This is a genomic window from Thalassotalea psychrophila (assembly GCF_031583595.1).
GTDB classification, from domain to species: domain Bacteria; phylum Pseudomonadota; class Gammaproteobacteria; order Enterobacterales; family Alteromonadaceae; genus Thalassotalea_A; species Thalassotalea_A psychrophila.
In genome coordinates, this window is record NZ_CP134145.1 from 1,326,442 (window position 1) to 1,384,112 (window position 57,671).

The 57,671-nt window shown below is 37.5% G+C and carries 46 protein-coding genes and 4 tRNA genes (2 of these 50 only partly in view); 37 read left to right on the plus strand and 13 right to left on the minus strand.

Annotation, left to right across the window (positions count from 1 at the left end; all coding sequences use genetic code 11):
• From RGQ13_RS05640 to RGQ13_RS05665, 6 genes are all read left to right on the plus strand, one after another.
• A protein-coding gene (locus RGQ13_RS05640; RefSeq protein ID WP_348392589.1) for an inorganic phosphate transporter crosses the window boundary here: on the plus strand, window positions 1-1,233 show its 3' portion. Its footprint begins 33 nt before the window's first position; only the last 1,233 of its 1,266 coding nucleotides appear in the window; its start codon lies beyond the left edge, outside the window; its stop codon occupies window positions 1,231-1,233.
• A 338-nt stretch (window positions 1,234-1,571) separates the two neighbouring features.
• Window positions 1,572-1,817, plus strand: coding sequence for a DUF1161 domain-containing protein (locus tag RGQ13_RS05645; protein WP_348392590.1), 246 nt, complete (start codon window positions 1,572-1,574; stop codon window positions 1,815-1,817).
• A gap of 247 nt (window positions 1,818-2,064) precedes the next feature.
• The gene (locus tag RGQ13_RS05650) at window positions 2,065-2,982 is read left to right on the plus strand and encodes a LysR substrate-binding domain-containing protein (protein ID WP_348392591.1); all 918 of its coding nucleotides are present in this window, start codon (window positions 2,065-2,067) and stop codon (window positions 2,980-2,982) included.
• Between the two features lie 119 nt (window positions 2,983-3,101).
• Window positions 3,102-3,650 (plus strand): RNA polymerase sigma factor, encoded by a 549-nt coding sequence (locus tag RGQ13_RS05655; RefSeq protein ID WP_348392592.1) that lies wholly within the window; start codon window positions 3,102-3,104, stop codon window positions 3,648-3,650.
• Complete coding sequence (locus RGQ13_RS05660; protein WP_348392593.1) at window positions 3,643-4,347, plus strand: anti-sigma factor; 705 nt, start codon at window positions 3,643-3,645, stop codon at window positions 4,345-4,347. Before RGQ13_RS05655 ends, RGQ13_RS05660 begins: the two co-directional genes overlap by 8 nt.
• A gap of 2 nt (window positions 4,348-4,349) precedes the next feature.
• Window positions 4,350-5,279, plus strand: a complete 930-nt coding sequence (locus tag RGQ13_RS05665; protein WP_348392594.1) for a hypothetical protein — start codon at window positions 4,350-4,352, stop codon at window positions 5,277-5,279.
• 88 nt (window positions 5,280-5,367) lie between these two features.
• On the opposite strand, the gene RGQ13_RS05670 is transcribed toward RGQ13_RS05665, so the two are convergent.
• From RGQ13_RS05670 to nadK, 3 genes are all read right to left on the minus strand, one after another.
• Complete coding sequence (locus RGQ13_RS05670) at window positions 5,368-5,709, minus strand: outer membrane protein assembly factor BamE (RefSeq protein WP_348392595.1); 342 nt, start codon at window positions 5,707-5,709, stop codon at window positions 5,368-5,370.
• 115 nt (window positions 5,710-5,824) lie between these two features.
• Window positions 5,825-7,489, minus strand: coding sequence for a DNA repair protein RecN (gene recN / locus RGQ13_RS05675; protein ID WP_348392596.1), 1,665 nt, complete (start codon window positions 7,487-7,489; stop codon window positions 5,825-5,827).
• Between the two features lie 481 nt (window positions 7,490-7,970).
• The gene (nadK, locus tag RGQ13_RS05680; RefSeq protein ID WP_348392597.1) at window positions 7,971-8,852 is read right to left on the minus strand and encodes an NAD(+) kinase; all 882 of its coding nucleotides are present in this window, start codon (window positions 8,850-8,852) and stop codon (window positions 7,971-7,973) included.
• A gap of 180 nt (window positions 8,853-9,032) precedes the next feature.
• Here nadK and grpE point away from each other — a divergent pair, with 180 nt between their 5' ends.
• Window positions 9,033-9,668 (plus strand): nucleotide exchange factor GrpE, encoded by a 636-nt coding sequence (gene grpE, locus RGQ13_RS05685; protein WP_348392598.1) that lies wholly within the window; start codon window positions 9,033-9,035, stop codon window positions 9,666-9,668.
• 226 nt (window positions 9,669-9,894) lie between these two features.
• Here grpE and RGQ13_RS05690 read toward each other — a convergent pair whose 3' ends face one another.
• Window positions 9,895-10,785, minus strand: a complete 891-nt coding sequence (locus tag RGQ13_RS05690) for a response regulator transcription factor (RefSeq protein WP_348392599.1) — start codon at window positions 10,783-10,785, stop codon at window positions 9,895-9,897.
• 168 nt (window positions 10,786-10,953) lie between these two features.
• On the opposite strand from RGQ13_RS05690, the gene RGQ13_RS05695 reads away from it, so the two are divergent.
• From RGQ13_RS05695 to RGQ13_RS05715, 5 genes are all read left to right on the plus strand, one after another.
• Entirely contained in the window at window positions 10,954-15,945 is a 4,992-nt protein-coding gene (locus RGQ13_RS05695; protein ID WP_348392600.1) for a response regulator, read from the plus strand.
• Window positions 15,946-16,995, plus strand: coding sequence for an HD-GYP domain-containing protein (locus RGQ13_RS05700; protein WP_348392601.1), 1,050 nt, complete (start codon window positions 15,946-15,948; stop codon window positions 16,993-16,995).
• 177 nt (window positions 16,996-17,172) lie between these two features.
• The gene (dnaK, locus tag RGQ13_RS05705; RefSeq protein ID WP_348392602.1) at window positions 17,173-19,095 is read left to right on the plus strand and encodes a molecular chaperone DnaK; all 1,923 of its coding nucleotides are present in this window, start codon (window positions 17,173-17,175) and stop codon (window positions 19,093-19,095) included.
• A gap of 109 nt (window positions 19,096-19,204) precedes the next feature.
• Window positions 19,205-20,347 carry a molecular chaperone DnaJ gene (gene dnaJ / locus RGQ13_RS05710; protein WP_348392603.1) on the plus strand — a complete coding sequence of 381 codons (1,143 nt, stop codon included), beginning with the start codon at window positions 19,205-19,207 and terminating at the stop codon, window positions 20,345-20,347.
• 326 nt (window positions 20,348-20,673) lie between these two features.
• Window positions 20,674-21,402, plus strand: a complete 729-nt coding sequence (locus RGQ13_RS05715) for a tetratricopeptide repeat protein (RefSeq protein WP_348392604.1) — start codon at window positions 20,674-20,676, stop codon at window positions 21,400-21,402.
• 87 nt (window positions 21,403-21,489) lie between these two features.
• On the opposite strand, the gene RGQ13_RS05720 is transcribed toward RGQ13_RS05715, so the two are convergent.
• Window positions 21,490-21,954, minus strand: coding sequence for an Lrp/AsnC family transcriptional regulator (locus RGQ13_RS05720; protein WP_348392605.1), 465 nt, complete (start codon window positions 21,952-21,954; stop codon window positions 21,490-21,492).
• Window positions 21,955-22,257: 303 nt separating this feature from the next.
• On the opposite strand from RGQ13_RS05720, the gene RGQ13_RS05725 reads away from it, so the two are divergent.
• From RGQ13_RS05725 to RGQ13_RS05735, 3 genes are all read left to right on the plus strand, one after another.
• Window positions 22,258-22,842, plus strand: coding sequence for an elongation factor P hydroxylase (locus tag RGQ13_RS05725; RefSeq protein WP_348392606.1), 585 nt, complete (start codon window positions 22,258-22,260; stop codon window positions 22,840-22,842).
• Between the two features lie 10 nt (window positions 22,843-22,852).
• Window positions 22,853-23,989, plus strand: coding sequence for an ATP-NAD kinase family protein (locus RGQ13_RS05730; RefSeq protein WP_348393379.1), 1,137 nt, complete (start codon window positions 22,853-22,855; stop codon window positions 23,987-23,989).
• A 73-nt stretch (window positions 23,990-24,062) separates the two neighbouring features.
• Window positions 24,063-24,344: a YfcL family protein gene (locus tag RGQ13_RS05735; protein ID WP_348392607.1), complete on the plus strand. Its 282-nt coding sequence runs from the start codon at window positions 24,063-24,065 to the stop codon at window positions 24,342-24,344.
• Here RGQ13_RS05735 and mnmC read toward each other — a convergent pair.
• The gene (gene mnmC / locus RGQ13_RS05740; RefSeq protein WP_348392608.1) at window positions 24,341-26,374 is read right to left on the minus strand and encodes a bifunctional tRNA (5-methylaminomethyl-2-thiouridine)(34)-methyltransferase MnmD/FAD-dependent 5-carboxymethylaminomethyl-2-thiouridine(34) oxidoreductase MnmC; all 2,034 of its coding nucleotides are present in this window, start codon (window positions 26,372-26,374) and stop codon (window positions 24,341-24,343) included. The genes RGQ13_RS05735 and mnmC overlap by 4 nt on opposite strands.
• 200 nt (window positions 26,375-26,574) lie before the next feature.
• On the opposite strand from mnmC, the gene fabB reads away from it, so the two are divergent.
• The 10 genes from fabB (at window position 26,575) to purF (ending at window position 38,809) form a co-directional block, all read left to right on the plus strand.
• On the plus strand, window positions 26,575-27,786 hold the full coding sequence (gene fabB, locus RGQ13_RS05745; RefSeq protein WP_348392609.1) for a beta-ketoacyl-ACP synthase I: 1,212 nt from the start codon (window positions 26,575-26,577) through the stop codon (window positions 27,784-27,786).
• Between the two features lie 202 nt (window positions 27,787-27,988).
• Window positions 27,989-29,107 (plus strand): 4-phosphoerythronate dehydrogenase, encoded by a 1,119-nt coding sequence (locus RGQ13_RS05750; protein ID WP_348392610.1) that lies wholly within the window; start codon window positions 27,989-27,991, stop codon window positions 29,105-29,107.
• A 119-nt stretch (window positions 29,108-29,226) separates the two neighbouring features.
• The gene (locus tag RGQ13_RS05755) at window positions 29,227-30,243 is read left to right on the plus strand and encodes an aspartate-semialdehyde dehydrogenase (protein ID WP_348392611.1); all 1,017 of its coding nucleotides are present in this window, start codon (window positions 29,227-29,229) and stop codon (window positions 30,241-30,243) included.
• A gap of 189 nt (window positions 30,244-30,432) precedes the next feature.
• The gene (locus RGQ13_RS05760) at window positions 30,433-32,421 is read left to right on the plus strand and encodes a FimV/HubP family polar landmark protein (protein WP_348392612.1); all 1,989 of its coding nucleotides are present in this window, start codon (window positions 30,433-30,435) and stop codon (window positions 32,419-32,421) included.
• Between the two features lie 408 nt (window positions 32,422-32,829).
• Window positions 32,830-33,609 carry a tRNA pseudouridine(38-40) synthase TruA gene (gene truA, locus RGQ13_RS05765; RefSeq protein WP_348392613.1) on the plus strand — a complete coding sequence of 260 codons (780 nt, stop codon included), beginning with the start codon at window positions 32,830-32,832 and terminating at the stop codon, window positions 33,607-33,609.
• Window positions 33,610-33,853: 244 nt separating this feature from the next.
• Entirely contained in the window at window positions 33,854-34,717 is an 864-nt protein-coding gene (accD, locus tag RGQ13_RS05770) for an acetyl-CoA carboxylase, carboxyltransferase subunit beta (protein WP_348392614.1), read from the plus strand.
• A gap of 15 nt (window positions 34,718-34,732) precedes the next feature.
• Complete coding sequence (gene folC, locus RGQ13_RS05775) at window positions 34,733-35,995, plus strand: bifunctional tetrahydrofolate synthase/dihydrofolate synthase (RefSeq protein WP_348392615.1); 1,263 nt, start codon at window positions 34,733-34,735, stop codon at window positions 35,993-35,995.
• 20 nt (window positions 35,996-36,015) lie between these two features.
• A complete protein-coding gene (locus RGQ13_RS05780) occupies window positions 36,016-36,690 on the plus strand; it encodes an SPOR domain-containing protein (protein WP_348392616.1) in 675 nt (224 codons plus the stop codon).
• A 90-nt stretch (window positions 36,691-36,780) separates the two neighbouring features.
• Window positions 36,781-37,263, plus strand: a complete 483-nt coding sequence (locus tag RGQ13_RS05785) for a CvpA family protein (protein ID WP_348392617.1) — start codon at window positions 36,781-36,783, stop codon at window positions 37,261-37,263.
• A gap of 28 nt (window positions 37,264-37,291) precedes the next feature.
• Entirely contained in the window at window positions 37,292-38,809 is a 1,518-nt protein-coding gene (purF, locus tag RGQ13_RS05790) for an amidophosphoribosyltransferase (RefSeq protein ID WP_348392618.1), read from the plus strand.
• A gap of 360 nt (window positions 38,810-39,169) precedes the next feature.
• Here purF and RGQ13_RS05795 read toward each other — a convergent pair whose 3' ends face one another.
• The 4 genes from RGQ13_RS05795 to RGQ13_RS05810 form a co-directional block, all read right to left on the minus strand.
• Window positions 39,170-39,769, minus strand: coding sequence for a Yip1 family protein (locus RGQ13_RS05795; protein WP_348392619.1), 600 nt, complete (start codon window positions 39,767-39,769; stop codon window positions 39,170-39,172).
• Between the two features lie 431 nt (window positions 39,770-40,200).
• A complete protein-coding gene (locus RGQ13_RS05800; RefSeq protein WP_348393380.1) occupies window positions 40,201-40,476 on the minus strand; it encodes a hypothetical protein in 276 nt (91 codons plus the stop codon).
• A 131-nt stretch (window positions 40,477-40,607) separates the two neighbouring features.
• Entirely contained in the window at window positions 40,608-41,975 is a 1,368-nt protein-coding gene (locus RGQ13_RS05805) for an aldehyde dehydrogenase family protein (RefSeq protein ID WP_348392620.1), read from the minus strand.
• Window positions 41,976-42,022: 47 nt separating this feature from the next.
• Window positions 42,023-42,682: a TetR/AcrR family transcriptional regulator gene (locus RGQ13_RS05810; protein ID WP_348392621.1), complete on the minus strand. Its 660-nt coding sequence runs from the start codon at window positions 42,680-42,682 to the stop codon at window positions 42,023-42,025.
• A gap of 184 nt (window positions 42,683-42,866) precedes the next feature.
• Here RGQ13_RS05810 and miaE point away from each other — a divergent pair, with 184 nt between their 5' ends.
• Both miaE and RGQ13_RS05820 read left to right on the plus strand, forming a co-directional pair.
• On the plus strand, window positions 42,867-43,622 hold the full coding sequence (gene miaE / locus RGQ13_RS05815; RefSeq protein ID WP_348392622.1) for a tRNA isopentenyl-2-thiomethyl-A-37 hydroxylase MiaE: 756 nt from the start codon (window positions 42,867-42,869) through the stop codon (window positions 43,620-43,622).
• A 160-nt stretch (window positions 43,623-43,782) separates the two neighbouring features.
• On the plus strand, window positions 43,783-45,642 hold the full coding sequence (locus RGQ13_RS05820; protein ID WP_348392623.1) for a DUF885 domain-containing protein: 1,860 nt from the start codon (window positions 43,783-43,785) through the stop codon (window positions 45,640-45,642).
• 140 nt (window positions 45,643-45,782) lie between these two features.
• Here RGQ13_RS05820 and lpxH read toward each other — a convergent pair whose 3' ends face one another.
• Window positions 45,783-46,511, minus strand: a complete 729-nt coding sequence (gene lpxH, locus RGQ13_RS05825) for a UDP-2,3-diacylglucosamine diphosphatase (protein ID WP_348392624.1) — start codon at window positions 46,509-46,511, stop codon at window positions 45,783-45,785.
• Window positions 46,512-47,003, minus strand: coding sequence for a peptidylprolyl isomerase (locus RGQ13_RS05830; RefSeq protein ID WP_348392625.1), 492 nt, complete (start codon window positions 47,001-47,003; stop codon window positions 46,512-46,514). It abuts the gene before it with no gap.
• 240 nt (window positions 47,004-47,243) lie between these two features.
• Between RGQ13_RS05830 and cysS the strand changes: the two genes are divergently transcribed.
• Complete coding sequence (gene cysS / locus RGQ13_RS05835) at window positions 47,244-48,620, plus strand: cysteine--tRNA ligase (RefSeq protein WP_348392626.1); 1,377 nt, start codon at window positions 47,244-47,246, stop codon at window positions 48,618-48,620.
• A 100-nt stretch (window positions 48,621-48,720) separates the two neighbouring features.
• Here the strand turns inward: cysS and folD are convergent, their stop codons facing one another.
• On the minus strand, window positions 48,721-49,575 hold the full coding sequence (folD, locus tag RGQ13_RS05840) for a bifunctional methylenetetrahydrofolate dehydrogenase/methenyltetrahydrofolate cyclohydrolase FolD (RefSeq protein ID WP_348392627.1): 855 nt from the start codon (window positions 49,573-49,575) through the stop codon (window positions 48,721-48,723).
• Window positions 49,576-49,883: 308 nt separating this feature from the next.
• Here folD and RGQ13_RS05845 point away from each other — a divergent pair.
• The 9 genes from RGQ13_RS05845 to RGQ13_RS05885 form a co-directional block, all read left to right on the plus strand.
• Window positions 49,884-49,960 (plus strand) — tRNA-Pro (locus RGQ13_RS05845).
• A 60-nt stretch (window positions 49,961-50,020) separates the two neighbouring features.
• Window positions 50,021-50,097: transfer RNA gene (locus tag RGQ13_RS05850), tRNA-Arg, on the plus strand.
• 27 nt (window positions 50,098-50,124) lie between these two features.
• Window positions 50,125-50,200, plus strand: a tRNA-His gene (locus RGQ13_RS05855).
• A gap of 33 nt (window positions 50,201-50,233) precedes the next feature.
• Window positions 50,234-50,310: transfer RNA gene (locus RGQ13_RS05860), tRNA-Pro, on the plus strand.
• A 690-nt stretch (window positions 50,311-51,000) separates the two neighbouring features.
• Entirely contained in the window at window positions 51,001-52,311 is a 1,311-nt protein-coding gene (gene tig, locus RGQ13_RS05865; protein ID WP_348392628.1) for a trigger factor, read from the plus strand.
• Window positions 52,312-52,454: 143 nt separating this feature from the next.
• Window positions 52,455-53,042 (plus strand): ATP-dependent Clp endopeptidase proteolytic subunit ClpP, encoded by a 588-nt coding sequence (gene clpP, locus RGQ13_RS05870; RefSeq protein ID WP_348393381.1) that lies wholly within the window; start codon window positions 52,455-52,457, stop codon window positions 53,040-53,042.
• A gap of 154 nt (window positions 53,043-53,196) precedes the next feature.
• A complete protein-coding gene (gene clpX / locus RGQ13_RS05875) occupies window positions 53,197-54,474 on the plus strand; it encodes an ATP-dependent protease ATP-binding subunit ClpX (RefSeq protein WP_348392629.1) in 1,278 nt (425 codons plus the stop codon).
• A 505-nt stretch (window positions 54,475-54,979) separates the two neighbouring features.
• Window positions 54,980-57,328 (plus strand): endopeptidase La, encoded by a 2,349-nt coding sequence (lon, locus tag RGQ13_RS05880; protein ID WP_348392630.1) that lies wholly within the window; start codon window positions 54,980-54,982, stop codon window positions 57,326-57,328.
• Between the two features lie 288 nt (window positions 57,329-57,616).
• Window positions 57,617-57,671, plus strand: the start of a protein-coding gene (locus tag RGQ13_RS05885) for an HU family DNA-binding protein (protein WP_348392631.1). Its footprint extends 218 nt past the window's final position; 55 of the gene's 273 nt are visible here — the first part of the coding sequence; the start codon lies at window positions 57,617-57,619; its stop codon lies beyond the right edge, outside the window.

Genomic DNA, 57,671 nt, shown 5'->3' on the forward strand with positions numbered 1-57,671 from the left:
GTTATTTTTGCCGCCATTGTTGGTTTTGTTATGGCTTGGGGTATTGGGGCAAATGATGTTGCCAATGCCATGGGTACATCAGTAGGCTCGAAAGCATTAACAATTAAACAAGCAATAATTATTGCAATGATTTTTGAATTTGCCGGTGCATATTTAGCCGGTGGTGAAGTTACCTCTACTATTCGTAAAGGAATAATAGATTCAAGCTTCTATATAGATACACCTGAGCTCTTAGTGTTTGGTATGATCTCAGCACTCCTTGCCGCAGGTACATGGTTACTTATCGCATCATATATGGGCTGGCCAGTATCGACTACACATTCAATTATTGGTGCGATTGTTGGCTTCTCAGCAATTGGTGTCGGAATACATACTGTTGATTGGGCCTCTGTTGGTGGTATTGTTGGTAGTTGGATAATAACACCGCTGATTTCCGGGGTGTTCGCTTTTGTGATATTTAACAGTGCACAAAAACTTATTTTTAATGACGATAATCCTTTAGCCGCAGCTAAAAAATGGGTTCCGCTATATATGTTTTTAGCTGGTTTTGTATTGTCATTAGTGACAATCAAAAAAGGCTTAAAGCACATAGGTTTAGATATTGGCTCCGTTGAAGGGTACATGTATGCAATAGCTGTTGCTGTTGGTGTAGCAATTATTGGTAAGTTCTTTATTTCAAGATTGAAGTTTAAAGAGTCTAAAAACCGCAGAGCTAATTATATTAACGTTGAAAAAGTATTTGCAGTACTAATGGTCATTACGGCCTGTGGTATGGCTTTTGCTCACGGTTCAAATGATGTTGCTAATGCTATTGGCCCATTAGCTGCCGTAGTTTCAATTGTAGGTAGTAACGGTGAAATAGCCTCTACATCAGCCCTTGCATGGTGGATATTGCCTCTTGGTGGTATTGGTATTGTTGCTGGCCTTGCTTTATTTGGTCATAAGGTAATTGCCACCATTGGTAAAGGTATTACTCACTTAACGCCAAGCCGTGGTTTTGCTGCTGAACTTGCTGCAGCATGTACCGTAGTTGTAGCTTCTGGTACTGGTTTACCAATTTCAACAACACAAACACTGGTTGGTGCTGTGCTAGGTGTAGGTATGGCCCGCGGTATTGCGGCAATAAACTTAGGTGTTGTGCGTAACATCGTAGTTTCTTGGGTTGTTACCTTACCGGTAGGTGCTGGATTATCAATCATGTTTTACTGGATGATTAAAGGCGCGTTCATGTAAACGCTCAATCATTATCGAATAAGAAGGCGAAGCACATCGCTTGGCCTTTTTTTTTACATCAGGGAAGATGGAATGTCGACTTGCCATGGATGGCAATAAAGTCGACTCACATCAAGGATGTGCTTATCCTCCCGCAACTAGGATGATGGAATGTTGATTTGAGTACTTTGATTGGCGTGAACTTGTTCGCGCGTTAAAGCTTTAGCAATGGAGGAATGCAAAACCATGGAAGGGAAAGTGCTGTTAACATTAAAGTAACAAAGTACTAACAAACTATTGCAGTATTACTTTTTGAGGTTGTTATTATATCCGCAGTCAACTTACTTAAGGAATCATCCATGAAAAAACTTATTATATTAATTACCAGTGCATTATTATTCTCAGTATCTGCACAAGCAGAAATTAAAGATTGTGATGATTTAAAAGATGAAATACATACAAAAATATCGAATAACGGTGTAGAAAGTTTTGATTTGATTGTTGTTGAAAACGACGATGTTGAAGACCATGATGGCTATAAAGTTGTTGGTAGCTGTGAATCTGGCTCTCAAAAAGTGTTATATAAGAATTTATACAAAGCGTAAATTCTTATATAAACCTTAAAGAATCTAATTCAATTAAAGAGCTCATCGGATCCGATGGGCTTTTTTTTTGCTTAGCGCTGCATATACAATATCCCTATTGAAAACAGCTTATTTAATGTTTTACATCATGTGAAATTGAATGAAATCACTATAGACGGATCTAGGTTTGTAAATTTTTTATTGGCAAAAAATCTATTTTTAGATTAAATTTATTAACTTACTATTGTAAATTTGATTGAAAATATCGATGAATACTCATTTACCCAACTTAAAACATCTGCAATATCTACTCGCATTAAACGAGCATCAACACTTCCATCGAGCAGCGGATGCATGTTTTGTAAGTCAGTCAACTCTTAGTAGTGCTGTTATAAAACTTGAACAACTTTTAGATTGTCAGCTTATAGAGCGAGATCATAAAAGCTTTGTCTTTACTGCGCATGGCAAAGCAGTAGTAAAAATGGCTGAACAGTTAATTCATAGCGCCACTGATTTAGTCGAATTCTCAATGTCACAGGGCTTAACTAGCAAAGGCCATATATATTTAGGCTGTATACCAACTATCGCACCATTTTTATTAACTGATGTGATATCTGCCACTTCAGAATTATTGCCTGATATTGAATTATTTATTAAAGAAGCGCCAACAGATGAATTGCTCAAGCAATTAGCTAATGGTGACATTGATATTGCCATTCTAGCTTTGCCGATTGATAACAAACATAATCACAACTTTAAACAAACCCACTTGGGCAACGATGAGTTCTATTTAGCCGGTAACGAAGAGTTAGTAAAACAAGTAATAAGCGATGAAGATTATCAAAATATACCTGACGAAAGTGTATTTTTATTATCAGAGGAACATTGTTTAACTGACCACGCTTTATCAGCTTGTAAATTAGTGAACAAATCTAAAATAAATCCTTTTGCTGCCACTTCATTAGCGACCCTTTTACAAATGACGATTCATCATAATGGTTTGACCTTTTTACCTGAAATGGCAATAAATAAAGGCATTGCAGGCCATGCTTATTTGACCGTACAAAAGCTTAATAAGCATCCCTACAGAGAAATAGCCATGCTTGAACGTAATGGCAGTCTTCGCTCTGAAACCTTCAGTTTACTGGCAAATGTAATTACTGATTTGTTTGAGCAAAACCGTTAAAAATATAAAGTTGAAAAAAAATTTAAAATTTTCAAACTATTTTCTCAATCCTTCCTACATATATAGTAAATCGATATTAATAAAGAAAATAATAATGACAAACCTTCTAGGTATATATTTTGTTTGAACGCAGCGATGAAACATTAATAAGCCTTGCTTTAAAGGGGAAAAAATCTGCTTGGATGACGTTATTAAAGCGTTATGAAAAGCCGATTTATAATTACACTTTACGTATGGTTAGTAACCCTGATGATGCTTTGGACTTATTACAAGATATCTTCATGGCGGTTTTTAAGAATTTAGCCTCGTTTCGTGGTGACAGTAAATTTAACAGTTGGTTATTTAGAATTGCACATTATCGATGTATTGAGTATTACCGGCGCAAGAAACCTCATCAATCTCTAGATGATGAACCAGAGCAAGAAGCCGATATTAGCGATAGTTGTCCTGAAAATAATATAAAACAGTCTCAACAATCGGAAGCGTTAGCTACGGCGATGAAAATTTTACCAATAAACCAGCGTACCGTTATTGAGCTAAAGTTTTTCCAGCACTTTACCTTCGATGAAATAGCCGGTCAGCTTGGTATATCAAGTAATACAGTGAAATCTCGTTTATATAGTGCGTTAGATAAATTAAAAGGCGTTTTGGAGGTAGATTATGTCTAATTCAGAAAATCATAAAGACCATGAATTTAAGTTATGGTTAGATGGCAAGCTAAGCCCTGAGCAAAGTATGCAGTTTGAACAGGATATTGCCGATGATGAAGCTATGCAGCAACGCCTTGCTACTGCACGCTTTATTGAACAACAAGTACATTGTTATGAAGAACAAGCGACACCTACTTGGGATCGGGAAAGTACTTTTCTTGCTGATTCAAAGCCTTGGTGGCAATGGCAAGGGCTGCCAGCATTGTCTATGGCATTTTCGATATTTGCTATTTGTTTAGTGATTTTTAAAGTCGAACTAGTTATGCAAGACAGTGGACTTTTGGTTAACTTTGGTGGAAAAAGTGTTCAACAAAACCCAGTGAATGTTGACCAACTTATAAATCAACGTCTAAAAGAATTTGCCGCTGAACAGCAGGTCGTTATGGCAAATTATGCTGCAGATATGAAAGATGACCAACAAGATAATAATTTAAAACTTGCCACTTATTTAATGAGTGCCTCCAGACAAGAACGTAAAGAAGATATTTCAAGTTTTGTTAAGTTTGTAAATGAGCAACGAGACGAAGATGCAATTGATCAAAAGTTACGCTTTCAAAAGCTTGAGTATGCTTTACAGTCGCAATCAATTGAAAACACATTAAATTCACCAATGCTTAAAAAAGCAAATTATGAACAACCTATGCAGGAGAAATAAAAATGAAAAATATTAATAAGGCGGCTTTACCTCTCGCATTGGCATCAGTACTGTTTAGCAGTCATGCGAGTGCAATTGATTATGACAAATTGCATCAGCAACTAGATATTATGAGTGACATTATTAAGAGCTCTGTTAAAAAGCAAAGTGATAATAAAGGACCGCAGCTTGCAAGAATAGAAAGTCACTATTTAGCTGGTCAAGGTGTTGTTTTTAATTTGAACGTTGCCAGGGTTCTATATTATGGTCACAACAGCAATATAAATACTCCAGTGATGCCGCTTATGCCTGTTGTACCTCGCCCGCCACGTAATTCTGAAGGGCACGAAGGAGCAGAGCTCTTTGGTGAAAACTATGAAATAGTCATTGAAGAGGCTATGGAAGAAGCTGCGATAGCTATTGAAATGATAAATGAAAACATTCGTTTTGATGCTGAAGATCAACGGGAGTTAAGAGAGCAAGAGCGAGAGCTTGCCTATGAGTTAAGAGATTTAGCACGCGAAGAACGCGATTTAAACTATGAAAAACTGCATTTAGACGACGATGAAAAAGCTGAGTATCAAAAAGAATTAGTTGAAATAAAGAAACGTAAAGAAGTTATTGAGCAAGCCAAAGTAAAAGTTAAAAAACGTGCTAAGGAATACAAAGCTAAAGTACAAAAAGTACAGGATGAAAAAGCAAAACAACAACAACTATTTTATTCACAGCTTGAATCAAATATAACCGATGTACTGTGCAGTTATGGTGGAGGCTTGAAAGAGTTACCTGATTCAGAATATATCTCAATGATTATTAATGGAGCAGGAAATACCATTGATGGACGAACTAAAGATAAAGTATTGGTATTTAATAAGTTAGACGTTAAAAATTGTGTACTTGAACGCATTGATGCTGCAGCTTTACTCAGTAAAGCTAATGGCTACCAGTTTTAGGTAGAGGGAAATAAGCGAGCAATAATAAGAAAGCCCTGTATTTAACAATACAGGGCTTTAATGCTTTTAGAGCTTATTAGGTTTTGTATTACTGATCCATAGGTACGTGAAAGTTTTCACCTACTTCAAAGTCACCTTCTGCTTTGGTTAGTAAATCGCCATCAAAGCTTAAAACCAACTTTTTACGTTTATTAAAAGCTTCATCTTTACCAGATAAGAACTCATAAACGTAATACCAAGTATCATTATTGAAGCTGTCTTTTATTACTGGGTTACCAAGTACATATTTTACTTGCTCTTTGGTCATACCTACTTGTAATTTATTAATTTGTTTTTGTTCTAGGTAATTACCCTGAGGCACGTCTATTTTGTATACACAGCCCGAAACTAAGCATAATGCTAAGCTTAAAATTATTGCGCGAGATAACATCTATTATTTATTCCTATCTATCCTGAGCAAGGATAATAACCAAGCCAGTTAAGAGATTAAAGGTTTTTGTCATTTATTTGCAAAATTTATTATTATTGCTGTCTATATTGAGTAACTAACTAGCTAAAAGTTCCTTCGCATTTGCTAAACTTGTTTTTGTTATTTCATCTCCAGCTAATAACCGAGCTATTTCATTTTCTCTGGCATCAAGGCTGAGTTCAGTCACACTAGTTTGTGTATTTTTTCCATCAGTGAGTTTTGCCACAAATAGTTGCTGATGCCCTTTACTTGCAACTTGTGGTAAATGAGTGACACAAATAACTTGCGTAGACTCACCAAGCTTATTCAATTGTTGTCCTACCTTTGCTGCTGTTGGACCACTGATACCAACATCCACTTCATCAAAGATAAGAGTAGGTGTAACAACCTTTTCAGCAAGGATCACTTGTATTGCTAGACTTATTCTTGATAACTCACCACCTGACGCAACTTTTGCTAAAGGTTCAACTGGTTGGCCTGGGTTCATGCTTACTAAAAATTCGATATTATCTGTGCCATTTGTAGTTGGCTCTGTGATCTCTTTTTCTGCTATAGCTAATTTGAAAATTGCCTCTGGCATATTCAATTGGCGAATGGACTTCGTTATTGCTTTTTCGAGCTTAGTTGCAGCTTTTATCCTGCTTACTCTAAGTTTACAAGAAAGCTCTTTATATTCGAGTAGGCAACTCTCCATTTCATCATGTATGTGTTCAAGTCGTGAATCATCTGAAGCAATAGCATGCAACTCTTTACAAATGTCACGGTGAAAACTATCCAAATTTTCAGGTGCTACTTTATGTTTTCTCGCTAAATCAACAGCGGTAGAATAGCGTTCTTCGATTAATGCGAAAGTTTGTGGATCTAAGTCGATACTTTGTTGATATTCTATAAGGTCATGGCTTGCTTCTTCAAATTGGATCCTAGCTTCATTTACTAATGTTGCGATTGCTTTAACGCTGGGGTCGAGTTCTGCCAGTTGATTTAGGTTTTCGGTAGATTTTTGTAGTTGGCTAAGAAGATTGAACTGCTCATCGTTTGCTATTTCTTGTACGCATTGTTCCGATAACTGCATTAATTGTTGAGAATTACTATTTCGCTTAAAATCTGCTTCTAGTTGTGTAAATTCATTTACTTGCAGGGAAAATTCATCAAGCTCTTTTACTTGATATTGCAATAATTGTTGTTGTGCCAAGCGTTGCTGTTTACTTTGTTGAAGAATTTGTAACTCACTCTTGAGTGCTCGCCACTGGTTTTGGTAATGTTTTAGCTCTGATAACATCTCTTGATGGTTGGCATAATCATCTAATAATCGGCATTGCTCTTGGTTTTTCATTAACAGTTGATGGTCGTGTTGGCCATGAATATTTAATAAGTATTGACCAAGATCTTTTAATTGCGCTAAAGGGACAGGGCTACCATTTATGTATGCTTTCGAGCGGCCTTCTGCGCTTATTACTCGTCTTACAATACACTCACCATCTTGTTGTAGATCATGGGTAGCAAGCCACTTTAATGCTTTAGGTGTATCTGTTATTTCAAAAGTTGCAGTAAGCTCAGCTTTGGTGCTGCCTGGTCTAACAGTATTCGCTAACGCCCTACTACCTAAACATAAACCTAAAGCATCTATGGCAATCGATTTACCAGCACCTGTTTCGCCTGTGATGGTGGTCATGCCTTTTTGCCAGTCGATTTCTACAAAGCTGACAATGGCGAAGTTTCTTATGGCTAAATTTAATAACATAGTCGCACTCAATTAATTATTTATTTACCAAAAGGTAAAAAATAAACACTGTTGATTTATACAGTAAAGTTAACAGTGATTTTTTTTGAATGCAAGTTTTATTTCCATTCAGGGAAGAAGGTATGCCGAGCTACCATGGATGGTAAAGGATCGGCGACATTCAGGGAAGAAGGTATGCCGAGCTGCCATGGATGGTAAAAGGTCGGCGACATTCAGGGAAGAAGGTATGCCGAGCTACCATGGATGGTAAAGGATCGGCGACATTCAGGGAAGAAGGTATGCCGAGCTGCCATGGATGGTAAAAGGTCGGCGACATTCAGGGAAGAAGGTATGCCGAGCTACCATGGCTGGTAAAAGGTCGGCGACATTCAGGGAAGAAGGTATGTCGAGCTACCATGGCTGGTAAAAGCTCGGCGCGTTTTCAATTAGGGCTTTGTCGAATTAGTTTTTGACGATTGGTATTTAAAGCTTACTTATGGTTTTAATAAACTTTATTACCCCAACTCAGTTTTGTTCGTAATACATTAAAATAATCATGATCAAGAGGGTGTACTAAACGAAGTGTGTATTTACATTTTTTGATACGTATTTCATCTCCTGGCATAACCGCTAAGATCACGTGACCATCACAACTTACTTGTAATTCTTCATGGTTATTCGTGGCAACAACAAGCTTAATCTCACTGTCTCCATCAACCACAATAGGACGAGAACTTAATGTATGTGGAAACATTGGCACTAATGACAAGGCATTTAACGTTGGTGTCATAATAGGTCCGCCGGCCGACATTGAATAGGCAGTGGAACCTGTAGGCGTAGACACGATAATTCCGTCAGAGCGTTGTGAAAACATGAATGTATCATCTAAATAAACAGCAAACTCCATCATACTGGCAACTTTGCCTGGGTGAAGTACAGCCTCGTTCATCGCGCTATTAGAACTTTTTAATTTACCATGCCGATAAACTTCGGCCTGAATTAAAAATCGTTGTTCGGTTTTAGAACGGCCATCAAGAATTGCTTCAAGCGGTTCAATTAGGTTGTCCGGTGATAAATCGGTTAGAAACCCTAAGTTGCCGCGATTAACACCAAGTACAGCAATGTCATAACTTGATAATACCCGAGCTGCACCTAACATATAGCCATCTCCACCAACCACAATTGCCAAATCAGCTTGTTCTCCAATATCAACAATATCAAAGGTATGGATATCTGCTTTATTTAATTTGTTGGCAACAGATGTTTCTATCATTACGTTGTAATTATTACCTTCTAGGTAATGATGAAGCGCGGCGATAGTCGCTAATGCACCTTCATGTTCGGGTTTGCCGATAAGGCCTATCGTTTTATACATTTTACTCATTCAAATAGCGCTAATATATTGTTTATTATGGCAGTTTTACCGACATTTTTCCTATTGTAAAGAGGGCATTTAATAAATAGTTAAAAAATCTCCTTGAAACCTTTGATAAAGCCCCCATAATTACCACAATTATGAATTAATAAGTCTTGTTTAAGACTAAATGATACTGTGGAGTTATCGATGACTACTGAGTCAACCAATACTGATAAAGAAGTTTCAGCAACTGAAGCTGAAGTTAATGCAACTGAAGAGCAAGTAGTTGAGCAAAACGATGTAGAGCAAACTGAAGCTACAACCGAAGTTGTTGAAGAAGAAGTTGTTGTTGAATTGACTGCCGAGCAACAAAAAATTGCAGAGCTTGAACAAGCTTTAGCAGCAGCTCAATTTACAGTTGCTGACCAAAAAGATTCAGTAATTAGAGCTAAAGCAGAAGTTGACAACATGCGCCGCCGTAGTGCTCAAGAAGTTGATAAAGCGAAAAAATTTGCTTTAGAAAAATTTGCCGGTGAAATGTTAAGTGTTGTTGATAACTTAGAACGTGGTTTAGCAACAATTGATGCTGAAGCAGAAGAACAAAAAGCAATATTTGAAGGCGTTAACTTAACCCTACAAGGCTTGTCTGCAGGCTTAGAGAAATTTGGTGTAAAAGCTGTAGATCCAAAAGATCAACCTTTTAACCCTGAATTGCACCAAGCAATGTCAATGCAACAAGTTGAAGGTGTGGAACCAAACACTGTAATTGCTGTAATGCAAAAAGGTTATGAGTTAAATGGACGCTTAATTCGTCCAGCTATGGTTATGGTTTCTAAAGCATAACCAGCTAAATATATTTAAAATATTAAAAGAGCGAGAAAGTTATCTTTCTAGCTCTTTTTTTTTGTTTCAAGGATGAAGCAATGCAAATCGCCATGGACCGTGCCTTCACATCCTCGGCAACTGCTTCCTCGATAACGCTCCTGAGCTATTCTACTTACATACGTCCCTATATTAATGCATGGCTCTACCTCCTGCACCCCTGCAGTGGTCCTTGAAGGTGACGTGGTTAATTGTTTCTGATTAAGTTATCTATTTGCCATTGCATGGCATGGTGTTGCAAAATTAGCTGGCAATGAGTTTTAACCCTTGCTGACAAAATTTCAGGGATAACTGGCTTTGTTATGTAGTCTACGGCACCAAATTCAAATCCTTTAATTACGTCATTTACCTCAGACAAGGCAGTTGTAAAAATGACTCTAATGTTCTGGGTCAGAGGATTGCGCTTTAACTGTTTACAAAAGGTTAAGCCATCAATATCAGGCATCATGATATCAAGTAATATTATATCTGGGGGAGTGTTTGACAAACAAACCGTCATTGCTGAACTGGCGTTGTTTGCTGCTTTCACTTTATATTGCGGTTTTAAAATACCAACAATTATTTCAATATTCATAGCTACGTCATCAACCACTAGAATTTGAATTTCTTTGAGTGTAGTTTTTGCAGCAAAGCGTCTATTTTTCAATTTGTTAGGAATATCTTGAGGTTGATTTCTGATGGGAAAGTTAATTGCATGCAGTAAACGCTCAGTCAATATAGTCTGATTAAAAGGTGGGACAATATATTCGGTAACACCATGTTTAATAAGTTTATCAATGAGTACAGGGTCGATAATATCAGAAATAACAATAAAAGGGATTTTGTAAATGTCTTCATTATTTCTAACAAAACTCAACAACTCAAAAACACTTGCATCGTCTAGGTTCTGCCAAAAACAAATAATTAAATCGAACTTTTTAATTTGCAGGTAACTCTTACTTTGTTCAATAGATGCGGCAACGTTTTTACTGAAGTTGTAAGCGTCAAAGCGGGAATCGAAGTTAAGATCATTTTGTGAGCTGAAGTTAACTATAAGAACCGATTTTTTCTGCAATAACGCTAATGCATTTTGTGGCATGTTTGTTCTCTTCATTCAAACTTAAAAAAGTCGCAATTTCTCATTCTCTTTATATACTAGAATAAAAGCTGAAAAAATTAACTATTAATGAACTACTTAAATAAATTAATTACTCTCTTAGTCACAATTATCTCCTTATTGTGTTGCTTTACAATATCAGCAAACGAATTGTCTCCTGAATTGCAAGCCTGGGCAAAAGCAAATCCGAAAGTAGCAGTAGGTATAGATTCTGAGTTAGCTCCTTTAGATCACGTAGATGAAAATGGAATCGCAATAGGCATAGGGGCAGCTTATCGCGAACAGTTAAATAAAGTTTTACCGGTTCAGTTAATGGTTAAATCGGCAACAACATTTGCAAAAGAATATAGCGCAGTACAACAGCATAAGCTTGACGCGCTATCACTTTGTGCTCGCAGTGATAATCGCAAAGGACAAGTTTTATTTACAACTCCAATAGTCACACGAAAATCAATTTTAGTCGTATCAACACTTTCAGGCATCACATCAATTTCGGATATACAAGCAACTACAAAGATTGGTGTGGTTAAAGCATATTCAAATTTTGAGCATGCGAAGGCTTTAGTCGGAGATAAAAATGTCATTCAAGTAAGTGACTTAGTCACTGGTTTAGAGCAAATGAATCTTGGTCAATTAGATGGTTTTGTCACCACATCATTAAACCTTATTTACGCAGAAAGGGAACAAGACGAAAGCCGTTTTCGTTCAATTGCTTTAGATGGTTTTGCACCATTTGAATTAGGTTTTTGCGTCGATACTGAAAAACCAGAATTGGTAGAAATATTAAATTGGGGTATTGAGCAACTTGGAGAAGAAGCCTGGCAAGAACTTCAGTTAGATTGGAGCGAATCGTTTCGCAAGAGTCAACCCGAAATGGATATAACAAAAATAAACTATCCGCTTTATTTATCTATCCTTGTAGCGCTAATTTTTGTTTCTTTGGTTATTTTAAAAAGTCGTAAGTATGCCGATGAAATAGCAAATAAGTTTGGCACTGAGCGGTTTAAAGCGATTTACATCATGATTATTGTCTTGATTTTGACGATTGTGAGTGTAGCCACCACTGTTTTTTTAAAAGACTTTAAGAAGGAATCGCTTGAAAAAATTGAAGGGGTCTTAGAATTAAATCAAGAAATAATTAATGATGATTTATTAAATTGGTATAACTCTAGAGAACAACTTGTAAAAGGCATAAGCAGGTTAGGGAAGTTTAAAAGGTTAGTAATACAACTAAATACATCAATAACAAATAATGATTTAAAAAATGAGCAGCTAGCCAGAGATTCATTGCATGATTTTTTTGCAGCAAGGCCATCAACAACAATAAACTCTCGTGATTTTAATATTATCTCTGCAGGTGGTATAAACCTGTTTAATAATGTTGAAAAATTAACGGGTGATATAAGTGTACTAATAGCTGAGCGACCAGGGATATTTAATCTGGTACTTGGCGGAAAAACGATGTTTTTCCCTGCAATTAGAGAAACTGACGCTAGAAAGCAAACCAAGGCATTACTCTATATAGCTGCACCTATTTTGGATGACACTGGCAAAGTTATTGCTGTTTTCGCCTTAAATTTTGATCCTAATAAAAGTTTTACCAGCATATTTACCCGTGCTAAGTATGGTAAAACGTTCGATGCTTATGCAATTGACGGTAGCGGCTATTTAGTCTCAGGCAGTCGCTTTACTAAGCAGCTTATCAGTTTGGGTAAACTATCGAAAAACCAATCAAGTATTCTTAACGTTTCTCTACCAAATATAGAGCAAAATTCTATTGTACAAAGTACCTTACTCGGTTCTTCCGGACAAAATTTAACAGGGTATATTGATTATCGAGATCACTATGTCGTAGGCATATGGCAATGGAATGAGAAGTTTAGTTTGTCTACTGTGGTTGAAATAGATTTTGACGAGTCGCAACAAGAGTATCTGCAATTACGAGATTTGTTGATCAGCATACTCGTTGCAACTGCGTTAATTATTATCGCGCTTTCAGCGTTTATGTTTATTATTTCTCGCAGAGCAAATGAAATTAATAATCGATCAAAAGATGAGTTAGAAGCTATTGTAAATGAAAGAACTAAAGCATTAGCACGTTCAGAGAGTAAGAACCGCACTGTTTTAAGCTCTGTAGCCGATGGCATTTTTGGCATTGATAAAAACGGCCGATGTGTATTATTTAATGAATCAGCAAGTCAGTTACTCGGTTACAGCGAAAAAGAAGCCATTGGTCAACCGCATCTAACATTATTTCATCATACCAATGAAGATGGCAGCAAACATCAGACAAGTGAAAGTCCTATATTTAATGCCTTGCTAACTCAAAAAGTAGTGCATGTCCCTAACAATTTCTTTTGGCATAAAGATGGCCATAAGGTTTTTGTTGAATATAGTGTCGCGCCAATTACTTCTGCGGGAGATGAACTTGCAGCGGTGATCGCGTTTAAAGATATTAGTGAACGGTTGAAAGAAAGAGAGCGGTTAGACCGAATATTAGAATCTGCGCCGATAACAATGCTGGTGGTGAACAAAAATGATGTCATTGAACAAGCCAACGCAACCGCCGAAAGAATGTTGGGGTTTGAAGTTGAACAGTTAATCGGTAAGCCTTTAGCCACAATTGTGCCTGAACACCGCCGAGATGAGCATCACGCTTTTACTAACGAGTACTGGCAAGATCCAATTATCCATCGCAGTGGTATAGATGACGGTACATTGGATATGCTCACTAAGAGTGGACAAACCATTGAGGTTGAATCTGTTTATACCCCGGTATCTTTACGCGGAGAAGAACTACTTATTATTTCTATTCGTGATATAACCCAAGAAAACATGGCTAAAAAAGCCTTATTTGAAGCCAAAACGTTAGCTGATGATGCCAGTAAAGCCAAATCAGATTTTTTAGCGAACATGAGCCATGAAATTCGCACCCCCATGAATGCAATTATTGGTATGTCACATTTGGCCCTTGAATACGACTTGGAAAATAAACCGCGCAATTATATTCAGAAAGTGAATAAAGCCGCGGAGTCATTGTTAGGCATAATTAACGATATTCTTGATTTTTCAAAAATTGAAGCGGGTAAACTTGAGTTGGAAAATGTTGATTTTCATCTTGAGGATGTCATGCATGATCTCTCAAATATTATTGGTATACAAACTCACGAAAAAGGCTTGGAGTTACTGTTTAATATTTCAACCAATGTGCCAGTTTTTGTAAAAGGTGATCCACTTCGATTACATCAAATACTTGTTAACCTTGCAAGTAACGCAAGCAAGTTCACTCATCAGGGCCAAATTGTTATCTCGATTAAACTCGTTAGCTCTGCAGATGAAAGAGTTAAATTACGTTTTGCAGTACAAGATTCGGGTATAGGCATGAGTGATGAACAACAGAAAAAACTGTTTAAATCTTTCTCACAAGCTGATTCATCAACAACACGTAAATATGGCGGCACAGGACTAGGCCTTACTATCTGTAAAAATCTTGTTGAGATAATGGATGGAGATATATGGGTTGAAAGTGAGATTGGTAAAGGCAGTTGTTTCTTTTTTGATATCTACCTGAATTTACCTGAAGGTAAACTAGAGCAAAAATTTAGCAATGCACAAATGCAGATGCTGACCGATAAAAATGTATTAATCGTAGATGATAATGCTATGGCTCTTGATGTATTAAGTAATATTATGAGCTCATTCAAATGTAATGTAACAACGGCTAGTAATGGCTTGGAGGCCATTGCGGTTGCGCAAGCTTATGAAGGTGAATTTGACTTTGCCATGATTGATTGGAAAATGCCGGGGCTTGATGGCATTGAAACAATTAATAAACTTAAAGATTTGGTTTCTGATAAAACCAAAAACTTTATTATGGTTACCGCTCATGGAGAGCAAGAGATAAAACAGCATGTAGATTCTATTGGTGAAAAATCAATAGACAGTTTTTTAGCAAAACCGGTAACCGCATCATCAGTGTTTGATGAAATGATGCGCTTGATGGGACAATCTTATATTGCTACGACACGTAAAATTAAGAAAACAGATGAAATCAGAAAATATCAGCAAGCGTTAGCTGGCTGTAAAATATTGCTGGTTGAAGATAATGAACTTAATCAAGAGTTGGCAATAGAGTTGTTGAAACAGGCTAACATCATGGTAGAACTTGCGCAAAATGGCGAGCAAGCAGTAGAAATGGTAAACACTCATCTTTACGACGGAGTGTTAATGGATTTACAGATGCCAATTATGGATGGATATACTGCAACGGGTATAATTCGCCAAGATCACCCCAACTTAGCTATTATCGCCATGACTGCCAATGCAATGGCTGGTGATAAAGAAAAAGTTATTGATGCTGGCATGAATGATCATATTGCCAAGCCTATTCATCTTGGAGAAATGTTTTCAACCATGCATCGCTGGTTTAAACCCTCAGGTTTATCCGCCAGTGAAAAACGAGCCGTTGAAGAGACCACTACTAACATAAACCACTCTAACAAAGCCATTAACGATATAGCTTCTGCTAATTTTTGTCATATAAATATAGAGGCTGGGCTTGCTATAAGTGGTGAAAACTCTGATCTCTATGTTCGTTTATTGAAAAAGTTTATGAGCAGCCAAAGTGATTTTTACATTAACTTTGGCGAAGTTTGGGCAGAAGGGCAACTTAAAGATGCGGTATTAATCGCCCACACCTTAAGAGGTACTGCAGGAAATATTGGTGCCACAGCTTTGCAACATCAAGCTGGGATCTTGGAAACTGCTTGCGCCAATCAAGCCGAAACTGAAGTTATTAGCACCGAGTTTCAGTTGTGCAGCCAAAAATTACAAAGTGTGATGTCTGAACTCATACAGTTTTTTGAACATCAAAATGTTGAAACACCTTCCAGTCTAGCTCGTTCACCTGTTGAAGAAGTATCCCTAGACAAATTGCAACCCAAGCTAATTGAATTACTTTCTATGGTGAATGAATTTGATACAGATGCAAACGAGTTGGCTGAAAAAATTGCAGATGTCATATTTGATGTAATAATTAAAAAGCAGTTTGAAAAAATTATAACAAGCATTGAAAGTTATGATTTTGACTTGGCGGCAGAGCAATTACGAGATTTTTTAAACACTCACGATATGGAAATTTAAATGAGCGAACAAGCAACAGTGCTAGTGGTAGATGATAACTCCGACAATATAGACGTATTGAATGGAATTTTACGACCATTTTATAAAATTAAAGCAGCCCTAAATGGTGAACTAGCGTTAAAGATTGCCAACGGAAAACAAAAGCCCGATCTTATTTTATTAGATGTGATGATGCCAGGTATGGATGGCCATGAAGTTTGTCGTCGCTTAAAGGCAAGCCCTGTCACTTCTAATATTCCGGTTATTTTTGTGACGGCGAAAACTGAGATTGCCGATGAAGAAAGTGGCTTCGCTTTAGGGGCTGTTGATTATATTACCAAGCCGGTAAGCGTGCCTATTGTACAAGCTCGAGTGAAAACCCAATTGGCGTTATATAACCAACAACGTGAATTAGAGAAAAAAGTTAAAGAAAGAACCAAAGCATTGGAAAATACCCGTGCTCAAATCATTAGAAGATTAGGCCGTGCTGCAGAGTTTAAAGATAATGAAACTGGCATGCATGTCATTCGGATGAGTTACTATTCAAAATTTTTGGCCGATGAAATCAACGCCAACAGTGATTGGGCAGAATTGCTGTTTGATGCAGCACCTATGCATGATATTGGCAAAATAGGGATAGCTGATAATATTATATTAAAACCGAGTAAACTCAATGATGACGAATGGAAAGAAATGCAACGACATGTTGAATATGGCGCTGAAATCCTCGGTAATGATGATTCACCTTTACTGTCGTTAGCCGTTGAAGTTTGTTTATATCACCATGAAAAATTTGATGGCAGCGGTTATCCGCATCAACTTAAAGGCAAGAATATTCCATTAAGTGCTCGCATTGTCGCAATTGCTGATGTGTTTGATGCCTTAACATCAGAGCGACCCTACAAAGAAGCCTGGAGTATTGAGCAAGCTTTTACCTATATAACCGAACAGTCTGGAAAGCACTTTGATCCTGATTTAATTGAACCATTTAAAAATTGCTTAGAGAGGATCAAAGAAGTTATGGTTAAATATGCCGATGAGCATGAACGTGCCACCTTCGGGAATATGTAGTAAAGCTAGCTAGAAATATAAGGATTTGTGGAAAATAAACGCCGTTTCTTCAGGGTTTTCATCAAAAGTTCATTTTTTTTTAATTTATTTTAACTTTTCTATTGAAAAATAATTCAGCCCACCCCACTTATTGAATATCAAAGAATTATCTGAAATATTTTAAGTGGAGATCCTCAAATGGGCAAAATTATTGGTATTGACCTTGGGACAACAAACTCATGTGTTGCTGTATTAGACGGCGATAGCGTACGTGTTATTGAAAATGCTGAAGGGGATCGTACAACTCCTTCAATTATCGCATACACCGCAGAAGGCGAAACGTTAGTTGGTCAACCAGCAAAACGTCAATCAGTAACGAACCCTGAAAACACTTTATACGCAATTAAGCGTTTAATTGGTCGTCGTTTCGAAGATAAAGAAGTTCAACGTGATATCTCAATTATGCCATTTGGCATTGTTAAAGCTGACAATGGTGATGCTTGGGTTACAGCACGTGATAAAAACGTTGCTCCACCACAAGTTTCTGCTGAAGTTTTAGCAAAAATGAAAAAAACTGCAGAAGACTACTTAGGTGAATCAGTAACTGAAGCTGTTATCACTGTTCCTGCATATTTCAACGATTCACAACGTCAAGCAACTAAAGATGCTGGTCGTATCGCTGGTCTTGATGTTAAACGTATTATCAACGAACCAACTGCTGCTGCACTTGCGTACGGTATGGACAAGCAAGAAGGCGATCGCGTAGTTGCTGTATATGACTTAGGTGGTGGTACATTCGATATCTCAATTATTGAAATTGATGAAGTTGAAGGTGAACACACATTTGAAGTACTTGCGACAAACGGTGATACACACTTAGGTGGTGAAGATTTCGATAACCGTTTAATCAACTACCTAGTAGCTGAATTCAAAAAAGACCAAGGTATGGACTTAACAACTGATCCACTAGCTATGCAACGCTTAAAAGAAGCTGCTGAAAAAGCTAAGTGTGAACTATCTTCTGCACAACAAACTGATGTTAACTTACCTTACATCACTGCAGATGCCTCAGGTCCTAAGCACATGAACATTAAAGTTACTCGTGCGAAATTAGAATCTCTTGTTGAAGATATGGTTAAAGCTACTTTAGAGCCGTTAAAAACTGCTTTAGCAGATGCTGACTTATCTACATCTGATATCACTGATGTGATCATGGTTGGTGGTCAAACACGTATGCCTATGGTTCAAGAAGCTGTTACTAACTTCTTCGGTAAAGAACCTCGTAAAGACGTAAACCCTGATGAAGCTGTAGCTTCTGGTGCAGCGGTACAAGCTGGTGTTTTATCTGGTGATGTAACAGACGTTCTTCTTCTTGACGTTACTCCTTTATCTCTTGGTATTGAGACAATGGGCGGCGTGATGACTAAAGTTATCGATAAGAACACTACTATCCCAACTAAGCAGTCACAAACGTTCTCAACAGCTGAAGATAACCAATCTGCTGTAACCGTGCATGTTGTGCAAGGTGAGCGTAAGCAAGCATCTTTAAACAAGTCTTTAGGTCAATTTAACCTTGAAGGTATCGATGCTGCACCACGTGGTACACCGCAAATCGAAGTAACTTTTGATATTGATGCTGACGGTATCTTGCACGTAACTGCGAAAGATAAAAATACTGGTAAAGAGCAAAAAATTACCATTAAAGCTTCTTCTGGTTTATCTGATGATGAAGTAGAGCAAATGGTACGTGATGCAGAAGTTAACGCTGATGCTGATGCTAAATTTGAAGAGCTAGTTACTGCACGTAACCAAGCTGATGGTATGGTTCACGCAACTCGTACACAAATTACTGAAGCTGGTGATGATTTACCAACTGAAGATAAAGAGAAAATTGAAGCAGCTTTAACTGAACTTGAAGAGTCTCTTAAAGGCGATGACAAAGAAGCTATTGATGCCAAATCTCAAGCCGTAATTGAAGCGTCTGCAAAACTTATGGAAATTGCTCAAGCGAAAGCACAAGCTCAAGGCGGCGAAGCTCCTGAAGGTCAAGAGCAACAAGCTCAACCTGCAGACGACGTTGTAGATGCTGAGTTTGAAGAAGTAAAAGACGATAAAAAATAATAGCTAACTAAGCACCGCTTAGATTAGATATTGAATAGAGCGCTGCTACCTAAAAGGTTAGTCAGCGCTTTATTGTTTGTAACAGACACCATTTAAAGTAAAGATAACTATGTCAAAACGCGATTATTATGAAGTTCTAGGTTTGTCGAAAGACGCTGGTGAACGTGAAATTAAAAAAGCCTATAAGCGCTTAGCAATGAAATTCCATCCTGACCGTACCAAAGGTGATAAGGATAAGGAAGAGCAATTTAAAGAAGTTAAAGAAGCTTACGAAATTTTAAATGATGATCAAAAGCGCGCCGCTTATGATCAATATGGCCATGCAGCTTTTGAACAAGGTGGTCACGGCGGTGGCGGTGGTGGATTCGGCGGTGGTGGCTTTGGTGACCAATTCGGCGATATCTTTGGTGATATTTTTGGTGGCGGCGGTGGTCGAGGTGGTCAATCTCGAAATCGACGTGGTTCAGACTTACGCTATAACTTAGACATGAGCCTTGAAGAAGCTGTTAAAGGTAAAACTGTAGAGCTTAAAGTACCTACTTATGTAAACTGTGATCCTTGTAAGGGCAGCGGAGCTAAAAAAGGTACTTCAGCGAGTACTTGTTCAACTTGTCATGGTCATGGTCAAGTACAAATGCGTCAAGGTTTATTTGCTGTACAGCAAACCTGTCCTACTTGTTCTGGTCGCGGTAAAGTGATCAAAGAGCCATGTACATCATGTCGTGGTCAAGGACGAGTAGAGAAAACCAAAACATTATCTGCTAAAGTTCCTGCAGGTGTTGATACTGGCGATAGAATTCGTTTATCTGGTGAAGGAGAAGCCGGTGAAATGGGCGCTCCAGCAGGTGATTTATACGTACAAGTTAATGTACGTGATCATGACATATTTGTACGTGATGAAAATAATTTGTATTGTGAAGTACCAATTAGCTTTACTACGGCGGGTCTTGGCGGTGATATTGAAGTACCGACACTAGATGGTAAAGTTAAACTTAAAATACCAAGCGAAACTCAAACGGGAAAAATGTTCCGTATGCGTGGCAAAGGTGTTAAATCAGTGCGCAGTTCTATTACCGGTGATTTAATGTGTAAAGTTGTCATTGAAACGCCAGTAAACTTGAAGACTGAACAGAAAGAATTACTAGAGCAATTACAAGCTAGTATGGGTGAAGGTAAAGCCGCTGCTCATTTCCGTCCAAAAGAACAAGGTTTCTTTGATGGAGTTAAAAAATTCTTTGATGGTTTGAAATAATACCTCGATTTGAATTGATATATAAAAAAGGCTGCATTTGCAGCCTTTTTTTTGTTTAGAAACAAGAAACAAGAAACGAGAAACGAGAGAGAAAGTGCAGTTCAGGTTGGCTCGAATATGTTCTGACGTAAATTCCATATGGAGTTTTCCACATGTAAGCATAAAAGCAGATTCTGAAACAAGTTCAAAAAGATCAGTAAGTTCTGAGTGCTCTTCGTTTCTCGTTTCTAGCCTCTCGTTTTTTAACTTATCTTTTCTAAAATAATATACCGTTATATTAGTAATTTAGACTATAATGAAAACACCAATTATTAGGAGTTAACCGAATGTTTTCTAATAAAAAATTCTTAGTATTAATATTCTTAATGGCAGCAGCAAATCCTGCATACTCTGGCTATGACGAAGCTTTAGATATGATCAATAAAGGTGACTTTATTGAAGCCATAGAAGAATTAAAACCACTCGTTGAGTTAGGTTATCCACCGGCGTTATACCAACAAGCTACTCTTTATGAAAATGGCCAAGGAGTACAAAGGGATCAGAGCAAGGCTTTTGAATTATACCAACGTGCTGCCGGTCGTGGCATCGCTGAAGCTCAGTTTGCTATTGCTCAAATGTACCTAGAAGGAAGAGGTTGTACCAAAGATACAACGCAAGGGTTCGAGTATACTCGCCGAGCCGCAGATAAGGGCCTAGCTGCAGCGCAGTATAATTTAGCATTGATGTATCAAAAGGGCGAAGTTATTACCCAAAGTTATCGAAATGCGGCAATTTGGTATGAAGATGCCGCTATGCAAAATTTTGCCTTAGCACAGTTTAATTTAGCATTACTATATTTTGATGGGTTGGGTGTTACTAAAGATATAGAAAAGTCTTATATTTGGAATCGGGTTGCGGCATTTAATGGTTATGATCCTGCTGAAAAAAGCATGAATATGGACTCGAAAAGCCTATCACGTGAGCAAATTAAAAGTGCGCGTGAACGTGCCGATGAACTATATTTAAAAATTAGTCCTGACGAGCAAAATTATAAACCGTTTAGCTTTGAAGGTTAAACCGTAAGGGGCAAAAAAAACTAGGGTCAGAGTCAAGTTATTGAAGAATAACTTGACTCTGACCCTAGTTTTTTGCTCTGAATTTTCTTAACTGAAATTAGGTATTGCTGAGCTTCTTGAATGCTCAAAAACTAATGCTGTTTCCACATTTGTAACCTCGTCACGAGAAGTGATCGCTTCAAACACAAAACGTCGTAAATGCTCGGTGTCTTTAACCGACATGTGAATATAAAAATCAAATGCTCCGCCCATATGAAACATACTGACAATTTCAGGCAAAGGCAAAAGCTCATCGCGTAATAAATTTACGATCTGTTCTGAATAGGGCTGCACTTGGATGGCTGCCATTGCCTGTATATTGCCACCTATGGTGTTGTAATTTACGTCAATAAAAGAACCTTTAATTACTCCTGATGATTTTAAGCGTTTAACTCGCTCTAAACAGGTTGAAGGGGCTATGCCTATTGCTGCAGCAAGATCTTTGTTGGTGATGTCAGCATCTTTGAATAACAAGGTTAATATTTGCAAGTCGACATCATCAAGCTTCTTCATCGTTGGTTCTCTGTAAGTTGTTTTAATTAAGCTAACTATATCGTAAAGTTTGAAAAGGTTATACCAATTCCATTAATTATGTGATCTACTTTTTAGTGAGGGGGAATGGATAAATACAAGGCATAAATTTTTCTAAGTAGTTATTCTACTTAAAGATTTTATAACGCAGTAGTTATTTATTTTAACAAGTAAAATGAGCAGATAATTAATGGACTTGGTATTTAATCACAATTAATTGTACTGATTTACCCGGTACTGTTTTATTGCTAAAATGCGAGCAATTATCGTTCATTAGCTATTTTCATGAAGCACAACTACCAAGATTTAATTCATATCTTTGCCGAACAGTTTTCACTTACTGACAATACTCGCTTAGTAAAAGGTGATGACGAGCCGATCTACCTGCCAGCAGATGAACGCTATAGCTATCATCGGATTATTTTTGCTCATGGCTTTTATGCCAGTGCATTTCATGAAATTTCACATTGGTGCATAGCCGGAAAAAATCGACGTTTACTCGAAGATTTTGGTTATTGGTACGCCCCTGACGGTCGCGATGCAAAACAACAAGAAAATTTTGAACAAGTTGAAATTAAACCACAAGCCATAGAATGGGCATTTTGTATTGCGAGTGGCTTCAACTTTAACGTTTCTGCCGACAACCTGTCTGGCATTGAAGTTGATAGGTTTGGCTTTCAATGTAAAGTATTTGAGCAAGTTATAAATTACTTAGAGTATGGTTTTCCCAAAAGCGCAAAGTTATTCATTGACGCGCTTATTGCTTTTTATCAGCCTGGTTTGATATTAAATGCTGAAATGTTTGAGTTTAATAATCCCTTACACTTCACCAATACAACTGAAACTGTGTTGATGGAAGGTGTTATTTAATATGACTAGCATGACACAATTTAAATTAGGATTTTTAGTTAATCCTATTGCAGGTATAGGTGGAAGTGTCGCGCTAAAAGGAAGTGATGGCAAAGATACTGCTGAAACAGCGTTGCGCTTAGGAGCAGAACCCAAAGCTAACCTTAGAGCCAAACTCGCTTTAGAAGTGCTACTTCCATATAAAGACAAAATAATCATTTATACCGCTAATGACGATATGGGAGGAACTACAGCCAAAGAGTTAGGCTTTAATGTTGAGATCATATATCACTATGAAGACCCTCATTCGACACCTGCTGATACTGAGCAGCTAGTAAAAGCACTACAACTTAACGGTGTTGATTTGTTGTTATTTGCTGGTGGCGATGGTACAGCTCGCAATGTCTGTCATCAAGTTGATAGTTATTTCCCCGTTTTAGGTATTCCTGCAGGCTGTAAAATTCATTCTGGTGTATATGCTTTAACACCTAGTGCAGCGGGCAGAGTTGTTGAACTCATGGTAAATAATGAATTAGTTTCATTTACCGATGCCGATGTTATGGATATTGATGAAGCTGCATTTCGCACCGGTACTGTAAAAGCTAGGCGCTATGGTGAAATGCAAATTCCAAGCGAGTTACAGTATATCCAAGCAGTAAAATCCGGTGGCAAAGAGACCGATGAAATGGTACTGATGGACATTGCAGCTCATGTTATTGAACTTATGGATGAAGAGTTATTTGTTATCGGATCCGGTTCAACTGTTGCCGCTGTTATGGAAGAACTTGCCATCGATAATACCTTACTAGGTGTTGATTTATTGCAAGAGCAAGAGTTGTTACACAGCGATGTTATTGAAAGTGAGTTATATCAAGTCGTGATAGACTCAGAATTACCGGTGAAATTAGTAATAACTGTTATTGGTGGCCAAGGTCATATTTTTGGTCGGGGTAATCAACAGTTAAGTCCTCGGGTTATCCGCGCCATTGGTAAAGATAATATTATCGTCGTAGCCACCAAAAGCAAACTACAAGCGCTTAATCATAGGCCTCTAATTGTTGATACAGGAGAGCCGCAATTAGATAAAGAATTATCTGGCTTTATACCGGTAGTTACCGGTTTTCATGATCAAGTATTATACCCAGTTGCAAGCCCAGGTTTAGAATAAAGCAGATGCAGAGATTGTAAGCTATCTCACTCGCATCGATTAGAAGTTTAAAATATTAGTTTAGAAATACAAAATGAATTTAGATAAAGTAGATAACCTTGAGCAATTATTTGGCTATTTTGATGGTTTAATTGAATTAGATTGTGATGACCAATTGTTTGCTGCAAGTTACTTGCGTGGTTTTATAGAAGTTGCCGCTGTTGAATATGGTGAGCTAGACCAACTTCTAGTGTTCCCGCTTTACACCAAAGTTGATCAACAGGTCATCGCGGCTCAAAGCGAATTGTCTGAACAAGATCAAGTTATTGTCAGTGCATTCTGGCAATCTATCAAGCCGCGTTTTAAAGCATATTAGCTTTTTGATTTGATCAAGTCGCGAATGATGAAACGATTTGGGGATAAATTAAATAGCATTTCTTCATCAACCGGGTAATCGTCATTGCAGATTTCAGCGGCAAGAATATCGGCTAGTAATGGGGCTGAACATAACCCCCTAGCACCTAATCCAGTTAAGACATATAGGCCATTTTTTAATGGCGCCACCTGTTGATAATGCCAGTTTTTATCTTTACTTAAATGCGCATAGTATTGTTTGTGTAAATCAATATTTGGTATGCGGCCAACAATTGGTAAATGATCCGGCGTGCAGCAGCGTAATCTCGCTTTACTCGCTTTTACGTCTTCACTCGTCCATTGGCCTATGTCACCCAAACAACGCTCTAACATTTCAATATTATAAGAATCATCGATTGATCGAGATGATAGGTCGCTGTCATCTTTATCGAAGGTTGCGCCGATGCAATGCACATTATTATTTTCTGGCGTTAAATAGCCTTTATGACAAAGTACTGTTTTCAAATTATTGATCTTGGCATTGGTTTTCATTTGGCTAACTTGACCGCGCACGATAGACAATGGCATGTCATTTAAAGCATCAATTTTCAGGCTGTCAGCACCAGTACATATAATCAGATTTTGTACTTGTTTTTGTTCTTGCTTTTGACCTTTTTGAGTTGTAATTAGCCAGCGATCATTTTTTAAAGCTTTAACTGCTAATAATGTTCGCTTGTTTTTTACTTTCACTTTTCCTGTGTCTATTGCGGCTTGGATGATTGCATTAACCAGCTCCGGAGGGCAAACCCATCCGGCCCTAGGCATATATAAACCGGGGTGATTTACCTCAACACCGCTGATAGCATTGACTTGTTTAGCACTAATTGCTTGGATTAAGTTTTCTGGCCAGGCTTGTTTTTGCGCAAATACTGTTTGCCTTTTTACTAACGCATCTTTATACGACACCTCAATCAGACCATTAAAGCCATGACTAAAGTTGTAACCTAGCCCTAATAGTTCTTGGTATAAAGCCATTGAACGTTCGAAACCTTGCTGATAAAAATCACTTATGGGATCTTTATTTTGATGAAGTAACGGGTAAATGGCACCAATAGCATTGCTTGATGCGCCTTGAGCTAGATGTTCATCCTGGCACAGCAATGTTACTTTAATGCCTTTTTTAGCCAAGGCAAAAGCTGCACAGGCACTAGCTAATCCACCGCCAATAATGGTGGCATGTTTCGAACTTTCAACTTTCTCTCTAACTTTGAAACCTGTCAATGGTTTACCTTTACGCAGGCCAACATAAGTGGCTATTAAAGATTGTGACTTTTCTGCTCGGCTTTCACTATTTTCTACTTCAGCTTTATCATGATCGAGTTTACTCACTTTAAAACCAACTTCTTCAAGTCCCCGTCTTACTATGCCCGCTACAGTAAAAGTTGCCAAAGTCGCATTTGTTTTTGCAATTCTAGCGAGTTGTAAAAACAAACCTTTATTCCACATCTCAGGATTTTTAACAGGAGAAAAACCATCAAGGTAAAAACAATCTACTATGCCTTGTTTAGGTACCTCTATACTCGCTAATGCTTTAGTTGAGTCAGAAAATAAAATTGTCAAGGTTACAGCACTATCTGCAAATAAAAATGTTTGCTGTTGTTCATGTAATTCATATTGTTTGAGCAATTCATTGCTGTACTCGGCATACTCTGGCCATAAGGCTAGGGCACTAGTAAGGTCATTCTTACTTAAAGGAAATTTTTCAGTGCTGATAAACTGGAGTTTCAGGGGGGAATCAGTTTGTTGTTTGAATTTAATAAAACGGTCTAAAGTAAGTAAAAAGTTTAATCCTGTGCCAAAACCGGTTTCAACAATAACAAAGGTATCTTCACTGTGTTCATGCCAAACTTGCGGAATATTATTTGCTTCAATGAACACTTGTACACTTTGTGAGCAGCCTTGATTGCTATCAAAGTAAATATCGTCAAATTCTTGCGAAAATGGTGCACCATTTTCATTAAAACTTACATTTGCTGTTTTTATTTGTACCACGAAGCAGAAACCTTGTTATTTAATTTGAACGAAAAATAGTGCATTAACCCGCTAATTTTGTTAAATTTTACTCCTTAGTCGAGCGATTATCTACTAAAGTCTATGGCAAATCAGCGTACAAGTGTACACTGGACAGACCAGATAGAGTTTTTTTCGTAGTATGATACGCACAATTAAATCAATTAACGATGGTTAAATATATGAAACGTGTAGTTATTACAGGTCTTGGTATTGTGTCTAGTATAGGTAACAATGCAAACGAAGTACTAGATTCTTTACAAAATGGTCGCTCTGGCATCAGCCGTGCAGAAAGTTTTGCTGAAAATGGTTTAAAAAGCCAAGTTTGGGGACAACCTAACATTACTCCAAGCGAGCATATAGATCGTAAAGTTATGCGCTTTATGGGCGATGCCGCAGGTTATGCTTACATTGCTATGCAAGAAGCAATTGACGATGCAAAATTAACAGATGAGCAAGTATCTAATGTTCGTACTGGTTTAGTTGCAGGGTCAGGTGGTGCTTCTTCAATGAACGTAATTAATTCAAATGATACTCTTCGTGCAAAAGGTATTCGTCGTGTTGGTCCTTATGCGGTACCAAAAACAATGTCGAGTACTTGTTCTGCCTGTTTAGCAACACCATATAAAATTTTAGGCGTTAACTATTCTATCAGTTCTGCCTGTGCTACATCAGCTCACTGTATTGGTCATGCTGCAGAGTTAATTCAATTAGGTAAACAAGATGTTGTATTTGCTGGTGGTGGTGAAGAAGTAGATTACTCATTAGCTATGATGTTTGACGGTATGGGTGCACTATCAACTAAAATGAATGACAATCCTGAACTTGCTTCACGTACTTACGATGCAAACCGCGATGGTTTTGTTATCTCTGGCGGCGGCGGTATGGTTGTTGTTGAAGAACTAGAACACGCTCTTGCTCGTGGCGCGCACATTTATGCAGAAATCGTAGGTTACGGTGCAACTTCTGACGGTTACGATATGGTAGCTCCGAGTGGTGAAGGTGCTGTACGTTGTATGCAACAAGCTATGCACGGTGTTGAAGGTAAAGTTGATTACTTAAACACTCATGGTACATCTACACCAGTTGGTGATGTTAAAGAACTTGGCGCAATTCAAGAAGTATTTGGTCATGATTCTCCAATGATCTCTGCGACTAAAGCGATGACTGGTCATGCTTTAGGTGCTGCAGGCGTTCATGAAGCTATATACACAATGTTAATGATGGAAAACGACTTTGTTGCTCCTTCAATTAACGTTGATGAGTTAGATGAAAAAGCTGCAGGCTTGAACATTATTACTGAAAAACTTGATACTGAAATTAACCTAGCTATGTCAAACAGCTTCGGTTTTGGCGGTACTAACGCTACGCTAGTAATGGCAAAATATAAATAAACGATATTTATATATTTAAAGTTTGTTAAAAACCAGGTGCGTCCTGGTTTTTTTGTGCTTAAAATATGAGAAGCTAGGAGCTAGGAGCTAGGAGCTAGGAGCTAGGAGCTAGGAGCTAGGAGCTAGGAGTGGTCCTAGTTGGTCCTAATTCATTAGGACGTTTTTCCTAAATAGATAAATTACTAATATCGAGTGAACTAGTTTGAAAATTTTTTACGATGAAAACATCCCTTATGCTAAAGAGTTCTTCAGTGACTTTGGCGAACTTGTACCCTTTGCCGGCAGAGAGTTAAGTGCTGAACAAATCAAAGAGGCTGATGTTTTATTAGTGCGTTCAATTACTAAAGTAAACGAACAATTATTACATTTAAACACCTCATTAAAATTTGTTGGCACAGCAACAATTGGTTTTGACCATGTCGACCAAAATTATTTAAAGCAAAGAGGCGTTGTTTTCACCAATGCTCCAGGTTGTAATGCCATATCAGTTGCCGAATATGTTCTAAGCGCTCTAATGGTTATGGTTGAACGTTTAGATTTTGATTTAAAGACTAAAACAATTGGAATTGTCGGCGCTGGTAATACCGGCACACGGTTGTCTGAAAAGTTAGATGCATTTGGGATTAACTATTTATTATGCGATCCGCTACTAGAAAAAGCAGGTGATAGTCGAACATTTAGCTCGTTGAAAGAGATTCTAGGTTGTGACATTATCTCCTTGCACGTGCCAATAACTCAAAAAGGCGATCACAGAACTTTTCATATGTTTGATGATTTGCTGTTGTCTGAGTTATCTAATCAACAAATATTAATCAATAGCTGCCGCGGTGAAGTTATTAATAATCAAGCGCTGTTGCAATTGAAAAAAAGCCAAAAAGGCCCCCATATTATTTTAGATGTTTGGGAAAATGAACCTAATGTTTTAACTGAATTAATTCCTTATTGTGAAATAACCACTGCACACATTGCTGGTTATAGCTTAGAAGGAAAAGCTCGTGGTACAGAGATGCTATATCAGGCATTATCTAAACTTGTAAATAAACCAATCGAAAAACAGCTAGAGCAATTTTTACCGAAAGCCGAAATTGAGTATGGAAATCAACATTCTCAAAACGAGTTATTTTCTGTAAAACAAAGAGTTTTTGATGTTTATGATGTAAGACGGGATGATAAAATATTCCGGGAACAGCTAAATATTAAATCTTTTGACTATTTACGTAAAAATTACCCTGTTAGAAGAGAGTTTAGTGCGTTAGAATTATCGGTCCAGCAATGCTGGCCAGATACGTTAAAAAACCTTGGCTTTAACGTTAAAGATTAGAAAATAAATTATACCAATTCCATTAATTATTTTAACCAGTAAAAATGAGCAGATAATTAACGGACTTGGTATTAATACCATAACTTAAATTAATCCAGTAAATTGAGTAGAGAAAGAAAATGGCGCAAAAATTTGATGTAGTTGTATTAGGTGCAACGGGCCTAGTGGGTAAGCACATGATGGAAATTCTTGAACAACGAAAGTTTCCAATAAATACCCTTTATCCATTAGCAAGTAGCCGTAGTGCTGGCGAGATTATTGAGTTTAACGGCCAAAGTGTTGAAGTACTTGATGCTGACACATTTGATTTCACCCAAGCTCAAATCGGATTTTTCTCTGCGGGTGGCGCAACGTCTGCTAAATTTGCGCCTATTGCTGCTGATGCAGGCTGTATTGTTATTGATAATACCTCTGAGTATCGCTATGACCCAGAAATCCCTTTAGTGGTTCCAGAAGTTAACCCTGAAGCATTAGCTGATTACCGCAACCGCAACATTATTGCTAACCCTAACTGTTCAACAATTCAAATGATGGTTGCACTTAAACCTATATATGACGCCGTAGGTATTGACCGTATTAATGTAAGTACTTACCAATCTGTTTCTGGTGCAGGTAAAGTAGCAATTGAAGAGTTAGCAAAACAATGTGCTGATTTATTATCTGGCAAGCCAGTAAAGGTAGAAGCGTTTTCTCGTCAAATAGCGTTTAACTCTATTCCACAAATTGATTCGTTTGAAGATAACGGTTATACCCGTGAAGAAATGAAGATGGTCTGGGAAACTAAAAAAATACTTGGCGATGAAAGCATTTTAGTTAACCCGACTGCGGTTCGAGTTCCTTCGTTCTATGGACATGGTGAAGCGTTGCATATAGAAACTACGCAGCAAACATCTGCCGAAGAAGTTAAAGAGTTACTTGCACAAGCTCCTGGTATTGTACTTGCAGCTAAGGATGAAGACTTCCCAACTCAAGTGAGTGATGCTAGCGGCAATGATGAAGTATTTATTGGCCGTGTACGTGAAGATATTTCACATCCCAATGGTATTAACATGTGGATTGTTGCTGATAATGTTCGTAAAGGCGCTGCAACAAACAGTATTCAAATTGCTGAGCTATTAATTAAAGATTACTTATAAGCTATATAATTTTTATACCAATAAACTGCTTTAAATAAACCAGAAATTGACTCGGAAAATATTAATAGGATCCGCGTTATTTCTGGTTTATAGTATCTTATTAAGTTACTAAAAAATATAAGCAAAAGAGATTCTAGACCCTCTTTGCTGTCATATATAAAATTGCCGCAGAATAGGACGGATCTTTTCATGGCTGATAATAACAATAAGTCGTTATTTAAAACGATAAAACAATCAATTAGTGTTGCGCTCATTTTAGTAACATCTTTTCATGCTGTAGCTCAAGATGAAGCATCATCTGTGGCGGAAACTAATCAAACAGTATTGAACAAACCCATCGATAATGACGTTTCAACTTCTAGCTCAACTATCACTGGTAGTGAAATTACTAGCTCTATAAGCCCAAGCTTCGATGAAGATAATAAAGCCTCATATGGGCCAATTATTAACACTGATACATTATGGAAAATTGCTGTTGCACATCGTCCGGATAGTACAGTATCTAATTACCAAGTGATGATGGCATTATTTAATACCAACCCTAATGCCTTTTTACGTAATGATATTAATACTTTGGTTGCAGGACAGTTTCTACGTATTCCGACTCTTGAAGAAATTCGCCAAGTTGCGCCATACCCTTATGGTAATACTAAAACTGTAGAAACCGTTGATACCACGGATACTGAATTAGCTTCAGCAGCTTCTACTGAATCGCCTATAGAGGTTGCTAATGAAGCAGTTACTGCTAGCGAACAAGTTGTTAAAAATATTACTGTTGAAGAAAACACTGTCTCTAATGATATTGAGGTAGTTTCTGTAAGCACAGTTACGAGTTTTGAAATTATTGAAGAAGAAGCCGTTGAAACATTAAAAGCAGAAAATAGTGAGCTTAAAGAAAGTTTAAATGCCGTTGATGATCAACTGTCTTATTTACAATATGAGGTTGCTAAAGCAACTGAAATGCAAGCGCAAATGGATGCTAAACTAGCAGAGCAAAATGCGCTGTTAAAAGAAGCAAAAATGCGAGAGCAGAAGCTATTAACCCAACAACGTGAATTGACAGAACATCAACAAGGATTCTTTAATAATCCAATAACATATTGGTCAATTAACGGCTTGTTAGCAATATTAGTGATTATTTTGTTTGTGTTAGTGTCTCGTCGCAAAAAAATGGAAGAAACAGTAAACAATACTGTTGATGACAAAGCTAATAACGAATCTAAAGCAGTAGAAAAATCAGCTGTTAGCGTAGAAGAAAGTATAAAAGAGCCAATTGATGAAAATGCCGAAGTTACAACTGTCGGTATTGAAGAGTTTGAACAAATTGATGTCTCACAACCAAGTACTAATCTTCATATTGTTGAAACAATTGAACCACCTTCTGAAAATGAACATGTTGTTACTGCTTTTTCTGAGATAGAATTAACTCCTGAAAAACATGATCATGAACTTGAAATTTTAGATGATAAAGATTTATTGGCTAAGCTTGTACCCGGTGGAGTACAAGACAATCGTGATGAAGATAATGTAAAAATTCAAGCTACTGAAGATGATTTAGATATTGAACAAATCATAGACGACATGCTCGATGAAGAATCAAAACCCGCAAAACTTCGTTCAGCCAGAGCGCCGTTAGAAGAGCTTGTTACTTCAGATGAGCTTAATGAAGAAGACTTAGAAATAAATCGCTCAGAAGTGCATGAAATAAACGACTTTGATGATATAGAGTTTGATAAGCTATTAGCTGAAATTTCAGCTGAATCAGAGCATATAAAGCCGCCGAGCAATGTTACACAATTGCGAAGAACCACTGAAATTAAAGCGCATGCAATACAAGATGTTGTTGAATCAGTTAAACCAGAGAAAATAGATCAAGACTTTATTGGTGTTGATGCATTACTTGAAGAATCTGCGTTAGCTGAGGAATTAGATGAAAGCATTTTTGACCAGCATAAAATTGATGTAGGGTTAGATGAATTTCCAGAATTTACCTCACAAGTAAATCACGTTAATGTGGATGATGATAAGCATGGTGTTAATGCTAAATTAGATTTAGCTCAGGTTTATATCGAAATAGGTGACTTAGATAATGCTGCTGTCATTTTAAAAAGTGTGATGAAACTTGGTAATTCCGGACAACAACAGCAAGCACAAGACTTATTGTATTCAATAAAATAAGAGCAATATTTCTCTAACGATGAATACCGGCAATTGCCGGTATTTTTACATCAGGGACGATGGAATGCCGGCTTGCCAAGGATGGCAGTGAAGTTGGCTCACATCAGGGACGATGGAATGCCGGCTTGCCAAGGATGGCAATGAAGTCGGCTCATATCAGGGACGATGGAATGCCGGCTTGCCAAGGATGGCAGTGAAGTCGGCTCACATCAGGGACGATGGAATGTCGGCTTGCCAGGGACGGCAATGAAGTTGGCTCACATCAGGGATGGTGAAACATCAATTTGCCATGGATACAAATGAAGTAACTCCTCTTCTAGATTGCTATTAGCTTTGCCGTACAAAATAGACGATAATAGCGAAAATTTTACATAGGCTTACTTAAGTGAGTTAAAAGGTTAGCAATAGATGCGAATCGCATTAGGCATTGAATATGATGGTAGCAATTATTGTGGTTGGCAACGCCAAAACCATGTTGCAAGTGTTCAAGAAAAATTAGAAAAAGCAATATCTGTAGTTGTTAATCAACCAACTGAGATTGTTTGTGCTGGTCGCACCGATACCGGCGTACATGGAACAGGGCAGGTGGTACATTTTGACTCTCCTGTTGATCGAGGAGATCGTGCCTGGACGTTAGGGGTGAACACAAATTTACCAAAAGATATTTCAGTAAAGTGGAGTCAAAGTGTTACTGAAGACTTTCACGCTAGATTTAGTGCTACAGCAAGGCGTTATAAATACATAATTTATAATGGCACAAAACGGCCAGCTATTTTTCATAAAGGTTTAAGCCATTGTCATGATCATTTAGACGCAACTTTGATGCACCAAGCTGCCCAACACTTAGTTGGCAAACATGACTTTACCTCGTACCGTACTGTGCATTGTCAATCTCATTCTCCAGTCAGAACTATTATCCATTGTAATGTATTTCGCCAAGGTGAATATGTTGTTATCGATATAAAGGCCAATGCATTTTTACATCATATGGTAAGAAATATTGCAGGCAGTTTAATGCGTGTAGGCCGAAAAATTGAAACTGTTGAGTGGATTGATGAAGTACTGGCACATAAAAATAGATGTAAAGCTGGTATGACTGCACCATCGGGTGGCTTGTATTTTATTGAAGTTGATTATCCTGAGCAGTTTAATATTCCACAGACTGAAAACGGTCCATTATTTTTATAAATTACTTGGCTATTGCCTAAAAGTTAGGCAAAAGTCTGGATTTTAAGGTAAAATACGACAAGACAGACCAGTTTTTACTATAAATCAATAGGTGATTTATGGTTAAATTGGCGCTAATTTATTTTATAAGTTTATTGATCTGATAATTTCATGTTTGATAAACAAAAAAGTTAATATTTCAGTGGCAAAATGAGTTCATTTTAGCGGCTGAAAATAATTACCAATATAAAGGTATACTCAAATTATGAGCTGGATTGAAAAGATTCTACCAAAACCGAAAACATCGTCTTCTAGTAAGCGTAATATCCCTGAAGGTGTTTGGAGTAAATGTAATTCTTGTGGAGCTGTTTTATATACGGCTGAGTTAGAACGCCAATTAGGTGTTTGTCCTAAATGTGACCATCATATGCGTCTTACTGCGCGTAAACGTTTAGAGTCATTCTTAGATCAAGGCGAAAAAACCGAATTAGGTAAAGAATTAGAGCCACAAGATAAACTTAAATTCAAAGATTCAAAACGTTATAAAGACCGTCTAGCTGCTGCGCAAAAAGCAACTGGTGAAAAAGATGCTTTAGTTGCACTTCGTGGTGAACTTGCTGGTATGCCGGTTGTTACTGTAGCATTTGAGTTTTCTTTCTTAGGTGGTTCAATGGCATCTGTTGTGGGTGCTAGGTTTGTTAAAGCTGCGGAAGAATGTTTAAAACATGACTTACCTTTAATATGTTTCTCAGCCAGTGGTGGCGCTCGTATGCAAGAAGCCCTAATTTCTTTAATGCAAATGGCAAAAACCAGTGCAGCATTAGCAAAAATGAGCGAAAAAGGCTTACCTTTTGTTTCTGTATTAACTGACCCTACAATGGGCGGTGTATCGGCTAGTTTAGCTATGTTGGGTGATATTAACGTTGGCGAGCCAAAGGCACTAATTGGTTTTGCTGGTCCTCGAGTTATTGAACAAACTGTTCGCGAAACATTACCGGAAGGGTTCCAACGCTCTGAATTCTTACTCGATCATGGTGCTATCGATATGATTGTCGATCGTCGTCAAATGCGTTCTACCCTGGCTAGAATGATCGCCAAATTTATGGGTCATCCCGAACCAACTATTTAATTTATAAGATTTTTTATGAATCTACAAAACAGCCACTTGAAGCTAGCCAGCCTAGATGAGTGGCTTTTTTATTTGGAGTCTATTCATCCAACTGAAATAGATATGGGCTTAACCCGTATTAGGAAAGTTGTTCAACGATTGAATATTTCTTTGAGTGCATCAAAAATAATTACCGTTTCAGGTACTAATGGCAAAGGTACAACTTGTGCTTTTATAGAAAATGCACTGCAAAGTGAAGGGCACAGCGTTGCTGTATACAGCTCGCCCCATATTGAAAAATTTAATGAGCGCTTACGCATCAATAACGTTCTTGTTGATGATAAAAGTTTAATAGCAGCATTTAATCGAATAGAACAAACTCGTCAAGAAATATCATTAACCTATTATGAATACACCACACTTGCTGCACTTTTAATTGCTGAACAAGTAAAACCGGAATACTTAATTTTAGAAGTCGGCTTAGGAGGTAGACTTGATGCTACTAATGTTATTGATACCGATGTAGCGGTGATAACCAGCATAGATTTAGATCATCAAGCGTTCTTAGGAGACACCAGAGAAGCCATAGGCTATGAAAAAGTCGGTATAGCCAGAGGTAATACCCCACTTGTTATTGGCGATTTAGACATACCTTTGAGTGTCAAAAATTATTGTAACGAAATAGGGTGTTTAACAAAAATTCGAAATAAAGACTTTCATCTATTTAGTGAAGGTTTAGCCAATGCGTGGCAGTGGCAATCTGAAGATACTTTGCTCAAAAATTTACCTGTGCCATTTATCCCCCGTGACAATGTTGCTACCGCTTTAATGGTGCTATCTGAATTAGGTATTGATCTTAACTCAAAGCAAGTTTCTCACTGGATTAATACGACAAAACTTGCAGGCAGAACTGAGATTGTAAAATCAGAACCTTTAGTTGTATTAGATGTTGGTCACAATCCACATGCAGCTCGCTATTTAAATAAATTTGTTAAAGCAAATCAACAGGGTAAAGTCCATGCCATAACTGCTATGTTAAACGATAAAGACATTCAAGGTACCTTGTCTGAAATGTTTGATTGTGTTGATTTTTGGTACGTATCTAGTTTGTCGGTTCCTAGAGGTGCAAAGCAAGAAAAATTGAGTCAAATCCTTAAAGATGCCAATATTAATTGTAATAGCTTTGACAATGTTGTTGATGCCTATAGAATAGCGTTAGCTAATGCGAATAATAATGACATGATTCTAATTTTTGGTTCGTTTTTTACTGTAGCCAAAATTAAAAAATCAGAGTTTTAAATAAGATTTAAGGAGCCGTTTTGTCGACGCCGTTTCAAAACCGAATTGTAGGGACTATCATAATTGCCGCCGCTGCAATCATATTTTTACCAGATGTGTTTGATGGAGAAAAACAAGCTTATCAAGCGCAGTTTGAAGCTGTACCTGAAGGAGCTAAACCGGTTAAAAAAATTGACATTAAAGCATTTCCTGATGAATCGTTTTCAGCATTGAATAAAACTCAGCCATTAGCTAAGGATACCGCTCTTGATGATAGCCTTAAGCAGGCAAATGATAACGAGCAAAAAACATCTAGCTCAGCAGATGAACTACAAATAAAAGCGCCGATAAAACAAGCAAGTACCACGGTTGCAGCTAAACCTTTGGATAAACCAAAGAGCAAAACTGAAACTGCTGCAACTGGTAAACCTAAGGTTATTAACGTTACTCCCCCAACAGTTAAAAAGACACAGGCCTATGTTATTCAGCTTGGTAGCTTTAAACACAAGAAAAATGTTGCGCAATTAGTTAAAAAGCTAAAATCTGCCGGATATACGGTATTTACTAAACCAATTAAAACCTCAGCTGGTAATTTAACTAAAGTATTTATCGGCCCAGAGATTAATAAAGCATCATTACAAGCTAAGTTACCGAAACTTAAACAGTTAAGTGGTGTACAAGGACGAATTGCAGTTTATCAACCGATCGACAAGTAATGTCTATTGTTAGATAAAGCAATAAATCAGTAGTAACTAAAGCGGTGATTCTGATAGAATGCGCCGCAACAAAAGTAGGAAAACTTGCATATGATTTGGATCGATTATGCCATCCTAATAATAATAGGCATATCAACACTGATCAGTTTAATCAGGGGCTTTGTAAAAGAGGCCGTGTCATTAATTGTTTGGGTGTCTGCTTTTTTTGTAGCGAGTACTTTTTATCAAGACTTAGCTGCATATTTAACGAATATAAACGACCCGATGTTTAGAAATGCAGCGGCAATCGCAATATTATTCGTAATAACTTTAATTTTAGGTGCGGTGATCAATTATTTGATTGGGCAACTAGTAACAAAAACTGGATTGTCTGGTACTGACCGAGTTCTTGGATTGGCATTTGGAGCATTAAGAGGGGCCTTAGTTGTAAGTGCCGTACTCTTTTTCATGGATGTATTTACTCCAGCACCAGAAAGTACTTGGTGGCAACAGGCAGTTTTAATCCCCGAATTTAGGGTAGTAATTGAGTGGTTTTTTGATTACATCAAAACTACGTCAAGCTTTCTAACTTAATTCAATATTTCTTGCGGAGAGAAGATTCATGTGCGGTATTGTTGGCATAGTAGGTACATCACCGGTAAGTCAAGCTCTATATGATGGTTTAACTGTAATTCAACATCGTGGCCAAGACGCCGCTGGTATTGTTACAATCAGTGATAACAAATTTAGATTAAGAAAAGGCAATGGTCTTGTAAAAGATGTTTTTCATACAAGGCATATGGTAAGACTTCAAGGCGATATAGGTATAGGGCATGTCCGCTATCCTACCGCTGGAACATCTAGCTCTTCTGAAGCTCAACCATTTTTTTCAAACTCTCCTTACGGTATTTCTTTAGCCCATAATGGTAACTTGACCAATGCTGAAGAACTAGCTGACTGGTTATACAATAATGCACGCCGTCACGTAAATACAACATCAGATTCAGAGTTGTTGCTCAATGTATTCGCTCACGAATTGCAAAAATCTGACAGTTTAGACCTTACTCCTGATGATATATTCAAAGCGGTAAGTAATGTACATCGTCATGTACGTGGCGCATACGCAACCGTTGCATTGATCGTTGGTCATGGCTTAGTTGCATTTCGTGACCCTCATGGTATTCGTCCATTGGCTTTTGGCAAACGTGAAACTGAAAAAGGCACTGAATATATGGTGGCGTCAGAATCTGTGGCATTAGATGCTTGTGATTTTGAATTTATTCGCGATGTTGCACCGGGTGAGGCTATTTACATTACAGAAGATGGTCAATTATTCAGCCAACAGTGTGCGCAAAACCCTGCTTATAACCCGTGTTTATTTGAATTTGTATACTTTGCACGCCCTGATTCTACAATGGATAAAATGTCTGTTTACGGCTCTCGTGTTGAAATGGGTACTGCTTTAGGTAAGAAAATATCTCGTGAGTGGGAAGATTATCAAATTGATGTTGTTATTCCAATTCCTGAAACGTCATGTGATATCGCTTTACAAATTGCTCATGAGCTAAATATTCCATATCGCCAAGGCTTTGTAAAAAACAGATATGTTGGTCGTACGTTTATTATGCCTGGTCAAGCTGAGCGTAAAAAATCAGTTAGACGTAAATTAAATGCCATTGGCGCCGAGTTTAAAGGTAAAAATGTTCTACTGGTTGATGACTCAATTGTACGTGGAACTACTTCAGAGCAAATTATAGATATGGCTCGTAAAGCAGGTGCAAAGAAAGTTTATTTTGCCTCAGCTGCGCCAGAAGTACGTTTCCCTAACGTATATGGTATTGATATGCCAAGTGCAAATGAACTTATTGCTCACGGCCGTGAAAATGAAGACATCTGTGAATTAATTGGTGCTGATAAGCTAATCTTCCAAGATTTAGAAGACTTGATCAGTGCCGTTGGCAAAGGTAATAAAGACATTAAAGAATTTGAAGCATCTGTTTTTAGTGGCCATTATATTACCAAAGATATTGATCATGATTATCTTGAACAGCTTGATGCTATGCGTAACAATGAAAATAAAGAAGGATCAGATAAAGAAGCTGATTCTATTTTAGATCTGCATAACGAAGGTGCTGAGTAGCTTATCACTTCAGATTAAAGGTTTATAAAGGCTGCTTCTGCAGCCTTTTTTACGTTTGGTTGGACTTAACTTGGTTGGCGTGAATTTATTCGCGCGTTATGGCGCAGCCACTTCCTCTTCGAGGATAACGTCCGAATAAATTCGGACCAACCAGAACTGGGGTCAGAGCAAAACCTTATTCAAACATAATAGGTTTTGGTCTGACCCCGTGTATCTGCACTTGCTAGCTCTATATGGTTGGCGGGACTTTAATCTCGCAAAAACAAAAAATTGCTCCTGCATTTTTGTCATATGGGCCATCCATGGCCCAAAAAAAGGCGCTAAAAAGCGCCTTTTGTTGTAATTATATAAAGGTTAAAGTTAACCCATAAACTCAGGTCCAAAGCCTAAAGTCCAGAACATCGCTGTAGCGACTAAGATAGATACAAGTAAAACTAATCCTACCGTTACAACTGAACTTGCATAGATAAAGCCTTTCTCTTCAGGAATATGCATCATAATTGGTACACCTGAATACAGCAGGTAAACCGAATAAGCTATTGCTACCATACCGGCTAAAGCAACAAACCATAATACAGGGTACAAAGCGGCCAAACCGACCATTAACACTGGTGTTGCAGCGTATGCCGCTAACTCTAATGCTTGAGTAAAGTTTGGTGTGGCATCAAATGTTTTCGCCATCCATTGAATTAAATACGCTAATAAGAATACTCCAGCGATAATCGCTGCGTACATACCACTAGCTAACATTAAAGCACTAGATTCGGTGATTTTAACTGGATCGCCTGCGCCAATACTCCAACCGATATGTGCTGCGGCATAATAGCCACAAATAGATGGAATTAAAGCTACGAGAAGGACATGAGTTAATCCGTAAAGCATATTTTCATGCTTGGTATCAATATCATTCCATTCTTCTTTTGGATGGGTATATAAGCCCCAAATGTGATTTAATATCATTTATAACTTCCTCTTTGGCTATCCCCATATTCAAGAAAATGTCATTATTCTTACATTTCTTGAACAACTTCTGAGCAGATACTCTTTGTTTATATTGTAATTTTATTCATCTGCTTATATTAGTTATGTAGTATGTTGAACAATTCGTCAAGACCTGATTGATAAACAACCATAAAAAAGAGCAAATTTGTGATAAATAACTGATTTTGGTTGTCCTGAATTCATTTCAGGATCATTATTTAGGTGTGAATGACTTTTGTACGAAATAGATACTTTTGACTATCCTGAATTTATTCTCGTGTATTGGTAATGTAGTTTCGAATACGCGTTGCTCTGGATATGTAGCTTCGCTACTTCGAATACGCTACGCTTCGATAACTACTTCGTGATTCGGAATGGAATGTATTCGTAATTCGTTACTTAGTTAAGAGTTAACTTTGTTTCAATCTCACAACTTTCATTGTTTCAAACTCTAATCCCGCAATGATATTTATCTCACGATAATAGGTTAGATTAACTTGTGTGTCTTTTAGCGACTTATATGGCTGCTTGCGTTTATATTTAAATGGCACATCTATGCCTTCAAGCATCAAAGTATTTATGTACCAATCATCTTCTTTGCGTTGTACATGAGATAGAACTTTTAAGCCTTCGCTATGTATTAAATCTTCATGATTTGCCAATAGTTTCTTTACATCTTTACTCATGATCATCTTAGTATTGAAATGTGAAAACCTAATTATAGCAAAGGCAAGTTATAGTGTTGCTATAACTTGCCTTTAATTGGGATGAATAGATACTGATATCAAATCAGGTTAAATCATTATCTAGGTATTGCTTATCTAATTTTGCGTAATAGTTTAAATTTCAAATTAGTATAAGGAGCAAAGCGTACCGGAAGGTCTTTTAAAAATGGGCGCTTAAGTACTGACTTTAAATGACTAAAATTATCAAAACCACTTTTACCGCTGTATTGACCCATGCCACTTGGACCTGTACCACCAAATGGTAAGTCAGGTACTGCATTAAACATAATTACATCATTCACACATTGGCTGCCAGAGCTAATGGTATTAACCCAATCTTTTTGCTGAGTTTTGTCTTTTGTAAAAATATAAGCCGCGAGAGGTTTTTCTCTAGCTACTACTAATTCCTTGGCAGCAAGATAATTATCAATGGTAATAATTGGGAAGATAGGTCCAAATATTTCTTCGGACATCAATTTTGAATCTAACTCTGGGTTAACTACAATTGTTGGCTCAAAATATTTCTTTTCGATATCAAAGCTCCCACCATGGACTACTTCGCCACTATCAAGATAAGTTGAAAGTCTTTCAGTATGACGTTGATTAACAATGCGTCCGTAGCTGTCACTAGTTGCTGGGTCTTGAGAAAACATTTCGCTAATTTGATCTTTTAATGCATTAACTAATGGCTCAACAAGTTCCTTGCTGGTAAGGATATAATCAGGTGCAATACAGGTTTGACCCGCATTCATCCATTTGCCCCAAGCGAGTCGCTGAGCAGCAATATTCATATCTGCGCTTTTATCAAAATAAACAGGGCTTTTGCCACCAAGTTCTAAAGTCACGGGGGTTAAATGCTTAGCCGCGGCCGTCATTACTATTCGTGCAACTGCGCCATTACCGGTATACATAATATGATCAAAAGGTAATTCTAATAGAGCTGTGGTTTCTGGAATTGCTCCTTCTACGACCGAAAAAGCATTTGTATCTAAATATTTAGGAACTAATTCTGCTATTACAGCTGATACCGCAGGGGCCAGATCTGAAGGTTTAATAACTGCACAATTACCGGCAGCAATAACCGCAACCAATGGCGCAAAAATTAATTGCACAGGATAATTCCAAGCCCCCATTACCAATACTGAGCCTAAAGGCTCTGGTTGAATAAATGATTTACCTGGAAATGCCACAATTGGGGTTTTAACTTTGCGAGGTTTTGACCATTTTTTAAGATGTTTTAACACGTGATCGACATCACCGGTTATGTACGATAACTCGGTAGTCCAAGCTTCTTGAGCAGGTTTGTTTAGATCAGCTTCTAATGCGTTTAATAAGGCGGTTTCGTTTTCAATAACAAGTTGTTTAACTTGTTTTAACTGCTCAACTCGCCAAGAAATATCTCGGGTTGCATTACTATTGAAAAATTCTTTTTGTTGTTTTAATAAATTTTTATAATCCAAAACGTTCTCTATATTATCTCAAAGCTTTATTGTTATTATGTACTAATTTATTGCCGCTTTAAACCCATTACCCAGCTAATTTGACGTCTTATAAGCTTATGTAATTCATCAAAATCGACATCAGCCTTAGGTGTGGCTAAATACTTATATTGCAGACGAGTAATAGCTATAAGCATTAATTCGCCGTCTATTTCAGGGTCTACTTTATTAAAAAAAGAAGCAAATTTTGTAAATGGTATTAACAAAGCGCTTATGTGCTCATCGGCTAAATCTTTCAACTCTTCTGAATAAAGCATTTCAGTAAAAAACACCTGTTCAACGGCCAATGTTGTTGGATTACTAATGATATTTCTATACATGTGATCGGCTGCAACTATGCTTAATTCTTTGCAAACTGCTTCTTTAACTGAAACTTTACGTAAAGTTACTGCATCGAAACTTTTTAACAGAGTAAACACTTGGCGCCATTCATCTTGGGTAGAATTTAGAATGATATCAGAGCTCAAGGTTATAGCTTCTCTAACTAATTCTTTTATGTCTTTAAAATAATAAGTCGTTAAAGATAGTTGTGTGTTTGCTTTAGCTGCAACAGCTCTATGCGTGGTACCTTTAATACCAGATTCAGCAATTATTTCTATAGCCGCGTGCAATATTTTTAAGCGGGTCTTTTCACCTTTAGATCTTCGATTTACTTGTACTGTTGACATATAATCCTAGCTTTAATTTATCGCTTTGTGTGGGGGGAAAAGCTTAATGAAAATTATGCCATTAACTTAAATGCTACAGATCAAATAAGCAAATTTTTTTTGAATATAATTATTTCAATAAATTTCCTCGTTTCTCTATCATTCCAATATGATAAACTGCGCAAAACAGAAATAGAGATTAAACATGCACTCAAAATTATTGGCTCCAATACACTCTTTTTTACAGTGCGAAACCCCCCAAGTGTGGATCGAAAAAGCTAAACAACCTGAAAACTTACAACTACTGTTAACCGATCATTTAATTTGTGAGTTAAAAGCTGCGCAAACCGCTATGTGGTTAATCCGCAAGTATGCGGTCGATAAAGAAAGTGGTGCTGCTTTACTCGCTTGGCTTGCTCCATTTGAGCAATATATCTATAAAAAAACAGGCAGTCTGGCTGAGTTAGCTAAAGCCAATAAACTGTCTAAAACTATTGTTGCTAAAAGTAATTCTAATTACGGCCAAGATTTAATTGATAAAATGGTGTTGTTAATTAAAGAAGAAATTCATCACTTTTATCAAGTGCTAGAAATAATGACCAACCGTAACATTCCTTATAACAATATAAGTGCAGGTCGTTATGCGAAAGGCATGATGAAACATGTTAAAACCCATGAGCCAGAAACATTAATTGATAAATTAATCTGTGGAGCCTACATTGAAGCGCGTTCTTGTGAGCGTTTTGCCAAACTTGCGCCGCATTTAGATGATGAACTTAATAAGTTTTATGTGTCTCTCCTTCGCTCAGAAGCTCGCCATTATCAAGACTACCTTGCTTTAGCTGAGCAAATTGCAGGTAAGGATATTTCCGAGCGGGTCAAATATTTTGGAGAAGTTGAAGCGAAGTTAATCGCATCAGAAGATGAAGATTTTAAATTTCATAGTGGCGCTCCTATATAATAACTTTTATGTAAAGTTAGATATTAAGCATAAGATGTAAATGAAATGTTACATCTTATTGATGCACACTTGTTGCTTTATCTAATAACCTGTCTATTATTTTTAAGTGTTTTTGCCTTTCTGGCAGTCATAATAATAAAAATAGTAGGGAAGTTAACCAATGAAAAAATTTATTCCATTACTTGGGATCACCGTTCTCTTAGGTGCATGCCAACCCACCTCAACTTCAGTTGAAGCCGAATCAACCACAACTAGTGTCGCTCAAGTAGAGAAAAATCAACAAACAGAAACTGAACGCTTAAACGATTGGTTTGCTGCAAAGTATGAAGAACAATTACAAATGAGTCCTATTTGGATGACTTTTTTGGGTCGCAAAGAAAAATATGACCAAATTGACGACATGAGTGAAGCTGAAGAAAAACGCCAATTAGAATGGCAGGGTGGCAATGTTGCCGAATTAAAGAAAAGTTTTGATTACAATTTACTTACTGATGAAGCAAAACTTTCATACGACATTTGGGTTTACCAATATGAGCGAGACTTAGAAGGCGAAAAGTTTAGAGACAATGGTTATGTGTTTACTCAAATGCAAGGTATTCAGGCTTTTGCTGCACAGTTTTTGATAAGCTTTCATAAAGTTGATAGCGAAGCTGATATGCATGCTTACAATAAGCGTATAGCTGGCATTTCTACGGCTATTAGCACTTTGCTAGTAAGAGCTCAACAACGTGCTGAAAAAGGCGTTAGACCACCAAGGTTTGCTTATGAAGGTGTGATCGAACAAGCTCAAAATCTAATTAGCGGCGCGCCATTTGATAAGCAAAACCAGGACTCAGCTCTTTGGGCTGACGCTAATCGAAAAGTAACCGCCTTATTAGACGCAAAAACGATTGATCAAGCGACAGCTGATACATTATTAGCTGATAGTAAACAAGCTCTGCTTGATAACTTCTTGCCAAGTTATCAAGCATTAGTTGCTTGGTTTAAAGAAGATATTAGCAACACAGATGAAATTGCTACTGGTGTTGGTAAACAGCCAAATGGTGAAGCGTTTTATAATTTCCGTTTAAAATCGAATACCACTACAGCATTAACGGCTGATGAAATACATCAAATTGGTTTATCTGAAGTTGCCCGTTTAACCGCTGAAATGGAAACGATTAAAACTAAAGTTGGCTTTACTGGCAGTTTACAAGAATTTTTCAAGCATGTAGATAAGGGCGATCAGTTTTACTACCCTAATACCGACGAAGGTAGACAAGGTTACATTACTGATACCGAAACTTATTTAGCATTTATTAATGAGCAATTGCCTAAATATTTCGGAATTTTACCAAAAGCCGACCTTGTGGTTAAACGCGTAGAAGCTTTTAGAGAACAAGACGGTGCTGCACAACATTATAATGCCGGTACACCTGATGGCTCTCGTCCGGGCGTTTATTACGCGCATTTATCTGATATGAGTGCAATGCCAAAAAATGAGATGGAGGCTATTGCATATCACGAAGGTAATCCTGGACATCATATGCAAATATCTATTGCCCAAGAGCTGACTTCAGTTCCTGAGTTTAGAACTCAAGCTGGCTTTACTGCATACAGCGAAGGGTGGGGGTTATACTCTGAACTATTGGCTAAAGAAATGGGTGCTTATCAAGATGATTATTCTGACTTTGGTCGCTTAGTTACTGAAATATGGCGAGCGGTACGTTTAGTTGTTGATACTGGTTTGCATTCTAAAGGTTGGACCGAAGATGAAGCTATTGCTTACTTTAAATCTAAAACTCCAGTACCAGAAGAAGCGGTAGTATCAGAAGTTCGACGCTACATTGTTTGGCCTGGCCAAGCGACTGCTTATAAAATTGGTATGCTGAAAATTCTAGAACTTAGAAAAAGTGCCAAAACAGAACTAGGTGACAAGTTTGATATTCGCGGTTTCCACGACACTGTTTTAGGTGGTGGTGCTATGCCTCTCGATTTATTAGAGCGTAGAGTGAATACTTGGATAGCAAGTCAAAAATGACATAGTTATCTCTTACTACGTCATGCCCGGCTCGTTCGGGTATACGGCAATTTAGATATTAACACTCAAAAAGAGCGGCATTAGCCGCTCTTTTTTCCGTTATTATGTTCCACCATGAAATAGGCTTACACTTTTAGAATTTATTCGAACGTTTGATTTAACAATTCAAATCCATTTTCGGTCACTTTTAAGTATGAGCCTTGCTCGTACCAATCACCAAGAACAATGCGCTGGGCATCTTTACCGTTGGCACTGAGTTGGTGTACGTCTGGGCGATGAGTATGACCATGGATCATTAACTGAGAGTTATACTGTTCTAAGGTTTTAACCACCTCAATAGGAGTAACATCCATGATCTCTTGTGGTTTATGATTTTCAGGGCGCATTGCAACTTTTGCTCGATATTTTCGAGCCATGTTTTTACGCGTTGATAACGGTAAACACCGCACGATGGTTTGCCACCACCATGAACGAGATTTTTTTCTAAATTTCATATATTCAAGGTCATTAGTGCAAAGCGAGTCGCCATGCATAATCACGGCTTTTGTGCCGTATAAATCGATAACCTGAATATCGGGTAATAACGTCATTCCGGCCTTTTTCGCGTATTTTTTACCTAGTAAGAAGTCGCGATTACCAACAATGAAAAATAGGTCTGTGCCGTTAGCGCTTAATACTTTTAATTGCGCAGCAATATCAAGGACAAATTTGTCGTCATCGTCATCACCAACCCAAAACTCAAAAAAGTCGCCTAGAATATAAAGCTTTTCAGCTTTTGGTGCCTCATTACGCAAAAAACTCAGAAAGCAATCGGTTATATCCTCTCGCTCCTGAGTTAAATGTAAATCAGCAATAAAGTAAGTGAGCAATTATGCTACCTCAACAGACTCTATAATAATGTCTTCTACAGGTACGTCATCGTGGTGACCATTTCGACCTGTTGCCGCTAAAGTCATTTTATCAACAACATCCATACCATCAACAACATTAGCAAATACACAGTATCCCCAACCTTGAACAGACTCGTTTTTAAAGTCTAAGAACGTGTTATCAACTAAGTTAATAAAAAACTGTGCTGACGCTGAATGAGGGTCTTGAGTACGAGCCATTGCTAAAGAACCACGAGAGTTACTTAAGCCATTATTTGCTTCGTTATCAATAGCACCACGAGTTGATTTTTCACTCATGCCAGATTCAAAACCACCACCTTGCGCCATAAAACCTTTAATTACGCGATGAAAAATAGTGCCATTGTAAAAACCATCTTCACAGTATTGTTTAAAGTTAGCGGCAGTTTTAGGAGCATTATCAAAGTCTAATTCGATTTTAATATCGCCTAAATTTGTTTTAAATGTGATCATCTCTTGTTTCCTATGTTAGTTGCCATTTGGCATTTATGCCCTGAATTGTAACCCAGTGAGAAATTCTGTAAAGGACAAAAGAATGAAGAATCAATAAACTAGCGCTAAAAATAGAACATATGCAGTAAATAATGAAAATATCAGTGCTTTTAGCGCCGAGTTTCTAGTTTCTAGTTTCTAGTTCGGGTACAATTGCGCGAAATTCATATTTAATTTTTCACATCATAAATGAGAGAACCAATGTTACAGATATACAATACGTTAACCCGTCAAAAGGAAGAGTTTAAACCAATTAATCCTGGAAAAGTGGGTATGTATGTTTGTGGGATCACCACTTATGATCTGTGTCATATCGGTCACGCACGTACTTACGTCGCTTTTGATGTGATCTCACGATATATTCGTCACATTGGTTATGAGCTAACTCACGTACGAAACATTACCGATGTTGATGATAAAATAATCAAACGTGCAAGCGAGAATAATGAATCATTTGAACAGTTAACTGAACGAATGATTACAGAAATGTATGCCGATCTTGATGCGTTAAATATTGCTCGTCCAGATATTGATCCACGTGTTTCAACACATATGCCAGAAATTATTGAGATGATTGAAAAAATCATTACTAATGGTCACGCATATGTCGCGAGCAATGGTGATGTGATGTTTGATGTGCCTTCTTATGAAAATTACGGCAAGTTAAGCATGCAAAATCTTGATATGTTGAAAGCAGGTTCACGTGTTGATGTAGACGAAGCGAAACGCAGTCCTATGGACTTTGTTCTGTGGAAAATGGCAAAACCAGGTGAACCTTCTTGGTCATCACCATGGGGCGAGGGCAGACCTGGCTGGCATATCGAATGTTCAGCGATGAACTCAAAACATTTAGGCGAGCACTTTGATATTCATGGTGGCGGTAGCGACTTACAATTCCCACATCATGAAAATGAAATAGCACAATCTTGTTGTGCCTCGAAAACCCAGTATGTAAATTACTGGCTGCACGGTGGCATGGTACAAATTAATAAAGAGAAGATGTCTAAATCATTAAACAACTTCTTTACGCTGCGCAGTGTACTTGAAACTTACGATGCAGAATCGGTACGGTACTTCTTAGTTTCTAGCCATTATCGTAGTCAGTTAAATTACTCTCAGGAAAATCTTGATCAAGCGCGCTCATCAATTGAACGAATTTATACATCGTTACGTGATGTTACGCCTGTTGAAGTTGCGCTTACTGGTAATGAATATGTAGAGCGCTTTGAAAAAGCGATGAACGATGACTTTAATACACCAGAAGCATTACCGGTTATTTTTGAATTATCAAAAGAAGTAAACCGTTTAAAAACTGAAGCTCCGGTAAAGGCGGGTGAACTAGCGTTTATTTTGAAGAAACTTGGCGCGGTAATTGGTATTGCTCAAACTGAGCCGGAAGAGTTCTTTAAAGCGGGCAGTGATGATGACGCTGAATTAATTGAACAATTAATTTTACAACGAAATACTGCCCGTGCGAATAAAGATTGGGCAATGGCAGATGATGCTCGTGATAAATTAAAAGCGATGAATGTTATTCTAGAAGATAGTGCTGGAAAAACTACTTGGCGCAAAGGCTAATAAAAACGTTAGTAACAAAAAAGGCGCTTCAGCGCCTTTTTTTATGGTTTATTCTTAGTAGTTCCTAGTTCCTAGTTCCTAGTTCCTAGTTCCTAAGCCTTTAACTATGAAAGTCTTCACAGGCAATCAGTGTATTCTCAATTAGGCTTGCTACTGTCATTGGTCCAACACCACCTGGTACAGGGGTAATAAACGCAGCTTTTTCTTTAGCTACATTAAATTCTACATCACCAACCAATTTTCCAGTGTCTAAACGATTAATACCAACATCTATCACTATTGCACCTTCTTTAATCCAATCACCAGGAATGAATTCAGGCTTACCGACAGCAACTACTACTAAGTCTGCTTGGCGAATACGATCTTCAAGGTTTTTAGTAAATCTATGTGTAGTAGTGGTTGTACAACCTGCAAGTAATAACTCTAGCGTCATTGGGCGACCAACAATATTTGATGCACCAACTACAACAGCTTCTAGACCGTGTGGCTTAACGCCGGTTGATTCAATAAGGGTCATTATACCTTTGGGAGTACAAGGGCGCAGGCCTGGTTGGCGTAAACATAACTTACCTACATTAGCTGGATGAAAACCGTCTACATCTTTATCAGGGTGAATATGTTCGATGATTAAATTGGCATTTAATCCTTCAGGTAAAGGAAGTTGGACTAATATACCATCAATGTCTTTATCGTTATTTAACTGATCAATTAAATTAAATAATTCTTCTTGAGTTGTTGTTGCTGCTAAATCGAATGACTTAGAAATAAAACCAACTTCTTCACAAGCTCTGCGTTTACTGCCAACATAAACTTCTGACGCTGGATCGCTACCAACAAGAACAACGGCTAAACCAGGAGCTCTTTTTCCTTCTTCTAAACGTTTTTGTACTTTCTGTTTTACTGAAAGTCTAATTTGTTTGGCAATTTCCTTACCGTCAATAAGTTGTGCTGTCATAGTCTCAGAATGTTATTGTAAAAATTGGCGCTATTTTCGCATAAAATCATTAATCCTGATAGCTAATTGACAGCTAATAGTTAATTTTAAGTTCTAAATATGATTGGTAAACCAATACATTTTTAATTAATTTATTACCTGAAAAAGCTCATATCTGTATTTTTGTGTTAAATGTTGTCGGTTTTTGCACAAAACGGTGTAAAAACAACCGAACAAACATTTTTTTATAAAAAGTGTTTGACGCCAAACTGTCAGCTAGGTAATATGCGCATCCGTTGACACAGTGATGTGTTAACTAGAAAATATGTCGGTGATTAGCGCAGCTTGGTAGCGCACTTGGTTTGGGTCCAAGGGGTCGCAAGTTCGAATCTTGCATCACCGACCACTTTTCTAATTTATTAATTTGAAAACCATTCATATTAATATACCCTGTAAAGGTTGTTTTGCGCCCTTAGCTCAGCTGGATAGAGCAACGCCCTTCTAAGGCGTGGGTCGCAGGTTCGAATCCTGCAGGGCGCGCCATTTATTAATGGCAAAAGTAATACAGTGGTGGCTATAGCTCAGTTGGTAGAGCCCCGGATTGTGATTCCGGTTGTCGTGGGTTCAAATCCCATTAGCCACCCCATTTCTTCTCCCTAGAAGAATGAGAAATATGTATCGGTGATTAGCGCAGCTTGGTAGCGCACTTGGTTTGGGTCCAAGGGGTCGCAAGTTCGAATCTTGCATCACCGACCACTTTCTTTTTAATTCCCTGTTTATTTGATGTCAAAGACCAAAACCAACGTTTGGGTACTTTCGAACTAATGGGTCAAATGTTCGAATCTTGCATCACCGACCACTTTCTTTTTAATTATTCAAAAAATTTCACTTCGAAATTTAACAAAGAACATCCAAATTAATTCCATCAACCTTCTATGCGCTAATGACTGAGTAATCAGAAAAATTTTTACAATACTCTCATTTCTCGTTCCATTTTCCCTCTTGGTTACAAAATAATTCAATTTTCTACTTTTTACTGTTGTTTTTTGGTTATATGCCCATATATAAACGCTTAACGTGACGTTTTGCTATGCTAAGTCGTTGTTAGTAAAAAGAACAATAACTTTACTTATAGTGCGCTCTACAGGCCATGGCTTGGTGTAAACGCAAATAAAATTCAATTGTATTTGCATTGAAGCACATTAGTTACTAACTCAGCTATTTACACCTGCGGTTAGCATCGCTATAATTCCGCGTCACATTTTAATCAAGTCTATGTTGTATAGACGATAGAACATCTTTTTTACGAGAGGTTATAGATTAATCTTTCGACTTATCATTCACTATAAGAGTGGGTGATAAACAGGCAGTAAGCGCTTAGTTTGCTGGTAAATATATAGAGATGCATTAATAGGCGTTATAAACGTCAGAATTTGAGGTAAAAAAATGCAAGTTTCAGTTGAAACCACTCAAGGCTTAGAACGTAAAGTATCAATTTCTGTTCCTGCCGAGACAGTAGATGTAGAAGTAAAGAACCGTTTGCGTCAAATCGCAAAAACTCAAAAAATCAACGGTTTCCGTCCTGGTAAAGTGCCACCTTCTGTAATCCAGAAGCGTTACGGCCAATCAGTACGTCAAGAAGTTGCTGGTGAATTAATGCAACGTCACTTCGTAGAAGCAATCGTAGCTGAAAAATTAAACCCTGCTGGTCGTCCTGCATTCGTAGCTAAAAGCAACGAAGAAGGTAAAGAGCTAGAGTTTGATGCAACATTTGAAATCTACCCTGAAGTAGAACTTGCTGGTTTAGAAACTATTAAAGTTGAAAAGCCTGCTGTAGAAGTAACAGAAGCAGATCTTGATGAAATGTTTGTTACTCTACAAAACCAACACAAAACTTGGAAAGAAAACAAGCGTAAAACTAAGAAAGGCGACAAGCTTACTTTAGATTTTAACGGCCGTGTTGATGGCGAAGAATTTGAAGGCGGCAAAGCCGAAGCTTTCGAACTTGAATTAGGCGCTGGTCGCATGATCCCAGGTTTTGAAAAAGAAGTTACTGGTATGAAAGTTGGCGAAGAGAAAACAATCTCTGTAACTTTCCCTGAAGATTACCATGCAGAAAACCTTAAAGGTAAAGATGCTGAGTTTGATATCGTAGTTCACAAAACTGAAGGCCCTGTGCTTCCAAAAATTGATGAAGAGTTTGCGACATTATTTGGTGTAGAAGAAGGTGGTATTGAAGCCCTTCGCGCTGAAGTTCAAAAGAACATGGAGCGTGAATTAACTCAAGCTGTTAAAGCTAAAGTTAAAGAGCAAGTACTTGAAGGTTTAGTTTCTGCAAACGAAATTGATACGCCAAAAGCATTAGTTACTCAAGAAATTGACGTATTGCGTCAACAAGCTATGCAAAAATTTGGTGGTCAAATGGACCCTAAGAACATGCCACAGCTTCCAGCTGAAATGTTCCAAGAACAAGCTGAACGTCGTGTTAAAGTTGGTTTATTACTAGGTGAAGTAATTAAAACTAACGAATTAAAAGTAAATGATGACAAGGTTAAAGAGTTAATCGAGTCAGCTGCATCTGCTTACGAAGATCCGAAAGAAGTTGTAGATTACTACATGGGCAACCAAGAACTTCTTCAACAAATGCAACACGTAGCTTTAGAAGAGCAAGCGGTTGAATTGATCCTAGAAAAAGCAGCTGTAAAAAACAAAAAAACAGCTTTTAAAGACATCATGAACCCACAAGCTAACGCATAAGCGTTAAATAATAGGTTTAATCGTCTTTTGCATTGACATTGTCTCTAGCAATAGCTTAAATGGCTTATATGGATTTCATATAAGCCATTTTTATTTTTTTAAGGATATTTTTTTTGTTTACTTCCAATAATAATTCAACGCAAATCGAAAATGCATTAGTACCTATGGTTGTTGAGCAAACACCTAAGGGTGAGCGTTCATACGATATTTATTCTCGTTTATTAAAAGAGCGTGTTATTTTTCTTTGTGGTCAAGTTGAAGAACACATGGCTAATCTTGTAGTTGCACAACTATTGTTTCTTGAGTCTGAAAGCCCTGAGAAAGATATTTTCTTATACATAAATTCACCTGGTGGCTCAGTAACTGCTGGTATGGCTATTTATGATACAATGCAATTTATTAAGCCAAATGTTAGTACTGTATGTATGGGACAAGCGGCAAGTATGGGCGCGTTTTTATTAACCGCGGGTGAAAAGGGTAAGCGCTTTTGTTTACCAAATGCACGAGTAATGATTCATCAACCTTTAGGTGGTTTCCAAGGCCAGGCATCTGACTTTGAAATACATGCTAAAGAGATCCTGTCTATTAAAGAGAAGCTAAATCGTTTAATGTCTGAACATACCGGTCAAAAATATGACAAGGTAGCCAAGGATACTGACAGAGATAACTTCTTAAGTGCACAAGAAGCAGTTGATTATGGATTAGTAGACTCCATATTAACTAAGAGATAACCCAAATAAATTGGGCGTTAAAGTATGTTCACATTGTTAAAACTGCATTTTGTGAACATACTTAACAGTGAAACTAGAATTTTTTGTCCCTGAAAAGGGCGCTATCAATATCGAAATTATTGATAGGTTATGTTTAGATTGAGGTAAAAACCGTATGACCGACGAGATTAAAGGTAGCGGTGATAACGAAAAGTTATTGTATTGTTCTTTTTGTGGCAAAAGCCAACATGAAGTAAGAAAGCTTATTGCAGGGCCTTCAGTATTTGTTTGTGATGAATGTGTAGAACTTTGCAACGACATTATTCGTGAAGAAATTAAAGATATTTCTCCTAAGACTGAGTCAGATAAATTACCAACTCCACAAGAGATCAGAGCAAATCTTGATGATTATGTTATCGGTCAGTCACATGCTAAAAAAGTATTGTCTGTAGCGGTTTACAATCATTATAAACGTTTACGTAATGGCGATAAGCATAATGGTGTTGAATTAGGTAAGTCTAATATTTTATTAATTGGTCCTACCGGCTCTGGTAAAACATTACTTGCTGAAACCTTAGCACGTATGTTGGATGTACCGTTTACTATGGCTGATGCTACTACATTAACCGAAGCTGGTTATGTTGGTGAAGACGTCGAAAACATCATTCAAAAACTTTTACAAAAATGTGAGTACGATGTTGAGAAAGCTCAACGTGGTATTGTTTATATTGATGAAATCGATAAAATTTCACGTAAGTCTGACAACCCGTCAATTACTAGAGACGTTTCAGGTGAAGGCGTTCAGCAAGCATTATTAAAACTTGTTGAAGGTACTATTGCCGCAGTTCCACCACAAGGTGGACGCAAACACCCCCAACAAGAATTCTTACAAGTAGATACTTCTAAGATCTTATTTATTTGTGGTGGTGCATTTTCTGGTCTTGATAAGGTTGTTGAACAACGTCTAATAACCGGAACCGGTATTGGCTTTGGTGCTAAAGTTAAAGACAGTGATTCTAAAAAAACTCTGACTGAAAGCTTTCAAAATGTCGAACCTGAAGATTTAGTGAAATATGGTTTAATTCCTGAGTTTATTGGTCGTCTACCTGTTGTTGCTACATTAACTGAGCTTGATGAGCATGCATTAATTCAAATTCTACAAGAACCTAAAAATGCCCTAACTAAACAGTTTACCGCTTTGTTTGATTTGGAAGGTGTTGAGTTAGAGTTTAGAGAAGATGCGCTTAAAGCTATTGCTAATAAAGCTATGGTACGTAAAACAGGTGCTCGTGGTCTTCGCTCTATAGTTGAAGGTGTATTGCTTGATACTATGTATGAATTACCATCATTGAACGACGCATGTAAAGTTGTGGTTGATGAAACAGTGATTAAAGGCGAAACAAAACCAATCATCATGTTTGAAGCTCCAGAAGAGAAGCAAGCTAACGAGTAAAACATAAAAGTTTTATATATCATTAAAAACCAGTCAATAGTGACTGGTTTTTTTATGCTTATTAGAAACGAGAAACGAGAAACGAGAAACGAGAAACGAGAAATGAGAAACGAAGAGCGGTGGTCGTAATCCCCAAAAAGGAAGTACCTTCACCATTACATGCTCAGATAACTAATCATGAATACATTTTATTTCAAATTACGAAGTAGCTCTCTAAGTGCACCGTATTCGCAATAATAAAATATAGACAGATCAGTTTCTCCTAATACATTCGAACGGTACCTAATTAAGGACTATTTCTAATTTTTTGGTTTTAGTTATTGAAACATTTATCCCTATCCCCATATACTTAAATAGAGCGTAAAAAAAGCTGCCAACTATTTTATCCAAAGAACAAGAACAACAGAGATAAAAAGTTATACCAGTTCGCGTAATAATGTAGCAATTGAGCATATTATATGAATTGGTATTTGGTAAAAACATCACTTTTCCAAGAGAATTTCCCATGACTACAGAGCATTCAGGACAAATAGAAACCCCGGTATTAGCCTTACGTGATGTCGTTGTCTATCCACAAATGGTTATTCCATTGTTTGTAGGCCGTGAAAAATCAATTCGTTGTTTAGACCGAGCAATGGAAAACGATAAAAGAGTTTTCCTAGTTGCGCAAAAAGATGCCAGTGTAGATGACCCGCAAGCCGAAGATTTATTTCAGGTAGGTACGGTCGCTACTATTTTACAAATGCTTAAATTACCAGATGGCACAGTAAAAGTTTTAGTCGAAGGTATGCAACGTGGCAGTATCAAAGAATTTACTGAAACTGAAGAATACTTCATTGCTGATGTTGACTTTTTAGAGGTTGAGCAAAGCGATATTGATAATCATGAAGTATTGGTACGCAGCGCAGTTTCGCAGTTTGAAGGCTACGTAAAACTAAACAAGAAAATTCCTCCTGAAGTGTTAACTTCTGTATCTGGTATTGATAGTGCCGAGCAACTTGCCGACACTATGGCTGCTCATATGCCGCTTAAATTGCAAGATAAACAGCATGTTTTAGAGATTATTAATGTTGGCGAACGTCTAGAATATTTAATGGGGCTAATGGAAGGAGAAATTGATCTTCTACAGGTAGAAAAGAAAATACGTGGCCGCGTTAAGAAACAAATGGAAAAAAGCCAGCGTGAATACTATTTGAATGAGCAAATGAAGGCCATTCAAAAAGAACTTGGTGATATGGATGATGTGCCCGATGAAGCTGAACAACTAGCTAAAAAAATCGAAGAAGCACAAATGCCTAAAGAAGCAAAAGAAAAAACATTAGCTGAATTGCAAAAACTAAAAATGATGTCTCCTATGTCAGCTGAAGCTACTGTAGTTCGCAGTTACATTGACTGGATGATTTCAGTTCCATGGAAAAAACGCAGTAAACTAAAACGTAACCTTAAACTGGCTGAAGATGTATTAAACAAAGATCATTACGGCTTAGAAGAAGTAAAAGAGCGTATTATTGAATATCTAGCCGTGCAACAGCGTGTAACACAGCTTAAGGGGCCTATTTTATGTCTTGTTGGCCCTCCAGGGGTTGGTAAAACATCGTTAGGTCAATCAATTGCAAAATCTACAGGCCGTAAATATGTCCGCATGGCGTTAGGTGGGGTAAGAGATGAAGCTGAAATTCGTGGTCATCGCCGTACTTATATAGGTTCAATGCCGGGTAAGCTCATTCAAAAGATGGCAAAAGCGGAAGTTAAAAACCCATTATTTCTATTAGATGAAATTGATAAAATGGCCTCTGATATGCGCGGCGATCCAGCTTCTGCATTACTAGAAGTTTTAGATCCTGAGCAAAATAATAATTTTAACGACCATTATCTGGAAGTTGATTATGATTTATCTGATGTTATGTTTGTTGCAACCTCAAATAGCATGAACATACCTGGTCCGTTACTAGATCGGATGGAAGTTATTCGTTTATCGGGTTACACAGAAGACGAAAAGCTTAATATCGCTCGTAATCATTTATTGATGAAACAGATTAAACGAAACGGTTTAAAAGAGAATGAAATTGAAATTGAAGATAGTGCCATTATCGGCATCATTCGCTACTACACTCGCGAAGCTGGCGTACGTAGTTTAGAACGAGAGATTTCGAAGTTATGTCGTAAAGCTGTGAAAAAAATACTACTTAATAAAGATGTTAAAAAAGTAGTTATTAATCAAGAGAACTTAGAAGACTTCTTAGGCGTGCAACGTTGTGACTATGGTAAAGCTGAAGATGAAAATCGCATTGGCCAAGTAACAGGTCTTGCCTGGACTGAAGTTGGTGGTGAATTATTGACCATAGAAGCCGCCTCTGTTCCTGGCAAAGGTAAGTTACAATTTACCGGCTCACTTGGTGAAGTAATGCAAGAGTCAATTCAAGCAGCATTAACAGTAGTTAGAAGCCGAACTGAAGGCTTAAGAATTAACGCTGATTTTAATGAGAAACGTGACATTCATGTTCATGTACCAGAAGGCGCTACACCAAAAGATGGTCCAAGCGCAGGTATTGGAATGTGTACTGCATTAGTATCAAGCTTAACTGGTAATCCTGTTAAAGCAGACGTTGCAATGACTGGTGAAATTACCCTTAGAGGAGAAGTTTTAGCTATCGGTGGTTTAAAAGAGAAACTACTAGCAGCTCATCGAGGTGGTATTAAAACCGTAATCATACCAAAAGATAATGAACGTGATTTAAAAGATATTCCGGACAATGTAAAAGCAGACTTAGCAATTCACCCAGTAAAATGGATTGACGATGTGCTAGATCTTGCCTTAGCTGAGTCGCCTGATAAATGGTCCGTAGCAAGCTAATTAGGCTTTTTACTCTATTGCTGTTTGAAAAGTAACCGTTTTTTAAGAAAAAGTACTAAAAACTTTAAATTAGCCCTTTTCAAACAGTTTATCTGTGTTAATCTGATTGTCGAATTAAGCTTTAGTCTGCTCTACAAGGTAGTAATAGCAAGGCTCTGGCCGATATTAATTAAGTTTAATATAAATATTATTTTAAATAGTTGGAACTTGCAGTAGCTAAAAATGCCTGATATAAAATGTGCAAGTATTTTTTTAGTTCCAAATAATAACAATTAAGGGGAAGACAAAATGAACAAGTCTCAATTAATCGAGAAAATCGCAGCTGGTGCAGACATTTCTAAAG

Bases quoted from the DNA above. Each gene is read 5' to 3' on its own strand.
- RGQ13_RS05645 (WP_348392590.1), top strand. From the start codon at position 1,572: ATGAAAAAACTTATTATATTAATTACCAGTGCATTATTATTCTCAGTA.
- RGQ13_RS05650 (WP_348392591.1), top strand. From the start codon at position 2,065: ATGAATACTCATTTACCCAACTTAAAACATCTGCAATATCTACTCGCA.
- RGQ13_RS05660 (WP_348392593.1), top strand. From the start codon at position 3,643: ATGTCTAATTCAGAAAATCATAAAGACCATGAATTTAAGTTATGGTTA.
- RGQ13_RS05665 (WP_348392594.1), top strand. From the start codon at position 4,350: ATGAAAAATATTAATAAGGCGGCTTTACCTCTCGCATTGGCATCAGTA.
- RGQ13_RS05670 (WP_348392595.1), bottom strand. From the start codon at position 5,709: ATGTTATCTCGCGCAATAATTTTAAGCTTAGCATTATGCTTAGTTTCG.
- recN (WP_348392596.1), bottom strand. From the start codon at position 7,489: ATGTTATTAAATTTAGCCATAAGAAACTTCGCCATTGTCAGCTTTGTA.
- nadK (WP_348392597.1), bottom strand. From the start codon at position 8,852: ATGAGTAAAATGTATAAAACGATAGGCCTTATCGGCAAACCCGAACAT.
- grpE (WP_348392598.1), top strand. From the start codon at position 9,033: ATGACTACTGAGTCAACCAATACTGATAAAGAAGTTTCAGCAACTGAA.
- RGQ13_RS05690 (WP_348392599.1), bottom strand. From the start codon at position 10,785: ATGCCACAAAATGCATTAGCGTTATTGCAGAAAAAATCGGTTCTTATA.
- RGQ13_RS05700 (WP_348392601.1), top strand. From the start codon at position 15,946: ATGAGCGAACAAGCAACAGTGCTAGTGGTAGATGATAACTCCGACAAT.
- dnaK (WP_348392602.1), top strand. From the start codon at position 17,173: ATGGGCAAAATTATTGGTATTGACCTTGGGACAACAAACTCATGTGTT.
- dnaJ (WP_348392603.1), top strand. From the start codon at position 19,205: ATGTCAAAACGCGATTATTATGAAGTTCTAGGTTTGTCGAAAGACGCT.
- RGQ13_RS05715 (WP_348392604.1), top strand. From the start codon at position 20,674: ATGTTTTCTAATAAAAAATTCTTAGTATTAATATTCTTAATGGCAGCA.
- RGQ13_RS05720 (WP_348392605.1), bottom strand. From the start codon at position 21,954: ATGAAGAAGCTTGATGATGTCGACTTGCAAATATTAACCTTGTTATTC.
- RGQ13_RS05725 (WP_348392606.1), top strand. From the start codon at position 22,258: ATGAAGCACAACTACCAAGATTTAATTCATATCTTTGCCGAACAGTTT.
- RGQ13_RS05730 (WP_348393379.1), top strand. From the start codon at position 22,853: ATGACACAATTTAAATTAGGATTTTTAGTTAATCCTATTGCAGGTATA.
- RGQ13_RS05735 (WP_348392607.1), top strand. From the start codon at position 24,063: ATGAATTTAGATAAAGTAGATAACCTTGAGCAATTATTTGGCTATTTT.
- fabB (WP_348392609.1), top strand. From the start codon at position 26,575: ATGAAACGTGTAGTTATTACAGGTCTTGGTATTGTGTCTAGTATAGGT.
- RGQ13_RS05755 (WP_348392611.1), top strand. From the start codon at position 29,227: ATGGCGCAAAAATTTGATGTAGTTGTATTAGGTGCAACGGGCCTAGTG.
- RGQ13_RS05760 (WP_348392612.1), top strand. From the start codon at position 30,433: ATGGCTGATAATAACAATAAGTCGTTATTTAAAACGATAAAACAATCA.
- truA (WP_348392613.1), top strand. From the start codon at position 32,830: ATGCGAATCGCATTAGGCATTGAATATGATGGTAGCAATTATTGTGGT.
- accD (WP_348392614.1), top strand. From the start codon at position 33,854: ATGAGCTGGATTGAAAAGATTCTACCAAAACCGAAAACATCGTCTTCT.
- folC (WP_348392615.1), top strand. From the start codon at position 34,733: ATGAATCTACAAAACAGCCACTTGAAGCTAGCCAGCCTAGATGAGTGG.
- RGQ13_RS05785 (WP_348392617.1), top strand. From the start codon at position 36,781: ATGATTTGGATCGATTATGCCATCCTAATAATAATAGGCATATCAACA.
- purF (WP_348392618.1), top strand. From the start codon at position 37,292: ATGTGCGGTATTGTTGGCATAGTAGGTACATCACCGGTAAGTCAAGCT.
- RGQ13_RS05795 (WP_348392619.1), bottom strand. From the start codon at position 39,769: ATGATATTAAATCACATTTGGGGCTTATATACCCATCCAAAAGAAGAA.
- RGQ13_RS05800 (WP_348393380.1), bottom strand. From the start codon at position 40,476: ATGAGTAAAGATGTAAAGAAACTATTGGCAAATCATGAAGATTTAATA.
- RGQ13_RS05810 (WP_348392621.1), bottom strand. From the start codon at position 42,682: ATGTCAACAGTACAAGTAAATCGAAGATCTAAAGGTGAAAAGACCCGC.
- miaE (WP_348392622.1), top strand. From the start codon at position 42,867: ATGCACTCAAAATTATTGGCTCCAATACACTCTTTTTTACAGTGCGAA.
- RGQ13_RS05820 (WP_348392623.1), top strand. From the start codon at position 43,783: ATGAAAAAATTTATTCCATTACTTGGGATCACCGTTCTCTTAGGTGCA.
- RGQ13_RS05830 (WP_348392625.1), bottom strand. From the start codon at position 47,003: ATGATCACATTTAAAACAAATTTAGGCGATATTAAAATCGAATTAGAC.
- cysS (WP_348392626.1), top strand. From the start codon at position 47,244: ATGTTACAGATATACAATACGTTAACCCGTCAAAAGGAAGAGTTTAAA.
- folD (WP_348392627.1), bottom strand. From the start codon at position 49,575: ATGACAGCACAACTTATTGACGGTAAGGAAATTGCCAAACAAATTAGA.
- tig (WP_348392628.1), top strand. From the start codon at position 51,001: ATGCAAGTTTCAGTTGAAACCACTCAAGGCTTAGAACGTAAAGTATCA.
- clpX (WP_348392629.1), top strand. From the start codon at position 53,197: ATGACCGACGAGATTAAAGGTAGCGGTGATAACGAAAAGTTATTGTAT.
- lon (WP_348392630.1), top strand. From the start codon at position 54,980: ATGACTACAGAGCATTCAGGACAAATAGAAACCCCGGTATTAGCCTTA.